This is a genomic window from Mesorhizobium sp. P170090, from assembly GCF_057786115.1.
This window is the reverse complement of sequence record NZ_JBYNWH010000001.1, coordinates 3,506,194-3,563,864: the sequence shown is the minus strand read 5'-3', so window position 1 is coordinate 3,563,864 and position 57,671 is coordinate 3,506,194. Positions and strand designations below refer to the sequence as shown.

Below are 57,671 nucleotides of genomic sequence, written 5' to 3'. Positions count from 1 at the left end.
AGCGCTTCGGCGAGCTTTTGCGGCGCCTCGGGGTTAAGGAAGTCCATCAGCAGCACCGGCGCGCCGGGCACGGCGGGCATTTCGAGATAGTCGATGCCGATGACATGCGGATTTTCTGCCGTCGACTTGGTCCTCGCGGCCGCCACCTGGCACCAGCCGCCGGGGGCCGCACCGAGGTCGATGACCTTCATGCCGGGTTTCAGCAGATGATGCTTGTCGTCGATCTCGATCAGCTTGTAAGCCGCGCGCGAGCGATAGCCATCGGCCTTGGAGCGCTGAACGTAGGGATCGTTGATGTGGCGTTGCAGCCAGCGGCGCGACAATTCTTTCAGGCCCGACTTCTTCTTGATCCGCGTTTTGAGGACACGAATGCTGGCGGAGCCCGGCTTTTCCGGCTTCTTGGTCATGACTTTTTTTCTTGTTTGAGTTTTTGCACTCGCCGAGTTGCCGCCGTTTTTCGGCGGCTTCGCGTTTCGCGAAGGGCTTCCCCCACTCCGTCGCCGCTTCGCGGCGCCACCTCTCCCCCCTCCGGAGGGAGAGGAAAGGCGCTGGTCTGCATAAGTTCGCGCCCTTCCTCTACCCCGTCGATCGGGGGAGAGGTGTCGAGCGAAGCTCGACGGAGTGGGGGTCGACCGTTCACCAAAGCAATGCGGATCATGCTCGGCCCCGCCCACTGTTGCGCCAGACGCCGTCATCGGCCATCAGCTCGCTCAAAATGCCTTCGCGTAAGCCCCGGTCGGCGACGCGCAGCCGCTCCGACGGCCACACCGCACGGATGGCTTCCAGGATAGCACAGCCGGCCAGCACCAGGTCGGCACGGTCGGCGCCGATGCAAGGGTTAGCGCAGCGCTGCTGGAAATCCCAGCCGACCAGTTTTTCGACCATGCGGTCGACGCTGTCGCGGTCCATCCACAGCCCATCGACGCGGCGGCGGTCGTAGCGTTCGAGATCGAGATGGACGCCGGCCAGCGTCGTCACCGTGCCGGATGTGCCCAGCAGATGGAATTTCGGACTGGCCAGCACATGGCTCAGCCGGTCGCGGCCGTCGAAGGCTTTCAGCCGCACCGCGACGTCGTCGACCATGGCGGCAAAGATCTCGCGCGTCACCGTGCGGCCGCCAAAGCGTTCGGCCAGAGAGACGACGCCGACCGGCAGCGAGGTCCACGACACGATGTGGTTGGCCAGCCGCGGCGAGCGCTGGCCGGTGAGGTCGATCAGCGCGATTTCGGACGAGCCACCGCCAATGTCGAACAGCACCACGCCTTGCGTGTCGCGCTCGACCAGCGAGCCGCAGCCGGATACAGCAAGCCGCGCCTCGGTTTGGCGATCGATGATTTCCAACTTCAACCCCGCCTCTCGTTCGACGCGCTGCAGGAATTCGACGCCATTATCGGCGGTGCGGCAAGCCTCGGTGGCGATCAGCCGGGCTTTCCTGATCTTGCGGTTGCGCAATTTGTCGCCGCAGATTTTCAGCGCCTCGACGGCGCGGTCCATCGCCGCCTGGCTAAGGTGCCCATTGGCGGTCAGCCCCTCGCCCAGCCTGACGATGCGCGAGAAGGCGTCGATGACGCGGAACTGGCCATGGCGTTGCGGCACCGCGACCAGCAGCCGGCAATTGTTGGTGCCGAGATCGAGCGCGGCAAACACCGGCAGTTCCTGCATCGGCGGCCGATGCATGGGCTGTTCCGGTCGGGGTTGTGGGGCCGAGGGCAAAGGCACCGGCGCTGGAGCGGCCGGGCCGACGGCGGCCGGCGCACCGACCGCTGCGGCCGTTGCGAGAGGGCTGTCGTCGCGCGCAAAAACCTTGCGCCCACGCCGGCGCTTGCGCCGCTTTCTCGCCTTGCCGCGCTGATGCTGGGCGTCGCCGGCCTGTCCGTTGCCGGACTGGGGCCCCGCCTGACGGGGCCGCCCGGCGGATGGGCTTGGCCCGCCTGACGGCGGCGAAGCCCTGGACACGCCCACTTCCGGCGCGCCAGCGCCGGTGTCGTGGTCTTCCACTTCAGTTCCTTCCGGCGCCGCGCGAACCGGAAAACCGGACGCAGCAGGCGCTTCAATCTTTTAAGTTGCCGCCAGAGTAGCAGCGCCGGACCGGATCACCAAGAGCAAGGGCTCAATTTTTGCCGGCTGCGTCCTGCCAGATCCCCGCTGCTTTGCAGCGTCCCGGCGTTCGCTAGCCTTTCATCTTGCCACTGGCACGGCGAATTCGCCGTTGGCGAACCGGCTGCTCACCCTTGCCGGTTGAATAGCCGGCTTCAATGAGGCATTTCTGAAATGAGGGGGAATTGTGAATCGCGGACGTTTTAACGCCCGCCTGGGCGATGGGCAGCAACACATGACGACAACTGCATGAATTGGGGGGCCACGAATTGGAAGCGCTATCTGTGGCCGGTCATCGGTGTCGCGGCGGTCATCGGGTCGCTGTTGTTGCTGTGGCATGAACTGCGCGGCATCTCGATCGACGATGTCTGGGACGGCATATCCGCCATCCCGACGCGCGGTTGGATGCTTGCGGCACTGAGCTCGGTGGTCGCCTATGCCTCGCTCGCAGGCTACGACCACATCGCGCTCTTGCATATCGGCAGACGAGTGTCGTGGCTGTTCGTCACCTTCTGCTCCTTCACCACCTACGCGCTGTCGCACAATATCGGCGGCTCGGTGTTTTCGGGCGCCGTGATCCGCTACCGCGCCTACGGCACCAGGGGGCTGACCGGCCAGGATGTCGGCATTCTGGTGGCGATCTGCTGGATCACCTTCGTGCTCTCCAGCATTCTGGTCGGCGGCCTGGTGCTGGTTTTCGAGCCTGCAATCATCGACCGCTTTTCCGGCGCCCCGCACCACGGCCTGGCGATCGCCGCCGGCATCGCTTTGCTGATCCTGGTCGGCGCCTACATCTTCGGCAGCTGGCTGCATCTGAAGCCGCTGAAAATCGCCGGCTTCCAGTTGCACTACCCGGCGCTGCCGATCGTGGCGCGGCAATTGCTGATCGGCCCGATCGAGCTTCTGGCGGCGGCGGCGATCATCTTCTTTGCCCTGCCCGTTGCCGGCAATCCCGGCTATTTCGTCATCCTCGGCGTGTTCCTGGTGTCGTTCTCGGTTGCGCAGATCTCGCACGCGCCGGGCGGGCTCGGCGTGTTCGAGGTCGTGTTCCTCGCCGGACTGTCTGATATGGACCCGGTCGGCGTGCTGGCGGCACTTCTGGTGTTCCGGCTGTTCTACCTGATCATCCCGCTGCTGATCGCGCTCGGCGTGGTGCTGTTCTTCGAGCATTCGCAATACAGCCGGACAGAGAGCTGAGGATCATTGGGTGCGGCGCGCCACCCGGGCGTAATTGCCCCTATGAAACGCTGTGATTGAAACGCAGCTTAGGCTTGACTATTTTCCGGCGGCGGCTACAAGGCACGCGCGGCTGCTTCGGCGGCCCACCAGCGCGACAGCGCCTGCTGGGGAATAGGTTAACGGTAGACCCACGGACTCTGACTCCGTTAGTCCTGGTTCGAATCCAGGTTCCCCAGCCAAGGCACGTCATGCCCACTGACAGCCAGTACATCCTCGAAAGCATCCGCCAAGGATGCGTGGAGTTGTCCGACGACGAGTTCGTCATCGACAGGCTGGTCAAATATGTCGGCAATGGCAGGATCCGCTGGCATGTCGAATTGCGTAGGCACCGCATCGAACTGACGACCGGCCAGATCAAGAAGCAGCCGACCTTTCGCAGGAAAATCCTCGAACAGGCTGGCGTGCTGCCGCCGCAGCGTACCGGGGCCGACTACCGGCGATGGGCTCTCGATCTGAGGCGGAACGCCATCGAGCTTCCCTGGCGGGACAGGCCGGTCGATGCCGGTTTTGCCATCGACAGGCTGACCAGCCACGGCGATGGGCGCTGGACGGTGGAATACCAGGGCAAGGCGATAAAATTCACGACGACCAAACTGCGCAGGCAGCTCAGCTTCCGTAAACGCATGCTGGCCAAAGCCAAGGTGCTGCCGCCCGAACTGGCCCCAGCCGCTTATCGAAAGTGGATGGACTGGCTTATTCAAAACGCCACTGAGGCGGCACCACAGGCCGGCGAAATCTTGATGACGGAGAAAAGCTGGCTGGACGACCTGCCGGAGCTGGCCGGCTGGGAAGATGAAGCGCCACCCGAGAATTGATCGGGTTCCAATGATCATGAAATCGAGCGATGCTTCTCCGGAACTGCGCGATTGGGCAGCGGACGTTCTGGGAATACAGACCGATATCCAAATGCCGGCCAAAACCGCCCAGCGGTAACCCTCCCGCCAGGCCTGATATTCCCGCGGCAGGAATTTGGTCGCCGCCGAAGTCAGCGGCCGGCGCCGCTCATCAAGAGATTGCCTGAGGAGGCGCCGGCCAGGCGGGCATTGGGGTACCCGCCGACGCTACATTAGCATTCACGCATAGATTTGGTATGGCGCGAACGCGGAAGTGCCTTCACAGCAGCATTACCGCAATTTTTCCCAAGGGAACCCGCAACGGTGCAAGGGTTGGAACGCCCAGCGTTTCGGCGCGGCTTGCCTGGAGACAATCATGGCGACGTTTCTTACCGCTCTCGCATCCGAAGGTCCGCCAGCCGACCGGGCGAAAGACATGGACCTGTATGGATGGTTGATCGGCAGTTGGGATGGAGACGCTCCACCACCGCAACGACGGCACAATTCAGAAATGGGATGGCGAGTGTCACTTTGGTTGGGTGCTCGAAGGCCGCGCCATTCAGGACATCTGGATCAGGCCCAGGCGCCCTGCCCCGTCCACCATGTATGGCACGACCTTGCGCGTCTTCGATCCCGGGATCGGTGGCTGGCACATTATCTGGAGCGATCCGCTCAACCAGGATTACTCGCGCCAGATCGGGCGGGCCGAAGGCAAGGACATCGTCCAGATGGGCGCCGACTCGCGCGGCCTGCAGGCGCGGTGGCGGTTCACCGAGATCACCGCCGACAGCTTTCACTGGATCGGCGAGGAGAGACGCGCGGAGAGCGACCCCTGGCGCGTGACCTATGAACATTTCGCCCGCCGGGCGGGTTTCTGAAGCACGCCTGCGCGTTCCGCCCTCGTGCCCTTGCGCAACGCTCGATCATTTTCCCAACCGGCGCGATAACCCTCGTCCCGGTCGACGCCCCCGGCGAGAGCACGAAGGCGGTGGTCCCGCCGCCTGCCCCGCCCGCGAAAGGCAACAGCGCGCATACCGGCGTTTGAGCGAAAGACGGAAGCTTACTCCGCCGCTTTCGTAGCCTGCGATGCCCCTGATCGAGAGGAAATCCTCGAGCCTGTATCCGGCGTATTCGGCCGTTGCCGGATTGCTTTGCGCCGCCCGACCGGCAGCCTGCGCCAGCCGGGATGGTTGATGCAGACATTGTGGTGCGCATGGCGGGCGAGGTACGACCATAGATTAGCGATAGCTCAATTAACACCAAACGAGTATCTCAAAACCCGCCGGTACAAGCGCGCCCAAGAACCTTCATATGTACTGAGCGCGAACAGAGGCTAGACAAGCGAAGATTCCAATAGCATTGTTGGCACTGGGACGGGGCTCGACCGGCAAGCGCAAACGATGCTTGTCGGTGGTTGGCAACTGCTAAACCCTACAGCCGTAATTGCCACGGCTGCGAGACCAAGGAGTCCCAAGGATGCCGAACCCAAACCAAACCAGCGATCAATGGTGGGTCAACGACCAGACGCCGGACAACCCGTACGGCAAAAGCGAAGATTACGGGGCCTTCCTCACCTACCTTGGAGCGCTGGACCGGTCGATAACGCCGGCGATCGCGGCGGGAACGCTGAGGATCAATGTCTCCGAGCTCAATGACCATCCCGAATACAAGGCCGCCGCGATCGGCGCCTTGCAGATGTGGGCCAGTGTCACCCCTTTGAAGTTCGAAATCGTCGACAATGCACCATACAACAGCGCAACGGACTGGATGCAGGTTGTCAGCCCCGAACTGGGCGAAGAGGACGATGGCAGCGCCTATTCCAACGACCGCTATGTCAGCATCGGCCAGCGTTTCCACGACACCGAGGTCAACAAGACGGATATTGGCGGCTATGTCTTCGATTCCTTCATCCATGAATTCGGTCATGAGTTCGGGCTGAACCACCCCGGGCTCTACAATTACAGCGGCCCCGGCGGCGTACAGATCAATTATCTGAACAATGCGACCTGGACCTACGACCGTCAGCAATACAGCGTCATGTCCTATTTCGACGGGATCGATGTCGGTGAAACCAGCCGCTGGTCGGCGTCAACGCCGATGATGGCCGACATCGAGGCGGTCATCCGCCGCTTTTTCTCCACCGTCGACGAGAACGGCGTGCGCACCTATCAGCATATCGATCTCAACACGGGCGACAACGTCTACGGCTTCGGCAGTGCCGTGGACGGCTACCGGCTGACCTCCTCGGGCATGCAGCACGATATCGGTTTCGTCATCCATGACACCGGCGGAACCGACACGATAGACTTCTCCGGCTCGACGGCCGGCACGATCCTCGATTTGCGCGCCGGACAGTTCTCCAGCGTCAACGGCCACAGCAACAATGTGTCGATCTTTGCCGGGCACAACGCCGATGGCACCGATTATTACATCGAGAACGGCATCGGCAGCAGCTATGATGACGTCCTGATCGGCAACGACGGAGCCAACGTGCTGGATGGCCGCGGCGGCGGCGACCGCATGGCCGGCAATGGCGGCGACGACACCTACTTCGTCGATTCTCTCGACGACATCGTGCGCGAGGAAGCGAATGGCGGGAATGACACGGTCGTTCTGCTGAACCGGAACTTGAATATCCGGAAAATCGCCAACGTCGAACACATCATCTACGCCGACGAGTCGACACTCCAGCCTGGAGACGGCGGCACCGAAACCGCACCGACCATCGGCGACAACACGATGACCAGCGTCATCTTCGGCGACAATGGGAACAATACGCTCGACGGCGGCGCCGGCGACGACACGATCTTCGGCCAAGGCGGCGATGATCTCATCATCGGCGGCCGCGACTCGCTCGCCAGCCGCGACATCAACAACACCATCGATGTCGCCGACCTTCCAGACCAGACCGAGAGCGACGACGGCAATGACACGCTCTATGGCGGCCGCGGCAACGATACGATCCTCGGCGGCCAGGGCAACGACATCCTCGACGGCGGCGACGGCGACGATACGCTGAGCGGCCAGGATGGCGTCGATATATTCAGGGGCGGCGCCGGCGTCGACACGGTCGACTTCAGCAAGGAGAGCCCCTTCCAACTGCTCGTCAACCTCGAGACGAACGTGGCCAGCGGCGGAACCGCCACGGGCGACACATTCTACAGCATCGAGAACCTGATCGGCTCCGATGACCGCATCGACCGTTTCATCGGTACGTCGGCGGCAAATCATTTCTGGGGCCGGGGCGGCGGCGACTATTTCAACGGCGGCGGCGGCAACGACATACTGGATGGCGGCAATGACGGCGACATCCTGTACGGTGAAGCCGGCAACGACACGATCATCGGCGGCGCCGGCCAGGACTATCTGGATGGCGGCGCCGGCATCGATACGGTCGTCTACGAAGGCAGCTCCGCCGGCGTGACGATCGACCTCGCCAATGGCACGGCCAATGGCGGCGACGGCGATGGCCCGGTGCAGATCGTCGGGCGCGGCACCGTTATCCGGCACGACATCCTGGTCGGCTTCGAAAACGCCGTCGGGTCGTTCTTCGACGACCATCTCATCGGCAACGCCCAGGCCAACAAACTTTCCGGCGGCGCCGGCAACGACACGCTGACCGGCGGTGGCGGCGCCGATATATTGAATGGCGGCGCCGGCAGCGACACGGCGGACTACGCCGACGCGGCCAGCGGGCAAAACCTCAAGCTGGGTGGCGGCAAATCCGGCGGCGACACCTATATCTCGATCGAAAATCTGGCTGGCTCGGGCTTCAACGATCACCTGACCGGCGATGGCGCGGCCAATGTGCTGACCGGCCAGGGCGGCGCCGACAAGATCGACGGCGGCGGCGGCGATGACACCCTGCTCGGCGATTTCGCCTATCAGGGCGATGCTCCGCCACGCCCGGGCATGGGCACCGGCTACGCCACGCTCGGACCGGACGCGACCAACAATTCGGTCTCGACCGCCTTCGACATCTCGAACAACTTCTCGCTGACCGCCGACCCCGACATCTTCGATTCGACGACCACCCTTCACACCACCGTCAATGCCACCGGAAACGGCTTGGGCGGATATTACAGCATCAACCTGGCGGCCGGCACGATCATCACCATCGACATCGATGGCATTGCCGACCCCAATGTCCATGACAGCATCGTCAGGGTGCTGGACAGCGATGGCAATATCGTCGCCCAGAACGACGATGGCGGCAACGACCCCGGCTCCAACAACGGCCGCGATTCGAGCACCAGCTTCATCGTTCAGGAAACCGGAACCTACTATATTGTGGAGGGCGAATGGTCGGACTCGGCTCCTGGCGATGGCTGGGTCGAATCCGTGCCGGAGGGCTCGACTTACAAGCTGAACGTGTCGGTCGAATTCCCGCCGGCACCAGCTCAGCCGGGCGTTGCGGGCGCCGATACGCTCAACGGCGGCGGCGGCAGCGACCTTTTGGATGGCGGGCTGGCTGCCGATACGCTGACCGGCGGCGCCGGCGACGACTATTTCCGCTTCTCGACAGAACTCGGGAACGGCAACATCGACTGGATCAAGGACTTCAAGGTCGCCGACGATACGATCCTGCTGGACAACCTCATCTTTGCCAGCGTTGGCGGCGACGGCGCCCTCGCCCTGGGCTCATTCTACAAGAGCGCAGCCGGCGCTGCTCATGATGCCGACGACCGCATCATCTACGACACCGACAGTGGAATATTGTCTTACGACGCCGATGGTTCCGGACAGGGAGCAGCCGTACAGTTTGCACACCTGAACACAAATCTGGACCTTTCGGCTGCAGACTTCATCGTCATCTAACGCGTTGCCGGGAGGGGTGCCGTCAGGCTCCCCTCCCGCATACCCCAGCGCAGTGAAAAGGGAGAGGACGCGATGACCGACCGCCGCACAGTGTTAATGGCCGCCGGAGTTGCGGCAGTCGCCGCGGCCACCGGGGCAGCGGCAGCGCAATCGCCAGATATTCGCGCGCCAGATATTCGCGCAACAGATATTCGCGGCGCCGTCACCTTTGTGGGGGGCAAGGCTATCCCGGAAGGTCATCTCGAGATCTATCTTGAGGATCCCGCCATTCAGGACAGTGGGCGACGCCGCGCCGCCAAAACCAGCCTCAAGAGCGAGGGCGGCTCAAAGACCATAGAATTTTCCTTGCCCCTGCCCGCAAGCTCGACCGCTTCACCAACACTGCAGGTCGTTGCGCGCCTGGAGCGTGCGGACGGCTGGCTGGTGGCGCGGGGCAGCGCGCAGTTCCAGGCCGGCTTGCCCGTCCATGTCACACTCAAGGCAGTTATCTATTGAAGGGACGAGATGCCATATCCTGATTGCGAGCCTGCATGCAGCTGACGCCATCGACGCCGCTTACGCTGGTCGGAATCCTGGCGTCCTTTCGACGTGCGTTTTCGGGCATCGTCCTGATGAGCGGGGTCGTCAACGTGCTGACCCTGACCGGCTCGTTCTTCATGTTGCAAGTCTATGACCGCGTCGTTCCGGGTCGCAGCGTGCCGACGCTGGTCGGCCTGGCGGTGCTTGCGGGAACATTGTTCGTGTTTCAGGGAGTGCTGGAGCTGATCCGCTCTCGCCTCATGGTGCGGCTGGGACAGGGGTTGGACGCAAAGCTGAGCCCGTCGGTCTATTCGGCGCTGATGCGCCTGCCGCTGCGCGCCAAGCCTTCCGGCGACGGGCTGCAACCCCTACGGGATCTCGATCAGGTCCGCTCCTTTATCGGCAGTGCCGGACCGACCGCTTTGTTCGACCTGCCATGGATGCCGCTCTATATCGGCATCTGTTTCATTTTTCATTTCTGGATCGGCGTTACCGCGCTTGCCGGCGCCGTTGTCCTGTTTGCACTGACGCTTCTGGCCGAATTCCGGACCCGCGGCCCGACAAGGATCGCCGGACAGCACGCGGCCGTCCGCAGCACGTTGGCCGAGGCGACAAGGCGCAATGCCGAAGCCATGCAGGCCATGGGTTTTGGCGGGCGTATCGCCGAGCGGTGGTCTGCCGTCAATGCCGAGTACCTGAACGCCCATGCGGCAGCCAGCGATGTCGCGGGAACGCTTGGCACGATTTCCAAGATCCTGCGGTTGATGCTGCAATCGGCAATGCTGGCGATCGGCGCTTATCTGGTCATCAAGCAAGAGGCGACCGGCGGCATCATGATCGCAAGCTCGATCATGATGGGCAGGGCGCTGGCTCCGATCGAACTGGCGATAGCGCATTGGAAGGGTTTCATTTCGGCGCGGCAAAGCTGGGCACGCCTGAAGCAGCTTCTGTCCGCGCTGCCGGAAGGCGCAACCGGCGTGACCCTGCCCGCGCCTGTCAGCGCGCTGGCGGTCGAGAATGTCAGTGTGGCGCCGCCGGGCGAACGCACGCCGGTGGTGTGGGATGCAAGTTTTTCACTGGCCAGGGGAGCAGGCCTGGGGGTCATCGGCCCGAGTGCTTCCGGCAAATCGTCGCTGGTGCGTACGCTTGCAGGTGTCTGGCTGCCGGCGCGCGGCGCCGTGCGGCTGGACGGCGCGACGCTTGACCAGTGGCCGGCCGACGAGCTGGGTAAACATATCGGCTATCTGCCGCAGGATGTGCAGTTGTTCGACGGCACGATTGCGCAGAACATCGCCCGCTTCGACCCGGATGCGTCGTCCGACATGGTGCTTGCGGCAGCCAAGGCCGCCGGCGTGCATGATCTTGTCGTGCATCTGGCCGACGGTTACGACACAAAGGTTGGCGAAGCCGGCGCCTCGCTCTCGGCGGGGCAACGCCAGCGTGTCGCGCTGGCGCGCTCTCTTTATGGCGATCCGTTCCTGGTCATCCTGGACGAGCCGAATTCCAATCTCGATTCAGAGGGTGAAGTGGCCTTGTCCGCCGCCATCCAGGGCATCAGGGACCGCGGCGGCATCGTTATCGTCGTCGCGCACCGATCCAGTGTCCTGGCCAATGTCGACACCGTGCTGGTGATGGCCAATGGCCATGTGCAGGCCTTCGGTCCGAAGGACGAGGTGCTGAACAAGGTCTTCCGATCGGCAGCGCCGCTCAAGGTCGTTGCCGTCACGGAGCGAGGCGTTCCGGCATGAGCGAGGACAGAAGCGCTTTGCATCACCGGCAGGTCCGCCGCTATCTCGTGGCTGGCGTTGCTACCTGTCTGCTGCTTGTCGGAGGTGTTGGCGGCCTGGCGGCGGTGACCAAGATGTCGGGTGCGGTGATCGCAGCTGGCCGGCTGGTGGTCGATTCCAATGTAAAGAAGGTTCAGCATCCGACGGGCGGCGTGGTCGGCGAGATCAGGGTGCGTGAAGGCGACCGGGTCAAGGCGGGCGATATTCTGGTGCGGCTGGACGAGACGACAACGCGCGCCAATCTGGCGATCGTCTCAAAAGGTCTGGATGAGTTTTATGCACGGTTGGCGCGCCTGGAGGCGGAGCGTGACGGCAAGGACACGATCAGCTTTCCGGACGTTTTGACATCGCGGCGCCACGAAGCCGGTGTCGCCGCATCGATGGCCGGAGAACAATCGCTGTTCGATTTCCGGCACCAGGCGCGGTCTGGCCAGCGATCGCAATTGCGCGAACGGATCGCGCAGTTGACGCAGGAGAGTGCCGGCCTGACCGAGCAGCTGCAGGCGAAACGCCGCGAGATCGAGCTGATCCAGATCGAGCTGGAAGGCGTGCGGTCGCTCTGGCATCGCAAGCTGATAGGGATCGACCGCATGACGTCGCTGGAACGGGACGCGGTGCGGCTCGAAGGCGAGCATGGCCAGTTGACCGCGGGAATAGCCCAGGTGAAAGGCAAGGCGTCCGAGATCGAACTGCAGATCATCCAGATCGACCAGGATCTTCGCAGCGAGGTCGCGACCGATTTACGCGATACCCAGGGAAAGATCTCCGAGTTCGTCGAACGCAAGGTAGCGGCCGAGGACCAGTTGAAGCGCATCGATCTGCGCAGCCCGCAGGATGGCGTGGTGCTGCAGTTGGCGGTGCATACGATCGGCGGCGTCATCACCCCCGGGGAACAGGTGATGCAGATCGTACCGGTGACGGACGACCTGACCGTTGAAGCGCATATCGCACCGCAGGATATCGACCAGGTGACGATGGGCCAGAATGCGATTTTGCGCCTGTCGGCGTTCAATCGGCAAACCACGCCGGAGCTGACCGGGACGCTGTCGCGGATCTCGGCCGATCTCACCATCGAAGAGCGTACCGGAGCAGCCTTCTATGTGGCGCGGGTGACGCTGCCCAAAACCGAGGTCGCCAAGCTGCGCGGGCTGGCGCTGGCGCCAGGCATGCCGGCCGAAGTGTTCTTCCCGACCGGCGACCGGACGATGCTTTCCTATCTGGTGAAGCCGCTGTCGGATCAGATCCAGAAAGCTTTCCGGGAAGAGTGAAGCCGCACGTTTGAGAGCTGAAGCCTTGGGACCGGCTGGTTGCCGGTCCCCAAGGGGTAGCCCCTACTCCGCTGCCTCATACCCCGCGATGCCCTTGATCTCGAGGAAATCCTCCAGCCCGTATTCGGCGTATTCGCGGCCGTTGCCGGATTGCTTGTAGCCGCCGAATGGCAGGCCGGCGTCCCATTGCGGATAGTTGATGTAGACGTTGCCGGTGCGCATGCGGGCGGCGACTTCGCGGGCCTTCTCGATATCCTTGGCCTGGATGTAGGAGGCCAGGCCATAGACGGTGTCGTTGGCGGTGCCGATCGCCTCTTCCACTGTGTCGTAAGGCATGATCGCCAGCACCGGTCCGAAGATTTCCTCGCGTGCGATGCGCATGTCTGATGTGACATCGCCGAACACGGTGGGGCGGATGTAATAGCCGCGGTTGAGCTCGGCCGGACGGCCCGGTCCACCCGTGACCAGCGTGGCGCCTTCATCGATACCGGCCTGGATCAGGTCCTGGATCTTGTCGTACTGGATCTGGCTGACCACCGGGCCGAGCTTGGTGCCTGCCGCATCGGCCGGGCCGACGGTCAATTTTTCGGCCGCCGTCTTGGCGTAGCCGGTCGCCTCGTCATGGCGGTCGCGCGGCACGAACATGCGGGTCGGCGCGTTGCAGGACTGGCCCGAGTTGCTGAAGCAGCCGGCGACGCCCTTGCTGACGGCCTTTTCAAGATCGACATCGGGAAACAGGATGTTGGCCGACTTGCCGCCAAGCTCCTGATGCACGCGCTTGACCGTGTCGGCGGCCGCCTTGGCGACCAGGATGCCGGCGCGGGTCGACCCGGTGAACGACATCATGTCGACATCGGGATGGCTGGACAGCGCCTGGCCGACGCCCGGGCCGTCGCCATTGACGAGGTTGAAGACGCCCTTGGGAACGCCTGCCTCGTCGATGATTTCGGCAAAGATGATGGCGTCGAGCGGCGCGATCTCGGACGGCTTCAGCACCATGGTGCAGCCGGCGGCGAGCGCAGGACCGACCTTGCAGGTGATCTGGTTCAGCGGCCAGTTCCACGGCGTGATCAGGCCGACGACGCCGATCGGCTCCTTGACGATGAGCGACGAGCCCTTGACGTGGCGGAATTCGAACGACTTCAGCACCTCGGCCATCTTCTGCAGATGTGCCAGGCCAATGCCGACCTGGCTGTCGAGTGCCATCTGACGCGGCGCGCCCATCTCGCGCGATACGGCCAGCGCCAGATCGGCGCTGCGCTTCTTGTAGACCTCGATTATGCGGGTGAGGATATCGAGGCGCTCCTCGACCGAAGTGAAGCCGAATGTCTCGAAGGCGCGCTTGGCGGCCGCAACCGCCTTGTCGACATCGGCCTTTGAGCCGAGCGAAATCTGCGCGAAAGCATCTTCGTTTGACGGATCGATGACGTCGAGTGTGCTGGGCACGACAGGATCGACCCACACGCCGTCAATATAGAACTGCAGATTGTGTGACATGGGCTTCTCCTCGGGGGATTTCTGAATTGATGGGGGGCGATCGCCAGATCGTCGTATCGGTTCAGGGATAACGATGGGGCAAGAGCGATGTCAAACGCAAGGGCGGGCGATTGAGCCGACGGCTACAGAAGCGTGTGCCCCGCCGCGACCAGAAGCCCCCTTGCCGCGGCTTGATCCTTGGCTTTGACGAGCAGATGGTCGCCATCGAAGGTGGATACCAGAAAAATGCCGAGTTCGTTTTCCGACAATGGCTTTATCACCGACAGCACGATGCCGGTTTCGTCGAAGGCAAAGGGACCTTGGAGTTTCAGGGCGACCCAGTCCCTGTCATGCTTCACCCCGTCCGGCACCCGATCCTGCAGGCAGACGACCGAAAGCTCGTCGTCGGTCCTGGTAATGCTGACGAAGCCCGGCCCGTCCGCCCAGCCGGGAATGCTGTCTTTTGCTTCGAGGCGCGAGACCGCATACCGCCCCGAGAGCGGCTTCAACCGGACCCTGACTGCCATCCGATCCTCCCTGTTATCGGCCATCACCCAGTTTCTTGCTCATATAGACCGTCATGCCGTCCATGAACGGCTCCTCCCGGTCGATCGTATAGCCATGCCGTTTGTACAACAATACATTGGCCTCGAAGGCGCCATTGGTCAGCAGGCGCAGTTCGAAGCGGCCGGCCTCACGCCCCTTCTGCTCCGCCCGTTCAAGCAACAGCCGGCCGATGCCCCTGCCCTGCGCCTCTGGCGCGACGCAGACATTCTCGATCCAGAGATGATCGTAGGCCAGGATGGTCTCGATCATGCCGACGATGCGGCCATTTTCGATGGCGAGATCGAACGGATGTTCGGCGAACGCCTTGTCATAGTCGGCGCGCATCGGCAGCGGCTCGCGGCCGATCAGAGGCACCCATTTGGCATAGGCGGCACGCACAATGTCCTTGATGGCGGCAGCGTCCGCCGGTTGGGCCGGCCGAAACAGGATGGAAGAATTGGACATGGCAAAGGCTCCAGACATGAAAACCCCGCCGGCAGACGTCGCGGGCGGGGCTGGAACGAACGAACCGATTTAGTGTGCCGGTCTTTGTCGTCGCGCCTTGCCGCTCCGCACTGTGCAGAGGCGACGTCGCTGGGCGATGGCGAGCGAGAAAATGGACATGACGCCACGCTGGAGTGCAAGACGCAGAGCGTCAAGCTGCATAACCGAGCCAGTCATTACGTTTGCATGGCACAGGCAAGATTGAAGGCATTGCCGACTGTTCGCAAAAATCGATCATTCCAACAAGAACAATTCGTTGGAAAGATTGATTCTGGAATGACATTCTCCTGAGGTACTTGCCTGGAGAATTGCATTGTCTTCCGCCGCCCAGCTAGCGAACGATATTCCGATCAGCATGATTTCCGCCGACCTGGCCGTGGGCCGGAAGCGGCTCGATTCCATGTGGAATGGCGTCATCCCCGGGACCGTGCTGGTGGCGATGATCACGGGGGTGGCCTTCTCGGCCCATAATGTCTCCGGCTTCGCGCTGTTCAGCCCGATGATCCTCGCCGTCGTCGCCGGCATGATCTATTCCAACGTGCTCGGCACCCCCGCCCACGCCAAGGCCGGCATTGCCTTCTCGCAGAAGCGCCTGCTGCGCTTTGCCGTCGTGCTGCTCGGCTTCCAGCTGACGCTTGGCCAGGTCGCCTCCATCGGCGCGGGCGGCGTCGGCATCGTGGCAGCCACCCTTGGCGCCACCTTCGTCTTCACCATCACGCTTGGCCGGCTGCTCGGCGTCGACGCCAAGCTGGCGCAGCTGATTGCCGCAGGCACCTCGATCTGCGGCGCTTCGGCGATCGTTGCCACCAACATCGTCACCGATGCGCGCGACGAGGACGTCACTTATGCCGTCGCCTCGATAACGCTGTTCGGCACCGTCGCCATGCTCGGCTTTCCGCTGCTGGCGCCGGTGCTCGGCCTCGACCAGCACGCATTCGGCCTGTGGGCCGGCGCCTCGATCCACGAGGTGGCGCAGGTCATCGGCGCCGGCTTCCAGAACGGCGCCCAGTCCGGCGAAATCGCCACCGTCGCCAAGCTGACCCGCGTCGCCATGCTGGCGCCGATGGTGATCGCGCTCGGCCTGATGACGCGCCGCAAGAGCAATGGCGATCGCCCAAGCGACCAATCCGGTGCGCGGCCGCCGATGCCGTGGTTCGTCGCCGCTTTCATCGCCGTCGTGGCGCTGAACAGCCTGGTTGCCGTGCCGGCCGAAGTGAAGTCGGCCATGGCGTTCGCCACCACCATCATGCTGACCATGGGGCTCGCCGCCATGGGTCTGCAGGCCAACATTTCGCAGCTGCGCTCGCGCGGCCTTCGCCCGCTGGCGCTCGCCTCCTGCGCCTTCCTGTTCATCGGCTGCTTCAGCCTGATGCTGGTGAAGTTCGCTTAATCCTCGAACGAACTCGCCGCGACATAGATCGCGGCAAGCGCCTCGATGCCGGCCTGGTCGTCCTTGTCGAAGCGGCCGGGCGTCGGGCTGTCGAGGTCGATCAGGCCGAAGACGCCGTCATTGTCCCTCAGCAGCACGACGAGTTCCGAGCGCGAGTCGGCGTCGCAAGCGATGTGGCCGGCAAATTCATGCACATCCTTGACCAGCATCGACATTTCGAGATCGATGGCGGTGCCGCACACGCCCTTGCCGACGGCGATGCGCACGCAGGCCGGCTTGCCCTGGAACGGTCCAAGCACCAGCTCCTCGTCCGACGCCAGGAAATAGAAGCCGGCCCAGTTGAGATCGGGCACCATCTGGAAGATCAGCGCCGATGTGTTGGCGGCGTTAGCGACGGAGTCGCTCTCGCCTTCCAGCAGCGCCTTCAACTGGGTGGCCAGTTCGCGGTAGAAGGCCGGCTTGTCGGTGCTGTCGATGGTCTGGGCCGCAAACATGGCGTCGTCTCCATTGCCGGCGGGCCAAAAAGCCCGTTACATTTCCTGTCTGCCACCAATGACGCTCCCAGGAAATACACAATTGTGAATACCGACCGTGCCAGCCAAACACACGACCGGGCGCAACCCGCAGCGAGCGAAGGTCCCCTCACCTTCGCTGTGCTGGTCTTTCCCGGCTTTCCGATGATGGCGTTCAGTTCGGTGATCGAGCCGCTGCGCGCCGCCAATGTGCTGGCCAAGCGCGATTGTTACCGCTGGGTGATCGTCGGCGCCGACCAGGGCACGGTCGAGGCGTCCAATGGGGTTGTCATACAACCGGGATTCTCAGCCTCGAGCGCACCGAAGGTCGACCGCATCGTCGTCTGCTCCGGCGGCAATGCGGACTTGCTTGTCGCGGACGATGCGGTTGCCTGGATCCGCAGGAGCCTGCGCGCCGGCGCCCATATCGGCGCGGTGGCCGACGCCGCCTTCTTCCTCGCCAGGGCCGGCTTGCTCGACGGCCATGCTTGCACCTTGCACTGGACCAGCCAGGCGGCCTTCACGGAGGCCTTCCCGGATATCGAGCTTCGGCGCGATCTCTATGTCATCGACCGCAAACGCTTCACCTCGGCCGGTGGCGTCGGCAGCCTCGACATGATGCTGGAGATCATCACCAACGATTATGGCGGCGAGCTCGCGGCGGGCGTTGCCGAATGGTTCGTGCACAGCCCCTTGCGTTCGAGCGTCGACCGCAAGCTGATGCCGCTCAGGCTGCGCACCGGCGTCCAGAACGAACTGGTGCTGTCGGCCATTGCCATCATGGAGGATGCGGTGGAAGAGCGGCTTGGCATGACGGAACTGGCGGCCCGTCTCGGGGTCTCCTCCGACAAGTTGGAGCGCAATTTCCGCGCCCAGCTCAGCATTTCGCCCAATGGATATTACCGGCGGCTCCGGCTGCGGCGCGCCGCCGACCTGTTGGCCCATTCGACGCTGATGGTGCGAGACGTGGCGCTGGCCTGCGGCTTCGCGTCCATGTCAAGTTTTGCCCGAGCGTTTCGCGAGGAGCATGGGCACGCGCCGAAGGCGATGCGGCGGCATTAGAGGGCGCTGCGCGCTAACGCGGTGAGATGCTGGCGGGACAGCGCCCCCCTCTGTCCTGCCGGACATCTCCCCCACACGGGCGGAGATCAGATGTCGCCTCGGCTTTCGCCAATCACCAACGTTGCAGGGCGAGCGGGACGCGAAAGCTGCTAATCTCCCTCCTTGTGGGGGAGATGTCCGGCAGGACAGAGGGGGCGCGAAGGATCGCTACATTGCCCTTTGTATCCATGCCCTTCTTGCGGCATTTCGCACGACATCTGCGGATTCTCGCACAGACATTTTTCGGCGCATGGCTATGGTCTAGCCCTTCAGGAGGCGCACCCAATGAGCATCGTCGTTTTCGACCCCGACAGCACCGAGGATGTGGATTTCAAGGACCGCATGCGCCACCCGGTTGCGGCTGACTCGGCCGGTGGCATGTGGCTGTCGGACACCGAGCCGTCCTTCATCGATGCCGACGCCTTGCGCAAAGGGCGGCTGGCGAAACTGCGCGGCTGGATGCGCGAGGCGGGCTATGGGGGCGTCGTTTTGTTCGACCCCTACAACCAGCGCTATGCCACCGGCTCGCGCAACATGTTCGGCTATTTCCTGCGCAACTCGACGCGGTATTTCTTCATCCCGACCGACGGGCCGATCGTGCTGTTCGAATACCCGCAGAGCTACCATGTCTCGATGGTGCTCGACACGATCGACGAGGCGCGCCCGTCCAAGCTGGTATGGTCTTCGGTGTCGGGCCGCGACGACGAAACCGCCGGCCCCTTCGCCGACGAGATCGCCGAGCTTTTGAAGAAACATGGCGGCGGCTCGATGAAGCTCGGGTTGGACCGCTGCAGCCATTTGCAGGCGCTGGCGCTGGAAAAGCGCGGCTGCGAAGTCAAGGATTGCCAGGGCGAGATTTTGGCGGTGCGCGCGGTCAAGACGCCTGAGGAGGTCAAATGCCTGCAGGTGTCGATGGCCGGCGCGGAAGCCGCTGTTTATGCCGTGCGCGAGGCGATAAAACCCGGCGTCTCCGAAAACGAGCTGTTCGCCATCATGTATGGCGAGGTGATCCGCCAGGGCGGCGAGTTCATCGAGACGCGGTTGCTCACCTCGGGCCAGCGCACCAATCCGTGGTTCAACGAGGCCAGCGGCCGCAAAATCCGGCCGGGCGAGCTTCTGGCGCTCGATACCGACACGATCGGCTGCTATGGCTATTATTCCGATTTTTCGCGCACCTTCCGCTGCGGGCCGGGCAAGCCGACCGACTATCAGAAATCGCTTTACCGCATGGCGCACGACCAGGTTCAGCACAATGTTTCGATCGTGAAACCGGGCATGGCGTTTCGCGAAATCGCCGAAAGAGCGTGGAAAATCCCGTATCGTTTCGTCGACCAGCGCTATACCTCGGTGATGCACGGCGTCGGCATGCATGGCGAGACGCCGTTCATAGCGCACGCCATGGACTATGAAACCTACGGCCGCGACGGTGTTGTCGTGCCCGGCATGGTGGTGAGCGTGGAAAGCTATATCGGCGAGAAAGGCGGCCGCGAGGGCGTCAAGCTGGAGGACGAAATCCTGATCACCGACACCGGCACCGAATTGTTGTCGCGCTTTCCCTATGAGGATGAGTTTCTGGAGAAGCAGGTTTGATCGCAGCGTCCCTCACTAACGTCAGCGCGGTATCGCAAACCTTCGGGAATAGTCGCGGCAGCTATGCCTTCGTCATCCTAGGGCGAAGCAAGGAGCGCAGCGACGCGGCGCAGACCCTAGGATCCATGCCGGGACTCATCCGCGCCGCAACGGTACAAGTTCTGCTCCGCCGCACTCTCCGACCAGCGTCACGGCATGGATCCTCGGGTCTCCGCCACGGAGCTTCGCTCCTGCTTCGCCCGTGGATGACGAAGGTGGGGAGGCACCGGCCAATCACCACTGTTTGCGCGACTTCGCTGAACGGAATGGCGGCGGTCGCGAACCCAGGCCCGTCCACATGAAAAGCCCCATCTCGATCAAACGCGGCGCGGTCGCCGCGGCGTTCATCGACCTCCAGGAAGAGCATCGGCAGGACAAGCGCTATCTGGTCGAAGGTTTTGGCGAGGTGCTTGCCAACGTCCAGCGCCTGCAGGCGGCGGCGCGGCGCAACTTCGTGCCGCTCTATCACTGGGCCTATGTCGTCGATACCGCCAAGGCGCGTCCGTTCCATCCGCTCGACGCCGACGGCAAGTCTGCCTTTTCCGACAAGACCGATCCGCTGACCGAGATTTGCCATGAGGTGGCGCCCGCGGCCGGCGAGACGATGCTGGTCAAAACGCAGGCCAGCGCCTTCGGCGCCGGACCTGCCGCAACCGAACTCAAGGCGCGCGGCATCGAATGGCTGATCGTCGCCGGCGTCTGGACCGAGGCCTGCATCGACGCCACCGTGAAGGACGCGGTCGCATCCGGCTTTCGTGTGCTTCTGGTCAAGGATGCCTGCGGCAGCGGCAGTGCCGCCATGCACCAGACCGCCATCCTCAACCTTGCCAACCGGCTCTATGGCGGCGCCGTCACCAACACGATAGACGCGTGCCGGCTGATGGCGGGCGACACCGTCGATGCATGGCGGGTCGAGGGCTCGGTGCCGCTGCGCTTCACCTTTGAAAACGCCGAACGGCTCTACGGCGAGCTCTGAGAGATGGGCACGGTCCACAAGCTCAAGATGGCCAGGCGGGGGAAATACGCCACCCTGCTCGATCCGGCACTGTGGGGTTATATCGACCTGGTCAATGACTGGTTCCCACCCGAAATCGCCGAACTGCCGATCGCCGAGCAAAGGTCGGTCTATGATGCGATGTGCCGCGCCTTCCATCAGGGTTATCCCAAGGGGGTTTCGGCCAGCGACGGCATCATCGCCGCCCCTGCAGGGCACGCCATCCCGATCCGCTACTATCGGATGGCGGGCAAGCCCGTGCGCGCCGTCATCGTCTACTATCATGGCGGCGGCTTTGTGCTTGGCGGGCTCGACAGCCATGACGACATCTGCGCCGAAATCTGCGCCGGCACCGGCTTCGACGTTGTCTCGGTTGGCTACCGGTTGGCGCCGGAACATCCCCACCCGGCCGCCTTCGACGACGCGCTGACCGTGTTCGAATGGGCGGCGGTGACAACGGACCTGCCGATCGTGCTCGTCGGCGAAAGCGCCGGCGGCAACCTTGCCGCCGCGGTCGCCCATGCGTCGCGCCGCCACCCGCGCCGCGCGGTTGGCCAGGTGCTGATCTATCCCGGCCTCGGCGGCGACGAGAGCGCCGGCTCCTATGTCGAACATGCCGAGGCACCGCTGCTGACGCTGCGCGACATCGCGTTCTACCGCACCATTCGCTCCGCACCGGCACAGTCGCCCGACGACCCGACTTTTTCGCCGCTGAGCGACAATGACTTCTCCGGCTTGCCGCCGACTGTCATCATCACCGCTCAATGCGATCCGCTGTCATCGGACGGCGAGACCTATCGCGACCGCATCGTTGCGGCAGGCGGCCGCGCCTGGTGGTATGAGGAGCCCCGCCTCGTGCACAGTTTTCTGCGTGCCCGCAAAAATGTTCCGCGCGCCGGCGAGGCGTTCGTGTGCACGCTTGCAGCCATCGCCGCCGTCGCCGTGCTCGGCAAGAACGACTGGCCATATTGAGGCGGCGAAGCGCTGATCTCCCCCTCATGGGGGTTGAGGAGTGGTCCGCGTAGCGGATGGAAAGCCAATTGCTTGGCTTTCCGAACGACGAAAGCCGGCAGGCCAGAGGGGGCGCGAAGGATCGCGGCCCTTCAATATCCTAGATCAACGCAACGATTATCTGCGATGATACTCCAGTCGGCAGACGGGATGGCGGGACAGCGCCCCCCTCTGTCCTGCCGGACATCTCCCCCACAACAAGGGGGGAGATTGGCAGTCTACCTCTGCGGAGTGGTGCACAAGAATTGCGGAAAAGAGAACATTTCCCGGTGTCGGCCCGCTTTATCATCACCTGCTCAGGCAACGGCGCCTCGGCGATCGCATCCGCCCCCAGCGGAAGCGGACCGTCGGGGCGCCCAACAAAAAAGGGAACGACGATGAAATTCATGCTGACCGACCGTAATTTGCACCCGCAGGCGAAGCCCGTTGCCGATGGTTTCAGGAAGGGCGGCGTCAACCGGCGCGAATATCTCGCCATCATGGCCGGCTTTGGCGTCAGTGCCGCCGGCGCGCTGGCGCTGGGCGGCCTTTCCCCTTCGCCTGCCCGGGCCGAAGAGCCGAAACGCGGCGGCACCTTGCGCGTCGCCATGAACGTCAAGGGTTTCAAGGATCCGCGCACCTTCGACGGTGTCGAGATGTCCAATGTGGCGCGCCACTGCAACGAATATCTGGTGCGCTGGAACCGCGACTTCACCTTCGAGCCGTGGCTGCTCGAAAGCTGGGAAACCAGCGACGACGCCAGGACGCTGACGCTGCATGTGCGCAAGGGCATCGCCTGGTCGAATGGCGACGTCTTCAACGCCGATGACGTCATCCACAATCTCAACCGCTGGTGCGACGCTTCCGTCCCCGGCAATTCGGTCGCCGCGCGCATGGGCGCGCTGGTCAATGCCGACACCAAGAAGCCGGTCGATGGCGGCATCGAGAAGGTCGACGATTTCACCGTAAAGCTCAATCTGCCGAAACCCGACATTTCGCTGATCGCAGGGATGGCCGACTATCCCGCGCTGATCATGCACCGCTCCTATGAGGGCGGCGACGATCCGATGAAGGCGCTCGCAATCACCACCGGCCCTTGCGAACTGGTCAGCTGGAATGCCGAGACCAGTGCGGAGGTGAAGCGCAAGGACAAGCCTTGGTGGAAGGGCGACTTCTACCTCGACGGCATCACATGGGTCGATTACGGCTCCGACCCCAACGCGATGCTGTCGGCGTTCGAATCCGGCGAGATCGACACCGACCACGAGACCGCCTCCGACGCCGTGTCGCAGACCGAGCAGATGGGCTTGCTGAATTCCGAGATCGCCACCGGATCGACCATCGTTGCCCGTTTCAATGTCGGCAACGCGCCCTATGACGACGTCAAGGTGCGCCGCGCCGCCCAGCTTGCCGTCGACAATTCCGCCGTGCTGGCGCTGGGCCTCGGCGGTCGCGGCAAGCCCGCCGACAACCACCATGTCGGTCCGATGCATCCTGAGTTTGCCGATATCGGTCCGGCCAAGCGAGATATGGATCAGGCGAAGAAACTGCTCGCCGAGGCCGGCAAGACGGACCACGAATTCGAGCTGATCTCGGTCGACATCGAATGGCAAAAGAGCACCGGCGACGCGATCGCCGCGCAGATGCGCGAGGCCGGCCTGAAGATCAAGCGCACCGTGCTGCCGGCGGCGACCTTCTGGAACGACTGGAGCAAATACCCCTTCTCCACCACCGAATGGCTGGGCCGCCCGCTCGGCGTCCAGGTGCTGGCGCTCGCCTATAAATCGGGCGCCGCCTGGAACGAAAGCGCTTACGCCAACAAAGAGTTCGACGAACTCCTCGACAAGGCGCTGGCAACGCCGGATGCTGCCCAGCGCAAGGAGATCATGGCCAAGATCGAACAGAATCTGCGCCATGCCGGCATCATCATCCAGCCCTACTGGCGCTCGGTCTACCGCACCTACCGCAAGGGCGTGCAAGGCTGCGAACAGCACCAGTCGCTGGAACAGCATTTTGAGAAGGTGTGGCTGGAGGGGTGATCCTTCGGGGACGCCGCATACCGGCTGGCACCTGAGCGGTATGTCGCTCAGGTAGATACCTGCAGCGCACTCCGAGCATTTACGACGGTGTCTGTCTTGACGCGGCGACCGTGGATCGGTCTGGTGTGTCGACGAGGCGCCGCTGTGGGCTCGCGTCATTCCGGAGAATACACATGCGCGCCCGTTGGGCTTTCATTCTTGCACCCATTATTCCGGCGATCCTGCCCGGCTACAATTGGCATGCGAACCACCCTGAGACGGGGCCGTTGTCGGGCTTCATCTTCGTAACCCTTGTTTTCTATGTTGTGGAGGCGGTGGTAGGAATTCCGGCCTTCTATGTCCTGACCCGACGGCGCTGGCAGTTTTTTTGGGTATACGTCGTCGTTGGCTTTCTGGCAGTTTTTGTTCCAGCGTTTGTCTTCGGCCTCAGTAAGTGGAGTCCTCCATTGGGAATCGGCGGAGTTCTCTATGCATGCTCCTTCATAGGGATACTCGGTGGCGCTACAGGGCTGATCTTCTGGTTTTTGGTGCGCCCAGACAAGGACCCTGTCGAACAGATTGCTTCGCACTTTACCTAGGTCAGCACCCCAAGATTGAGTTCAAGGCCTGATAGACTTTGGCCTCGATATTTTGCACGAGAACGCATGGACCACTTCGACCTCGGCACCTATCGCCGTCCAATCTCCACCGCCTCGGCCGAGACGCAGCGCTGGTTCGATATCGGGCTGAACTGGTGCTACGGCTTCAACCATGAGGAAGGCATAAAGTGCTTCGAGAAGGCGCTGGAGACAGATCCTGATTGCGCCTTCGTGCATTGGGGCATCGCCTATGCCGCCGGGCCTTTTTACAACCTCACCTGGAACGAGCACGGCAAGGACGAGGCAGACCGTGCGGCCAAACGCTGCTTCGACCATGTCCAGCTCGCGCGGGATGTGGCGATCACCTCGTCGTGCCTGTGTCGGACGAGCGCGGAGGCGGGGCCAAGCTGTTGTCACTGAAATCCCGCCGCCCGACCAGCCGAGTCGGCTTCGCCTTCTAGGAGAAAATCTCCGCCAGTTCGTCTACGCTGGTGCCTTCCCTAACCTGGCGCAGTTCAACATAGGCGACCGCAATGGCCACCGATGCCACCGTGGACACGACCGTCACGATAAGGACGCTTCCGAAAGCGCCGAAAATCAGGGCGACCGTCGAGAGGCCGCTGAAGAAAGCGAAAATCAGGCCGATCAGCAAGGCAAACATCATCTGGAAGGCAAGCGCCGCCAAAAACAGGATCAGCAAGACACCGAACATCGGCCAGCGGCTGCCCTTGGTCAGAGCACGGCTGCGCGACATCGCGCCAAACACGCCAAGCCGCTCCTGCATCAGCACCGGCACGGAAACCGATATGCCGAGTAGCCACCTGATGCCGGCAACGAGCAACACCACGAAGGCAATGATCGCTCCGAAGATCGGCACCAACATTCCGGCGATGCCCATCACGATGAGGCCAAGGATCATGGCCAAAAAGACAATCAGCCCCACCCCCAACGTCGGCAATATGCTGCGCAAGGCTATCTGGATGCAGTCGCCGATCACCGGGCGCTTGCCGTTCAGGTCCTCTATCGTCGCTTGCACCAGCGAGGACTGGAACAACAGCGCGCAAACGAAATAGATCAGGCTTGAAACGAGCGATAAGAACGAGCTGCTCATAATGACCCACTTCGCGCCGAGTGGAGGTGTGGCGATGTAGCCGTTGGGGCCGGCATTCCAGTGGTTCGACAGATTGAGCGCAACTGCTGGGAGGACCAGGAAAAGCGCCGCCAAAGCAATCATCAGACCGGGATTGCGGTCGATCACGGCGAAGGTGTTGTTGAAAACCCTGCCGATCTGGAACTTCTCAAGCCGCGCCGCCGCCGTCGATGCCACGATTACCCCTTCCGGCCCGAGCTAGATCCCGGCCAATCGCGCCAACGTGACTGGCTGTTCTCGGGCCAAAACCTTCGTTACGAGAATATCTGCGCCAGTTCGTCGACGCTGGTGCCTTCCTTGACCTGGCGCAGCTCGACATAGGTGACGGCAATCGCCACCGAAATCACCGCCGAAACGATTGTCGACAGCAGGCTGCTTCCGATGGCGGCGGCAATGAGTCCGGTCGTGCTGATCCCGCCGCTCGCAATAGCAGCCTGAAACAGCAAGGTGAAAACCACTTGTAGCCCTATCGCAACAATGCCGAGGACCAGAAACAGCGCGAATATCCGCCAGCGGCTTCCCTTCGTCAGCGCCCTGCTTCGCGAAATCGAGGCGAAGACGCCAGGCCTTTCCTGAACCGCGACGGGCACAGCCACCGATATGCTGATCAGCCACATGGCTATGGGGATGAGCGACAGAAGTGCAATCACACCGCCGACGATGGGGATGGCCATGGTGATGACCGTTAATATCATCGCCACCAGAAACATTGCCACGATGATCACAAGACCAATTCCGAGCGTGGGGAGGAAGCTGCGCAGGGCTATCTGAATGCAATCGCCAATCGACGGGCGCTTGCCGTTCAAATCTTCGATTGTCGCTCGTACCAGCGCCGCCTGCGCCAGAAAGGCCAAGATCAGGAGCACCAGGCCGGCAATCATCGAAACGGCACCATAGCCCGCCATCGCCGATTGCTCGAAGCTCGCCCCAGGTACTGCTATCTTTGCAATCTGTCTAAAGCTCCAGATGTTGTACAGCAGCGCAGGCAGCGTCGAAAAAAGGCCGACGATGGCGGCAAGTGGGACGAAGCTTCGTCCGATTACCGAAAACGTATTGCTGAAAGCCCTGCCGATGCTGAACCGTTCCGGCCGCTCGCTCGCGATTGACGTCATGTTACATTCCCCCCGACTAATGGATACCCGAAATCAGAAAGTATAAATCACCGATATTGATACTTGCGGTTGCCGCCGCTTGCAATTGCCTTGGCGTATTGTCAGTGTCGGCCCGCGAACCGCAGGTTGCAGGGGGGGCGAAAAGGTGACTGCTGCACAGCCGGACGCTGCGCAAGCCGAATGGCTGGCCAAACTGCACAAGCAGTTGCTGTCGGACAATTCGATCCAGTTCGACCTGCCGGCCTACAGACCACCCGAGACACCCGAGTGGCTGAGACCGCTGGGCGAGTTCCTGAAATCGCTCGGCCCGTACATGATCTACCTGTTCTGGGGCGCGGTGATCACAGGTGCCGCGATCATTCTGCTGCTGATTGTCCTTGAAGTGAAAGGCGTCGCCTGGCGCCTGCCCTGGTGGCGCAAAAAGAGCGTGACCGAGGCGGAAGCGATATGGCACCCCGACGTTGGCGCCGCGCAGATCCTGTTGTCGGAAGCCGATGCGCTGGCCGCCCGGGGCGAGTATGACGAGGCGGTGCATCTCCTGCTGCGCCGCAGCGTTGCCGACATTGCCGGCCGCCTGCCCGACTTCCTGCGCCCGTCGCTGACCGCGCGCGATATCGCGGGAGCGGCGTCGCTGCCAACGCGGGCGCGTGGCGCCTTTACCCAGATCGCGCGCATCGTCGAGGCGGCGTTGTTCGCGCGCCGGCCGGTCGGGCCCGAGGGCTGGCAGGAGGCGCGCAGCGCCTATGAGCAATTCGTCTTCAGGGATGCCTGGACGTGAGTGACGCGACAGCCGACATCGCCCAGCAGGAACCGTTCAGCCGCAGGACGGTGTTCTGGGGCATTTTCGCCAGCCTGCTCGCGGCGGCGGGCTTCTTCCTTTTGTCCACCTATGCCCCCGATTTTCGCCAGCCGAGCGTCGGTGGCGCAACGCCGCTCTCGAAGAGCGGCATCGGCTATGCCGGCTTGGCGGAATGGCTGGAGCTGACCGGCGAAGCGCCCGACATGGCGCGGTCCGACAGCGATCTCCAGATCGACACGAACCTCCTGATCGTCACGATTTCGCCCGACAGCGACCCGGATGCGCTTGCCAACATCGTCAAGCTTCGCAAGGGCCTGGATACGCTGTTCGTGCTGCCCAAATGGGCGACCTTGCCGCTGTTCGAGCACGAGGGGTGGGAGATGAAGATCCAGCGGCTGCCGGACGTCGTGGTCAACGACTGGCTCGCCCGGATCGCCAAGGCCAAGCTCGGCGAAGGTGAGACCACGGTCAAGCAACTCGACGTCCCAGGGCAAATGGTCAGCGTTCCCGACCAGCTGCAATGGGTGGCCGACGAACACCCGCTGATTGCCGCCGGCAACGGTAAGGCCGTGCTGACCGAGGTCGAAGACGAGCGGTTCTACATTCTGACGGACCCCGATCTCATCAACAACGCTGGCTTGAAAGATCCCGACAAGGCGGCGGCGGCGCTCAAGCTGATCGAGCTCCTCCAGCCCGAAGAGGGTGCCGTCATGTTCGACCTGACGCTGCATGGCGTCGGGCGAAAATACGATCTCGCCAAGCTTCTGGTCGAACCGCCTTTCCTGGCGCTGACGCTGACCATCCTGGCGGCGGCGGCACTTGCCTTCCTGCATGGCCTTGGCCGGTTCGGGCCGCCACGGGCCGATCAGCGCGCCATCGCCTTCGGCAAACGCGCGCTGGTCGACACCACGGCGATGCTGTTGCGCCGCGCCGGCCGGCTGGAAGAACTAGGCGACCGCTATGGAACCCTGGCGCGGGTGCGCGCCGGCGCGCTGCTCGGCGCGCCGCACGGTTTGCAGGGCGAAGCGCTCGACCGCTGGCTCGATTCCCGCGACAAGGACGAAGCCGGCGGGTTCACGACCCGCCTGCAAGCTGCGAACGCGGCAAAGACCCTGACACAAATGCATGATGCAGCCGAAAAGCTGCACGACTGGACGGCAAGGAGGCTCGGTGAACGTCGATGATGTGAAGGCCCTGGCGACACAGATCAGGGAAGAGGTGGCCAAGGCCATCACCGGGCAACACGATACGGTCGATCTGATGCTCACGGCATTGTTCGCCGGCGGGCATATATTGCTCGAGGGACCGCCGGGCACGGCCAAGACGATGACGGCGCGCTGCTTTGCCCACGCGCTGGGCGTCGCCTATGGCCGGATCCAGTTCACGCCCGACCTGATGCCCGGCGATATCGTCGGTTCCAACATCTACAATTTCCAGACCGGGCAGTTCACGCTGACGCGCGGCCCGATCTTCTGCGATCTGCTGCTCGCCGACGAAATCAACCGAACGCCGCCGAAGACCCAGGCAGCCCTGCTGGAGGCGATGCAGGAGCATGCCGTCACCTTCGACGGCACCACCCATGCGCTCGGCCCGAACTTCATGGTGGTCGCGACGCAGAACCCAATCGAGCACCAGGGCGTCTATCCCCTGCCCGAAGCCCAGCTCGACCGTTTCCTGTTCAAGCACCGGGTGAGCTACCCCGGCCCGGAAGAGGAAAAGGCGATCATCATCCACCATGGCGGCGGCACCGCCTCGCACGACATCAAGCAGTACGGCATCAAGGCCCAGGCCGACCGCAAGACGCTGGAAAAGGCGTTGGCGACCGTCGGCGAGGTTACGCTGGTCGATGATGTCGTCGACTATATCGCCAGGCTGGTGCGGGCCACGCGCGAAAGCCCCGACCTCGAGGTCGGCGCCAGCCCGCGCGCGGGCGCCATGCTGGCGAGAGCTGCACGGGCTCGGGCAGCGCTCGACGGGCGTGCCTATGTCATCCCCGACGACGTCAAGGCGCTTGCCGTGCCGGCGCTGCGCCATCGCGTTATCCTGTCGCCGGCGGCGCAGATCGACGGCCGCCTGGTCGAACAGATCGTGACCGACCTTGTAGACCAGACGGAAGCGCCACGTTGATTTATCCGAGCGGCCGGGCAGTCTGGGCAGGTGCGGCCGGTGCAATACCGGCCTTCCTGATCGCGCTCGCGCTGCCGTCGATGTGGTATCTCGGCCTGTTGTGGATCTGCGCGCTGCTTGCTTTCCTGGCCGTGGACGCGGCCGCCGGGCGCGGACGGGCTTCTCTGAACGCCAGCATCCACGCCCCGCCGCAGGTCAGCGTCGGCGGCCAGCTCACCGTCAATGTCACCGCCAGGCTCGGCGGACGGCCGCGCGCCGTGCAGGCGCGTCTTGGCCATGACGAGCGGCTGCAACCGCTGGGCGGCACCGGCGGCGCATCGACCGCCGAGGCCGGCAGCGCATCGCTCGATCTCAGATTTCAGGCGCTGCGGCGCGGCATTGCCAGGTTCGATCGCCTGTGGGTGCGCTGGCGCGGGCCGTTCGGGCTGGTCTGGAACCAGGTGGTGCTGCCGATGGACGGCAAGGTGGCGGTGCTGCCCAACGTCAGCAGCGCCCGCGACGAAGCGATCACGCTTCTGCAGCGCCAGGCGCTGCCCGACGGACATGCGCAGCGCCGCGCCGGCCAGGGCCGCGAATTCGAGGCGCTCAAGGACTACCAGCCCGGCATGGGCCGGCGCATGATCGACTGGAAGCGCAGCGCCCGCCACGGCAGGCTTCTGGCGCGCGAATTCCGTATCGAGGAGAACAACAACATCGTGCTGGCCATCGATAGCGGCCGGCTGATGTGCGAGCCCGTCGACGGCGTGCCGAAGGTCGACCGCGCCGTCACCGCAGCCTTGCTGTCGGCGTTCATTGCGCTGAAGGGCGGCGACATGGTCTCCCTGTTCGGCTTCGATGCGCGGCCGCGCGTCTCCAGCGGCGCCGTGCGCGGCTCCGCCAGCTTCGCCATGATCCAGAAGCGGGCGGCGGAGATCGACTATTCCACCGAAGAGACCAATTTCACCCTGGCGCTGACGACCCTTGCAGCAAAGCTCGACCGGCGTTCGCTGGTGATCATCTTCACCGACTTCGTCGATCCGATCAGCGCCGAACTGATGCTGCGCACCGTCGGCCGGATCACCGAACGGCATCTGGTGCTGTTCATGATGATGAAGGATGTCGAACTGGAGACACTGGCCGACATGCCGCCGGACGCACCGGAGGATGTGGCGCGCTCGGTTGTCGCCGGCGGGCTGCTGCGCGAAAGGCAGGTCGTCATCGGCAGGCTCAGGCTGCTCGGCGCGCATGTCATCGAAGCCGACCATCAGAGGCTCGGGCCGGCACTGGTCGAGCGCTATCTCGAACTCAAGCGAGAGGATCTGTTGTGAACGCGCTGGTCGGCAAGGATGCGGTGCGGCAGTCGCTGGCGAGCTTCCGTTCGGAGCGCGAGGCCGACTGGAAGGCGTTCGAGGCGCTGCTTGCCCGGGTGGAGAAACGTGCGCCGCGCACGCTGTCGGAAGACGAGCTTTTGTCGCTGCCGCTGCTCTACCGCTCGGCGCTGTCCTCGCTTTCGGTGGCGCGGGCGACGTCGCTCGACAATGCGCTGGTCAGCTATCTCGAAGCGCTGTGCCTGCGCGGCTACTTCTACCTCTACGGCGCGCGTCGCGGCTTGCGGCAGCGCATCGGCGATTTCTTTCTGCATGACTGGCCGCATGCCATTCGCGATTTGTGGCGCGAGACCTTGCTGTCGGTCGTCCTGACCTTTGTCGGCGCCGGCGCCGGCTACTGGCTGGTGGCCAAAGACAAGGGCTGGTTCGACGCCATCATTCCGCCGAGCCTGGCCGGCGGGCGCAACCCGGATGCCTCAGTCGAAGTCCTGCGACAGGTGCTTTATGACGGCGCCGACAGCAATTTCCTGTCGGGCTTCGCCGCCTATCTGTTCACGCACAATGTCCAGGTGGCGATCCTTGCCTTCGCGCTCGGCTTTGCTTTCGCGGTGCCGAGCGTGCTCCTGATCCTGATGAATGGCTGCCTGCTTGGCGCGATGTTCCAGATCTACATCGCCAAGGGGCTCGGGCTGGAGCTGGGCGGCTGGCTGTCCATCCACGGCACCACCGAGATCTTCGCGATCGCCTTGGCGGGCGCCGCCGGCATGCGCATCGGCACGCGCATCGCCTTCCCCGGCGAACTGACGCGGATGACGGCTGCTGCCTATGCCGGGCGCGTGGCCGCCACCACCATGGTCGGGGTGACGATCATGCTTTTGTTTGCCGGCCTGCTCGAAGGCATCGGCAGGCAGGTGATCACCAGCGACGTGACACGCTATGCCATTGGCGGCGTCATGCTGACGCTGTGGCTTTGCTATTTCTATGTGTTCAGGGTGGTGCGGCATGGCAACCGCTAGGCGTGCTGCCGTCTCGACGATACGGCCGCTGGTCACGCCGGAAGGCGTCGATCTCCGGATCAAGCTCGCCGATGCCGGCACCCGCGCCGCCGCCTTCCTGCTCGACTTTGTCATCATCATCGTCACGGCGATCGTGATCTCGATCGTTGCACTGTTCGGGCTGGCCGGCCTCAAAGGCGAAGGCGCGCAGCCGCTGTTCATCGTCTGGATCATCCTGATCTTCTTCCTGCGCAACGCCTATTTCATCGTCTTCGAAGCCGGCCGCTGCGCCGCCACGCCCGGCAAGCGGATGCTCGGCATCCGGGTGGCGTCGCGCAGCGGCGCCGGCCTGTCAGTCGATCAGGTCATTGCCCGCAACCTGATGCGCGAGATCGAGATCTTCCTGCCGCTATCGATCATCCTCGGCCGCAGCGAGATGGGGCTCGCCGACACGCTGACGACGATCTTCGGACTGGTGTGGACGCTGCTGTTTGCGCTCTTCCCGCTGTTCAACCGCGACCGCATGCGCATCGGCGACCTGCTTGCCGGAACCTGGGTGGTCGAGGCGCCGAAACTGGCGCTGGTCGAGGACCTGTCGCAACGCCAGAACGCTCGCGCCTTCCGCTTCACCCAGGCGCAGCTTGACGCCTATGGCATTGCCGAACTGCACAAGCTGGAAGAGGTGCTGCGCCGCGACGACTATTTCGCGCTGAAAGCGGTGGCCGAGACGATCGGGCGCAAGATCGGCATGATGGTCGATGCCGTCGATTCCAGGGCCTTCCTCACCGCCTATTATGGCGAGCTGCGGGCACAGCTTGAGCGCAAGCTTTTGCTGGGGACGCGTAAGGCGGATAAGTTTCAGCGGTAGCCGCGATTGCTGCACCGTCAGCGCTGCCCCTCATCCGCCTGCCCATCCTTCGCAGCAGCTGCGCTCCGCTACGAGGTGAACCGGCACCTTCTCCCCGTAGAATGGCTACGGGATGCACATGCATTGTCTTATGCTGTGCTGGTCGACCCCCACTCCGTCTCGGCTTCGCCGAGCCACCTCTCCCCCGATCGACGGGGTAGAGGAAGGCGCCAAGTTTTTTGCCGTCAATGCTAGTCCAGAAACGCTCCCTTCCTTTCCCTCCGGAGGGGGGAAAGGTGTCGCTGCGAAGCAGCGACGGATTGGGGGAACCACCTGGCAATCAAGCCTCGAGCCGATCAGTCACGCTCCAGTCACAGAAGATCTGTGCATTGCGTAGAGCTGGAAGAAGTTGGAAACGCTCCCCCTATCCCACCCACTTCTCATAATCGGACACCAGAAGGTGCACCGGCGCGACATCCTCGTGGATGTTGGAGAAGCGGCCGATCGGTTCGCGGAAGACGTTGTCGGTAAGGTCGTCATTGACGGTCGAGACCTCGCCGATCAGCACATCCTTGCCCTCGGCCCAGAAGGCGTGCCAGACGCCGGGCATCAGCGTCACGCTCTGGCCCGGGTCGAGCTTCAGCAGCCCGCCTGCCGGCAACCTGTGGATGGTGCCGTCGACCGGCACCGACACTTCGGCCTTCGGATCGATGCCGCCGTCGCGATCGTGCATGAACAGTTCGAGCACCAGCTTGCCGCCGCCACGGTTGATGATGTCCTCGGCCTTGATGTTGTGGCGATGCATCGGCGACAGCTGATCCTTGCGCGAGATCATAATCTTCTCGGCATAAAGCATGCCCATGCCCTTCTTCATGTCGGCATAGACGCCGTTGCGAACGGTGAACAGGAACAGGCCGAGTTCGTCGAATTTTTCCTGGCCGTAATCGGTGATGTCCCAACCGAGCCGCGAGGTGAAAATGGCGGCGGAGTCGGCCTTGCGCGCCTTCATCTCTTCCGGGCTCCAGTAGGCGAAGGGCGGCATGATGTAGCCGAACGAGCGGATGAAGGCGTCTGCATCGCGGATGATGTCGTTGACGGTGGAGCGTTTCATGATCGTGATCCCTTCGCGTCGCGTTCCCTGGAGTCATCTGAAGCGCATAGCCGAACAGCGCTGCGGTGTCGACGCAAACTGCATGCTGGCCCCATGACATCCGTGCGGATCGGGGCCATAAGTCCAGCCAGATTTCCCAGGGTGACATTCATGCAAGGCATAGACGACCTCGACACGCCGGCGATCCTCATCGACGCGGCCCGCGCCGAAGCCAACATCACACGAGCGCAGGCGCATGCCGACCGCCACGGGCTGAAACTCAGGCCGCACATCAAGACGCACAAGCTGCCTTATTGGGCGAAGAAGCAGATGGCGGCCGGCGCGGTCGGCATCACCTGCCAGAAGATCGGCGAGGCCGAAGTGATGGCCGATGCCGGGCTGACCGATATTTTCCTGCCCTACAACATCCTTGGCCGCGCCAAGCTGGAGCGGCTCAAGGCCCTGCATGGTCGTGTGACGCTGTCAGTGACGGCCGACAGCCGCGAAACGCTGGAGGGGCTCGCCGCTACTTTCATCGATGCCGGGCGGCCCCTGCCCGTGCTGGTCGAATGCGACACCGGCATGGGCCGCTGCGGTGTGCAGAGCGCCGCCGAGGCGTTGGCCTTGGCGAAAATCATCGACCAGGCCAAGGGGCTCACCTTCGGCGGACTGATGACCTACCCCGCGGCAGGCCGCGCCGCCGAGGCCGAATCCTGGCTGGCCGGCGCCAAGCAGGCCCTTGCGGCGTCGGATCTCGCCTGTGAACGCATCTCCAGCGGCGGCACGCCGGATATGTGGCGCTCCGGCGAGGACAGCGTGGTCACCGAATACCGCCCCGGCACCTACATCTATCTCGACCGCTACCAGGTCGCCAAAGGCGTCGGCACGCTCGACGATTGTGCGCTGACGGTGCTCGCCACCGTGGTCAGCCATCCGACGCCGGCCCGCGCCATCCTCGACAGCGGCAGCAAGGCGCTGTCCAGCGACACGCTGGGGCTCGCCGATTTTGGCGAGCTGCTCGGCATGCCCGGCGCCCGCGTCACCAGCTTGAGCGAGGAACATGGCACGGTCACGCTTGCGAATGGCGCGAGCCTGCGCATCGGCGAACGCGTTCGCGTGGTGCCTGATCATTGCTGCGTCGTGACCAACCTGTTCGACCAGGTGCATCTGATCGACGGTGACAAGGTGCTGGAAACGCTGAAGGTGGAAGCGCGTGGGCGGATGGGGTGAGGCTTTTCGTTTTGGAGGCTCGCCCTATTTCGACATTGACGAATTGTAATTTATAACTTACTAGTCCCCATGGCAATCCTGAAGCAGACAGCCACCTTTCGGAGGTGGCACCAAAAGCTGAAAGACGGAAGAGCCAAGGCGGCAATTGCCGTTCGGCTGCAACGTTTGATTGTAGGAAATCCCGGCGACGTGGCCCCAGTGGGTGAAGGCATCAGTGAATTGCGCATTCACTATGGGCCCGGCTATCGCGTTTATTTCACAAGCGCGGTGAAACGGTCATCCTGCTCCTGTGCGGCGGGGATAAAAGTTCACAAGAAACCGACATACGGACAGCAAAGCGCCTGGCCGTAGAATGGAGTGACGACAATGGTTGAAAAAATCTATGATTTCGATCCCGCCGAAATGCTCGATTCCGATACGGCAATCGAGGCGTTTCTGGCAGAGGCAATGGAAACCGGAGACGCCAAATTCGTCGCGTCCGCCCTCGGTGTCGTTGCCCGCGCCAAGGGGATGAGCAACATTGCCAGAAAGACCGGCTTGGCTCGCGAGCATCTTTATACCTCGCTCAGCGAAAACGGCAATCCTACGCTGGAAACCACACTGGCGGTCATGAAAGCATTCGGCTTTCATTTGGCCCCAAAGCACGATGCAACTCAGGTCTAATCTACGCCAGCGCGCGTCGAGCGCGAGGTTGTTCGGGCCAACTGAAATCAGGACTGATAGACCGGACCCAGCGCCGCCTTCAGCGGATCCAGCGCGTCGCCATACAGCTTCCAGCGCTCGACCGAGGATGAATAGATCGGCTGGCGCACCTGCCAGCGGCTCGGCGTCCGCACCGTGCGCTCGGTTTCGTTGAAACGCAAGCAGGCATCGTCCCACTCGATGCCGAGGAATCCGATCAATCCGCGGGCGCGATTTTCGAAATCGGCGACCGTTTCTTCGTAGGGCATGTCGTGGATATCCAGCGGGATGACCTTGGCCCAATGGCGCATCAGGCGGTCATACTGCCGGTAATACTGCCCAAGCTTGGTCAGATCGGCATTATAGCCGTGCGCCTCGGAAAAATTATGCATGAAACAGGACGCGCAATTGTCCATCGGGTCACGCCGGCAATGGATGATGCGGGCATTCGGCAAGATCAGGCTGATGAAGGCCAGCAGCTCGAAATTGTGCGGCATCTTGTCGACGACAAGCCGCGCCTTGCTGTTGCGTCTGTTGAGATCGTCGAGATACTTCGATCCAAGCTCCTTGGCCTTGGCCGCAGTGAGCGCCGCCATGGCCTTGGTGAAAATGGCTGGGTCGAGCTTGTCGAACCCAAGTTCGCCGGCAAGTGAACGAATGGTCGACAACTCGCCGGCGCCATGGATATCGCGATGACTGGCGCATATCTGCTCGGTCAGCGTCGTTCCCGACCGTGGCATGCCGACGATGAAGACCGGGCGTCTGGATGGATTTCCCAAATTGGCTCGCGCCTCGAAGAAGCCGGCGTCGAAAGTGTCGATGAAGCTGTCGTAAAGCTGGGTGTGCCGGTCGATGTCGAAATCATTGCCGGAAATCGCCTTGGCCCTCGCGAAATGGCGGATGGCCGGGCTATACTCGCGCTGATCATTGAGCATCTTGCCGGCGGCGTGGTGCAGCACTACCCGCTCGCGATCGGTGGTTGTCGGCAATTCCAGGCGTTTCAGCACCAAAGGCAACGTCGGATCGTCCTTGACCGCCCGGCGCGCAAGCGCCATTCCAGCCAGCGCCTCGACATGGCCCGGGTCGATGGCAAGGGCCTTGCTGAAGCATTCGACCGCCTCGGCCGGCCGGCCAATGTCGGTGAGCAAATCGCCCATACCGGCAAGTGCCATCACCGACTGGCCGTCGATAGCCAGCGCCTGGCGATAGAACCCTTCGGCAATGTCGCCCTCGAGCTGGCTGCGGTAGGAGCGGCCGAGATTGCACAGCGCTTCGATGAGCCCTCCATCGAGCTCGATCGCCTTTCTCAGATGTCTGCGCGCCTTGTCGACGTTGCCGGTGACATTGTAGGCGTTGCCGAGATTGTTGCGGAAGATGGCGTTGTCCGGTTCGAGCTTGACCGCCCTTTCCATATAGGCAATGGCGGCGTCATGATGCTCGGCCTCGATGGCGAGCGTGCCCATCAGGTTCAGCGCCATGGCATTTTTGGGCTGCGTGCGAAGCACCGTCTGGTAGCAGAACTCGGCCTCACGAAAACGCTTGCGCCGTTGCAGGTCGATGCCGCGCTGCAATGTCTTTTCCGCCGGCTCACCGGCGGTCGGCAGCGAGGCTGGGATCATTGCCGACAGGCCCAGGGGTTGCCGGCGTGGCAAGAGCGGCATCCGTCAAATCCCGGTCGCGGCCTGCGACGAACCAATCAGAACTTCAGGGTTACGCCAAGCTGGAGATTGTGGGAGTACAATTTGGCGTTCTCGTATGTGCCGCCGCCATCATTGTCGTCTAGATCCACGCTTGTCACGGCCTTAAAGCGGTAACCGAAATCGAGGTCGACATTCTGCGTTACCGCGTAGGTAACACCGGCGCCCACTTGGCCGGCGAAACCCCAGCCGCCAGGCCCGTATCCAAAGGCGTGGCCATCAAAGTGAGTATCGGCGGTAACATAGGCCGCGCCGACGCCGCCGCCGACATAGAGTTTGGCATCACCAAAATGCGCAACATCGGCCCAGACGTTGGCGAGAAGATAGGTGGCCGACAGATTGCCGGAAGCCGGATAGTTGCCGACGCCCGTGTAGCTGTATTCGCTTGCCTTGTAGCGCGCGTAGGACAGTTCGCCTTCGACACGAAACACATCGTTGATGCGCCGACCGACAGCGCCGCCGATTACGAACCCGGTATCAAGATCGACTGAATAGCCAGTACCATTGTAGTCCGTTTTCACATGGTTCGGGAAACTGGCGCCGCCGAAGAGCGTGACGTACCAGAGATCCTCCGCCCTCGGAACGTCGACAATCGCGTCGGCGGCGTAGGCCGAACTCCAACCAAGCGCCAATGCAAATGTCGAAACGCCAGCCAACAAGCGCAGTTTCATCGCCAATTCCCTCGCTACAACTAGTGACTGGTATCACTCTTGCTTCGCGGCCGAGCTGTCAAGAAAGCAAACGAGATCAAGGAGCCAAGCGAAGTCGGGAACAATCTTTTGAGAATTCTTGTTGCTGCACCGCAACATAGCAGCACATGCTAATGTTTGGCGGCAGGCGTATGGCTTCGGTTTTGAAAATCGCGCTAGTCGGCCTGCCGTGCCGCCACCCTGCGCATGGCGATCACCCGCCGGCGGCGGATTTCGGTGCGCATCGCCGTCAAATGCAGCGCGAAGAACAGCACGGTGAAGCCGAGCGCCATCACCAGCAGTGGCCATAGCAGGCTGGGATCGATCGTCGGTCCGCCGAGCCGGAACACCGAGGCCGGCTGGTGCAGCGTGTTCCACCAGTCGACCGAGAATTTGATGATCGGGATGTTGATGAAGCCGACGAGCGTGATGATGGCGGCGGCCCAGGCGGCGCGGCTGGCGTCATCGAGCGCACGCGTCAGCGCGATGATGCCGAGATACATCAGGAACAGGATGAAGACCGAGGTCAGGCGGGCGTCCCAGACCCACCAGGTGCCCCACATCGGCTTGCCCCAGATCGAGCCGGTGACCAGCGCAAGCGCGGTGAAGGTGGCGCCGATCGGGGCTGCCGACTTCAGCGCGACATCGGCCAAGGGATGGCGCCAGACCAGCGTGCCGAGCGCGGCGACGGCCATCACCGTGTAGCACATCATGGCGAGCCAGGCGAAAGGCACGTGGATATACATGATGCGCACCGTGATGCCCTGCTGGAAATCCTCAGGCGCGGCAAAGCTCATATAGAGACCGATGGCGAGCAGGATCGCGGCGATCGACGCCAGCCACGGCACCAGCCTATCGGCCAGCCCGACAAAGCGCGTGGGGTTGGCGAGGTCGGTCCAGCCGGCGAGGCGTGAGGAGGTATCGCTCATAAGGTCTAGATAGACCGGCGGCGCGTTCGGGGCAATCGAGGGAGTGTCGCAGTCTTATTTACCCTCCCCCTCGTGGGGAGGGTCGCTGCGAAGCAGCGGGGTGGGGGTGGTGGGGCACTACCCCCACCCGGACCCTACGGGTCCGACCTCCCCACAAGGGGGAGGTAAAAAAGCTACGCCGCTTCGATATTCACCGTGCGGCTGAGACGGCGGACTTCCTCGTCGTTGAGCAGGCCGCCGGCGCGCAGCAGGCTGGCGAAACGGCCATTGCGCAGCGACAGTTCGGCGAAGCCGCCCATCTCGACCACCTTGCCCTTGTCCATGAACACGACCAGGTCGGCGTCGCGGACGGTGGTCAGGCGGTGGGCGATGATGAAGGTGGTGCGGTTGCGCCTCAGTTCGTCGATGGCTTCCTTGACGCGGTCCTCGGTCTCGACATCGAGCGCGCTGGTCGCCTCGTCGAGCACCAGAATCGGTGCGTCCTTGAGCACGGCGCGGGCAATGGCGATGCGCTGACGCTCGCCGCCCGAAAGCTGGCCGCCGCGCTCGCCAACGACGGTGTCATAGCCGGCGCTCTTGGCAAGGATGAAATCCTGCGCGGCAGCCGCGTTGGCGGCGGCGTGAACCTCGTCATAAGTCGCCTCGGCACGACCGACGCGGATGTTGTCCTCGATCGAGCGGTTGAGCAGGCCGGCATCCTGGAAGACGGTGGCGATCGAATGACGCAGCGACTTTCGGGTCACCGTGCGGGTGTCGATGCCGTCGATCAGGATACGGCCATGAGACGGCGAGAAGACGCGCTGCAAGAGGTTGATCAGCGTCGTCTTGCCGGCGCCGGTCGGGCCGACGATGGCAACCGTCTGCCCGGCCTGGACCTCGAAGGAGACGTCGTCGACGCCCTGCCGCGAATTGGCAAACTCGAAGCCGACATTCTCGAAGCGGACATGGCCGGTGACGTTGGTGAGGTCGCGCAAGCCGTCCGGCTCGGCGGAGTCGGCGGCCGAATCCTCGAGGTGATAGAAGTCCTCGAGCTTGGCGCGGGCTTCGGAAATCTGGTTGGCGAAAGCCGACATCTGGTCGAGGCGGGCAATCAGCAGCGTGGCAAAGCCGGTGAAGGCGATGACGTCGCCGATCTTGAGCTGGCCATGGGTGACCAGATAGGCGCCGATCAAAAGCACAACCATCATCGAAATGGTCGACGACAGGCGGTGCAGCGCATTGGCCATCGCCCACCAGTCGAGCACCGGGTTCTGCGCGTCGAGCAGGTTCTTGACATAGCGGCGCAGCGTATCGGCCTCGTGGCCGAGACGGTTGTAGCTCTGCAGCACGGCGACATTGCTGACCGAGTCGGTCACATGCGCGAACACCTGATGGTAGTGGCGCTCGACCGCGGCCTGGCCCGCCTTGGTGCGCTTCATCACAAGCCGGCCGATGCCGACATAGAGAACGCCCAGCGCCATCAGCACCAGCGACATGCGAAGATCCATGCTTATAGCGGTCGGAATCAGCAGAGCCAGCGCAACAGCCGTCGACAGATGCTGGCGCATGAATTCAAGCCACAGGCTGAACAGCGTCTCGACGGCGCGCAGCAGCGTGTGCAGCGCGTTGGAGGTGCCGCGCTGGTGGTGCCAGGCGAGCGGCATGGTGATCACGCGCTCGAACGACTGGCACAGCACCTCGCTGCGACGCTTGTGGGCAAAACGGTCGGCGCCGCGCGCCACCAGCACGAAGGCGACGATGTTAAAGGCGCCGAGACCGGCCCACAGCGCGAGCGTCGAAAACACCGAACCCTTATCGGAGATGGCGTCGATCACCCGGCCGAACATGATCGGCTCGAGGATGGCGATAATGGCGAGCGCGACATTCGCACCGCAGATAAACGCAACGCGCTTCCTGTCGGCTGCGAGATAACCCAGCGCTCTCCAGTAGATTTGCAGAAGTGACACTTCAGCTACTCCGCCCAAAACATTATTGTGCACCGCACCATTTCTTGACACGTACCGGTTAACGGGTCGCAAAACAATGCCCGTCTACCTCTTCCGTTCCCATTCTGCGAACAAAAGATGACGACGTTGCGAAATCTGCCGTGATCACCTAACGGTTTGAGATAAAAGGTGAAATGTCAGTCTTGCGGCAAAATCATGGCAGCAGCTGGCGCTGCCACATTTTTAGTCACTGCACGCTTGGACCGCCGTTATCGGGAAGGCACGCCGTTCTGCGCCAGGAGCATGCCGAAGTAGAAAACGCGCGCCTCGAAAGGCGCGCGTCAATAACCTGAAGCCTTTGATTTTACGCGGGTATCTTGACGACCACCTCGGTCTTGTCGCCGGCTTTCGGCTGAAAACCGGAAGATTTTGTCTTGGTTCCATTGACTTCGAGCGAGATGGATTTGGCCTTTTTGTCGCGGATGACGCGAACCTTGATCTCCGACCCCAGCATTTTCAGCGTGGCAGAATAGCCGTCCCAATGGCTGGGCAGTTTCGGCCGGAACGTGATCTGCTTGCCCCGCCGCTCAATGCCCAGAATGCCTTCGACCGCAGCACGGTAGAGCCATCCCGCTGAGCCCGTATACCAGGTCCAGCCGCCGCGACCGCCCTTGTCCTCACCGGAATAGATGTCGGCGGCGACGACGTACGGCTCGACGCGATAATGCTCGGCCGATGCATCGTCGAGCGCATGGTTGACCGGGTTCAGCATCGAGAAGCAGCGATAGGCATCGTCGGTGCGGCCCATTTCGGCGAGCGCGATCACGAACCAGGTCGCCGCATGGGTGTACTGGCCGCCGTTCTCGCGCACGCCCGGCGGATAACTCTTGATGTAACCAGGGTCCTTTCTCGTGTTCTGGAAGGCCGGGGTAAACAGTTTGACGATCTTGAGCTTGTCGTCGACCAGCAGGTTCGTCGCCTGCTGCATCGCCGTGGTCGAGCGCGCGGGGTCGCCCTCGCCGGAGAGCACGCTCCACGACTGCGCGATGGAGTCGATCTTGCACTCGTCCGAATTGTGCGAGCCAAGCGGCGTGCCGTCATCGTAGCTGCCGCGGCGATACCACTGGCCGTCCCAGGCGGTGCTTTCCAGCGCCCGCTTCAGCACATCGGCGTGTTTTGTCCAGGCCTGCGCCCGCTTGGTGTCGCCCTGCCCCTTGGCCACGGTGGTAAAGTCGCCCAGCGTCTTCAAAAGGAACCAGCCGAGCCAGACACTCTCCCCCTTGCCGGCTTCGCCGACGCGGTTCATGCCGTCGTTCCAGTCGCCGCCGAGGATCAGCGGCAGCCCGGCCGGGCTGCTGCGCTTGACCGCAAGGTCGAGCGCGCGCGCGCAATGGTCGTAAAGCGAAGCGCTCGTCTTGGAGATTTCCGGCGTGAAGAAGGCGTCGTGCTCGCCCTCGCCCAACACCTGCCCGTCGATGAAAGGCAGCTGCTCCTTCAGGATCCCTGTATCGCCGGTCACCTCGATGTAGCGATTGGTGGCATGCGCCAGCCAGACCACATCGTCGGAGATCATAGTGCGCACGCCGGCGTCGGTGCGCGGCAACCACCAATGCTGGACGTCGCCTTCGGGGAACTGCCGGCGCGCCGCATTGAGGATCTGGTTGCGCGCCAGTTTCGGATCATGCGCAAGCAGGGCCAGCGTGTCCTGTAGCTGGTCGCGGAAGCCGAAGGCGCCGCTTGCCTGATAAAAGGCCGAGCGGGCGCGGATGCGGCAGGCCAGGCTCTGATAGGGCAGCCAGTGATTGACCATGGCGTCGAGCGCCTTGTCGGGCGTCTCGACCTGGATGGTGTCGAGGAAGCCGCGCCAGACGCGTTCATTGTCGGCCAGCCGCTGGTCGAAATCCTTGCCCGAATGAGTCTGCACCAACGCGCTCGCCTCGGCTGATGTGGCGGCGTCGCCAAGCAGCCAGACCAGCGTGACGTCGCCGCCGGCAGGGATATCGATTTCGCTGGCGACAGCTGCGCACGGATCGTCGCCGGCCTCGACGCGGCCCGACAGGCCGGCGCCGCTGACGACGGCGTGCGGGAAGGCGCTGGTGCCGTGCCTGCCGATGAACTCGCCGCGATCGGCTGTCACCGAATGCACCGGACCGGTGGCGGCCAGGAAGGCCACCCGGTCGCCGAAATCGAGACCGTAGGGGTTTTGCGCCAGAAGCGCGCCAGTCGCTGGATCCCTGGACGGGATGATGGTCGCAGCCGTGCTCGAGCGATGGCTGCCGAGGACCCATTCGGCATAGGCATAGACGCGCAGCCGCGCCGGCGCCGGGCCTGAGTTCTGGATGCGCAGCCGCGTGATCTTCACTGGATCGACGGGATCGACGACGTGCGTCAGATCCATCGACAGCGGGCCGCGTTTGGACCGGAAGGTCGAGAAGCCCTGGCCGTGCCATGTCTCATAGGTCATCAAGGGATCGCGGACCACGGCAGCCAGCGGCGAGAATGCCTTGCCGCTGGCCTGATCGTAGATGTAGATGCCCTCGCCCGGCCGGTTGGTGACCGGATCGTTCGACCATGGCGTCAGCTGGTAATCGCGGCTGTTGCGGCTCCAGGTGAAAGCAGCGCCTTCGGCCGAGACATGGAATCCGAACGAGGCGTTCGAGACGACGTTGATCCAGGGCTGCGGCGTCGAGCGCCGGCCTGCAAGGCGGGTGACATAGTGGCGGCCGTCGCCCTCGAAACCGCCAAAGCCGTTCCACTGGCTGAGGCCGCTGCCGTCGGCGCTGCTGTCGGACGCGGCATGGTATGCAGGCGCCGCCGGCACCGGCAGAGACGGCTCGCGCAGCGACGCGGGGGGCGCCGGCTGCAGGGCATCGCGTGCTTGCAAGGCTGCCGCCTCGGCGCGTTCGATCTGGTCGAAGATGGTGCCGTTGCGGGTGTGCAGAACCACGCGGGCAACCGCCAGCAGCGTCTTGTACGTCGCCTCGTCCATGAGGTCGCGGCGCACGGCGAAGATGTGCTGGCGCGGCCCGAGTTCCTTGCCGCGCAGGCGGCTGTTTTCGCACAGCGTCTCGACCGCGCGCTGCAGATCCTGGACATAGGACGATGCCTGCTCGTTGACGACCACGAAGTCGATCATCATGCCGCGGGCGCGCATATACTCCTGGAAGCGCAGCGCCTGGGCGACAATTTCGAGGTCGGCCACGTCGCCGATGCGGACCAGGAAGATCGGGAAATCGCCCGAAATGCTGGTCGGCCACAGGCTGGACTGCTTGCCCAGCCCCGAAGCGATAAATTCGCCGGGCAGGCGCAGGAACGGATCGGGATAGATCAGGAAGCGCGCCAGCTTCTGCACGTTGGCGGCGTCGGTCAGGCTGAGACCAAGATGGCGGGTCTGCACCTGCGAACGCGTCCAGGCAAGCATCGCCTGGCGGGCAAAACTTTCGGGATGGTCGAGCCTGGCGATGGCCTCGTCCAGTTCGGCGCGGTTGGCGCCGACGGCGGTCCAGAAGGTCAGCGATATCTTCTTGTTGGCCGGCACCCGCACCTGGCGGCGCAGGGCCGCTACCGGATCGAGGGTGAAGCCGTGGTGACCGCCAAGCTTGGCGCCGGGATCGAAGGCCGCCGCTTCCGCGATGGTACGGCCACGGCCGATGAAGGCACGGCGGTCGGTTTCGGCCTCGGCATCGCGCGCCGACCCGGACGGATCGGTGACGAAATGCACCATGGTGACGTCAGGCTCGTTCTTCTCGCGCTTGCGCCTGGTGGCAAAGATGGCGCCGTTGTTGGCAGCGATCTCGGTCTCGATAAACATTTTCGAGAACGCAGGATGGGCATTGTCGGAGGCTTCGTTGCCCAGCACCAGCTCGGCAAAGGAGGTCACCTCGATATGCCGGTCAGTGGCGCCGTCGTTGTAGAGCGTGACGCGCCGTCCCTCGCCATTGCCTTCCGAGATGACGATGCATTCGACCTCCGAACGCAGCGAGCCCACTGTTTTGACGAAGCTCGCCTTGTCGTCGGAAAACAGCGTCTGCACTCTCTCGCCGGTCGCCTGCTTCGGCTCCGCGGTGGCCGACCACCAGTCGCCGCTGCCGGCGTCGCGCAGGAAGATGTAGGAGCCGAGCCGGTCTTCGGTCGGGTCGGGCTGCCAACGGGTGACGGCGAGTTCGCCCCAGCGGCTGTAACCGGAACCGGTGGCCGAGACCATGACGGAGTAGCGGCCATTGGACATGACGCTGGTGGCGCGCAACGCCCTCAGCGGGTCGAGGACGATGCGCGAATCCGGGCTCTCGACCTCGGTCTCGTCCTTCGAGCGCTCGTCGGCTTCGGTCCTGACCGTGGCGGTCGGGATGTCGCGCGGCGCCCTCTCCTGCAGCAGGAGTTCGGCAGACTCGATCACCGGATCGCTGTGGAAGCGGTCGCGCAGCCGGCCCTCGAAGATGGCGTCGGCAACGGCGGCGATCGACATGCCGGAGTGATGCGCCATGTAGTTCAGGACAACAGCGTGGTCGGTGCCTTCCGGCACGCGCTGCGGCGTGAAGTCGACGGCGTCGTAAAAGCCATGCCGGCCGAGAGCGCCGATGGAGCGCAGCCTGGCCAGATTCTGGACGGATTCGCGCGGTGTGAACTGCGCCGCGAGGATCGTGGCGTAAGGGGCGATCACCGTGTTCTGGCCAAGGCCGCGCTTGAGGCCAAGTCCGGGCACGCCGAAATTGGTATACTGGTAGGTCAGTTCGCGGTCGCGGGCATTGTAGGCCGCTTCCGAAATGCCCCAGGGCACGTTCTTCGAACGCGCGTACTGGATCTGACGCTTGATGATCAGCTTGCTGGTCTGGTTGAGGATCGAGCCCTGCGGTTCCTTCATCACCAGTGGCGGCATCAGATACTCGAACATCGAGCCCGACCAGGACATCAGCGCACCCTGGAAGCCGATCTCGACGATCGGCCTTCCAAGCCGGAACCAATGCTCCGTCGGCAGGTCACCCTTGGCGATGGCGAACAGGCTGGTCAGCCGCGCCTCGGAGGCGAGCAGATCGTAGCAGCTCTCATCGAGCTGGTGCTCCTCGACCCGGTAGCCGATCGAGAGCAGTTTGCGCTCCTGACGCATCAGGAAAGAGAAATCCATCTCGAAGGCATAGCGGCGGCAGCGTTCGCGCAGCGCCAGCAGCTTGGCGCGCAAGGCTTCGACGGCGTTTTCGTCGCTGTGCGAGTCATGCACATGCGCCTCGCAGGTCGCTTCCAGCCGTGCCGCCCAGTCGGCGATAATGTCGCTGCGCTGCGATCCGGCCTCGGTGTGGATGGCGGTGGCGAGCTTGCGGATCTCGCCGGCAAGCACGGCCAGGTTAATGGTGCGGATCGAGGCCATCTCCGGCTGCGCCTTGATGGTCATGACGGCGCGCCGCATGCCATCGAGGCGATCGGCCAGACGCTGGCGCAACGGCCGCAGTTGCCGGCGGTCGTCAGGCAATTCCTCGAGGCTCTCGTCGAGGATACTCACCGTGTCGAGGACGCCTTCGAAATCGCCCTGCAGGTGAACGGACGGGGCTTCCGCCCATTCGGCGCAGGCAGCCGCCACCGCGACCAGATGTCCGGCGAGATTGCCGCTGTCGACGGCCGAGATGTAAAGCGGATAGAGCGGCTTGAGCGTCGTCGTGTCGTACCAGTTGAAGAGGTGGCCGCGGTTGCGCGGCATGCTCTCGATGGTCGTCATCGTGGCGTCGATGCGAGTGATGGCGTCGGAGAGCGCAATCCAGCCGAAATCGCGTGCCGACACCACCGACAGCAGGTAGACGCCGATATTGGTCGGCGACGTCCGCGGCGCTACAACCGGCGCCGGGCTTTCCTGGAAATTGTCGGGCGGCAGATTGTGGTGCTCGGCCGTGACGAAGGTTTCGAAATAATGCCAGGTGCGGCGCGCCACGGTGCGCAGCGCGTGGATGTCGGCCTGCGATATGCGCAGGCGGTCCTCGGTCTCGGCCGAGCGGCTGATCCAGCAGGCAACCGCCGGCGAACCGATCCAGAACAGAGCGAAGAAGAAGGCGACGAAGGCACCGGTGGAATCGGCCAGCACGGGGATAGCGAGACCGACGACGCCGATGATCACGGCGCCATACATCATGCTGTAATAGGAGCCGATATCGTTGTCGCCGCCCTTGTGCGCCTGCGACGCGGTGCGCCATTCCAGCAGGTTCTGGCGGCTGACGAACAGGCGGTAGAGCGTGCGCACGATGGCGTCGCCCATCATCCAGGCATTGTGCGCCATCAACAGCACTTTCAGCGCCACAAGGGCCGTGCCGAAGACGGTGTCGTGCGCCAGCGCGGAGAAATGGCCGCGCGGCGTCTGGTCGCCGCTCTTGGGCAGGATGGCGTTGACGACATCGAAGGTCGGCGCCATGAACAGCGACAGGATCAGCAGCGCCTGCCACTGCGCGGCCTGCGTGAAGGGCAGCAGCGTCCAGCCGGCGATCGCCGCCATCACCCAGAAGATCGGGGTCAGCGAGCGGCGCAGATTGTCGACCATCTTCCAGCGCGACAGCGCCGGCACGCCGGAACGCGGCGAGAAGATGAAGCGCAGCAGCTGCCAGTCGCCGCGCGCCCAGCGGTGGTGGCGCGAGGCGTCGACCGAGTAGCGGGTAGGATAGTCCTCGACCAGTTCGACGTCGGTGACAAGTGCTGCGCGCGCCAGCGCACCTTCGAGCAGATCGTGGCTGAGGACGGTGTTTTCCTCGATGCGGCCCTGCAGCGCCGCCTCGAAAGCGTCGACGTGATAAAGGCCCTTGCCGGTGAAGGAGCCGTCGCTGAAGACGTCCTGGTAGAGATCAGAGACGGCAAAGACGTAAGGATCGAGACCGCTGTTGGACGAGAAGACGCGCTGGAAGAAAGAAGCGTCGTCGCCGCTGGTGAGCGAGGCTGTGATGCGCGGCTGCAGAATGGTGTAGCCGGCGGTAACGACGCGCTTTGTCGCGTCGAAATGCGGGCGGTTGAGCGGATGGGCGAGCTTGCCGACCAGTGACGACACGGCGTCGCGCGTGGTGCGCGTGTCGGCGTCGAGCGTCATGACATAGACGACCTTTTCCGGCAGCGGCACGTCGAGCGGCAGGAAGGTGGTGTCGCTGTCGCCGCGCAAGAGAAGGTTCAGCTCATGCAGCTTGCCGCGCTTGCGCTCCCAGCCCATCCAGGCGCCCTGCGCCTGGTTGTAGAGCCGGCGGCGATGCAGGATATAGAAACGCGGCGCGCCTTCCGAGGGATAACGGGCATTGAGCCTGGCGATCTCGTCGCGCGCATATTGCAGGATCTCGATGTCGGCGGCGTCGATCTCGGTCTTGGAATCCGGCCAGTCGGACAGCAGCGCGAAATGGATTTCTTCGGCCGTGTTGGCGAGGTGATGCACCTCGATGTTGCGGATGTTTTCCTCGACATCATCGCGCGAGCCGATCAGCGACGGCACCACGACCAAGGTGCGTGATGCCGCTGGAATGCCGTGCTTGTAATCATAGCCGACGAGCCGCGTCGGCTTCAGGAACAGTGAAACAACGGTGTTGAAGAAGGCGAGCGCGCCTTCGCTGGCAGGCACCGCAAACAGCGCCAGCATCAGCGTGATGGATTCCACCGACAGGCCAAGATGGGCAAGCGCATTGCCGGAGACAACCAGCAGTAGCACCGTAAGCAGGAAGACCGGCACAACGATGCCGAGCCAGCCCGTGGCGGTGAAGGCGCGCTTGAAGGTCACATGGAAGGGCGGCCGGTAGCCGATCGCCTCTTCCAGATCCGGCCGGCGCGGGCCGACCAGGAAGAAGCCGACATCGGTATGCATGGCCGGATCGGCTGATGCATCCGGCACGCCGGAGGCATCGGTGACGCCGGGGACATGGCTGGCCAGCTCGATGGCCTTTTCGGCGACACGGAATTCGGACAGGTCGGAGCGGCGCGCCAGTTGCTCGATCGACGTGCGGTACTGGTCGCGCGAAAAGAAATCGAGCGCGGCGAAATCGGTGCGCTCGCGCAAGAGCGTGTCGATGCGGCTGACGCCCTCGAACCACACCGTCCAGTCGACGTCGTTGATGAGGCGCAGGCCGCGGATGATGTTGCCGGTGGTGACATTGCCGCTGGACAGCGTGCGATGCTCGGAAATGATGATTTCCTCGGCGTCGGAGCCGGTTTTCTCGAGCTCGACCTCCAGCCATTCCAGCGCCCTGCCGGCATTCTGCGAGCCGTCGCGCAGGCGGTAGAGCAACTGGGTGGCGAAGGTGGTGTCCTGCGCATGCGCGCCGTAGCCCGACAGGATCTTCCGGCGGTCTGCATTGTCGTCGGTCGCCAGCACGCGGTCGGCGACCTCGTTGGCGATATGGCGCATCTGCCTGGTGCGGTCGACGCGCACGGCGATGCGGCGCAGATTCTCGATCAAAACGAAGCGCAGCAGCGACGGCAGCGCCCACAATTCGCCGATCTTGAGCGGCTCGACCGACTGAAAACCCTCGACGATGGATTTGAACATGGTCGCCGAAACCGAACTGTCGGAATGGGCGACATAGCTCCAGGCCAGGGCCAGCGCGCGCGGCACCGCGGCGCGGTTGGCCACTTCCAGGGTCGGCAACTGCCGGTAGAAACGACGCGGCAGGTCGCGCTTCACCTGAAAAATGGTCTCCTCGACGAGATAATTGTTGTCGAGCAGCCATTGCGCGGCAGGCGTGATGGTTTCGCCCTTGGCCTGGGCGGCATTGGTCGAGCGGTAGACTTCGAGGATTTTCTTGGCGCTGTCGCGGATGCGGGCCTGGAAATCGAACTGCGTCAGGCCGAACAGGTCCTTGATGTCGCCCTTGGCGAGGCTTTCGCCCAGCGCGCGCAGCCGCTCTTCGGGCAGGAAATTGGAGCGTATCGGCTCTTCGGTGATGACCGGGAAGCCGGCGCTGGACTTTTCGATATGGGCAGGATTTGTCTGGATATTCATTGAAAATTCCGCATGGGGGACGCGATGCGGCGCCACCGCCACGGCAATGTCCCTAAAACCGATTCAAATGCAATTGGTTGCATGATTACACTGGCCGAAAGTTTTGCTTCTCACCACGCCAGAGGCGTTATCCCTTCGACATTTTAAGTGGGGCTTTCGACAACTTAAGGACGAGCACCCCTGCCCTCCCGTCCGCCTTGGAACGACGGAAGGATTCGGGCTTTTTCGTGATCCAGACAACAGCTTACGCCAGATTTCTCCGGCGTGCGATCATGTTTGGCAACAGGCGTTAATCGTTGTGCTGGCGGTGCGGCTAGCCCAGGCTGGCTATCCGGACGACGAACACGATCGTCGGCCGCACCGGTTCAAGCCGCAGTTTCGCGGCCTGCGGTCCGAGCAACAGCGTGTCGCGAGGTCCAAGGCGCGACGATGTCGCGCCGGTCACGCCGACCTCACCGTCGAACGGCAGGATCAGGGTCATAGCGCTGGTCGGCCGGGTATCGGTCGGAACCGAGATCACCAGGCGCTCGACCGTGTGCATGGCCCGCCCGCGGCGGGTCATGACGTTGAGGTCGGTGATCGGACCGGAGATCAGCGCCGCCGAGGTCGGCACATCGGCCGGGAAGGACAGCGGGGCGGAAGCCGCCGTCACTTCGGCCGGCGGCCGGCCAGCAATGTCGAGGACGATGCCCTCGCCTTCCAGCACGGCCAGCGTGCGGTCGACGCCGGCAAAGCCCGAGAACGGCCCGCTATCCTCGACTCGCGCCATCGAAACGCGCCAGTCGAAATCGTCCAGGCCGGCGCCGTCCGGCGAGACGGCGATCTCGGTGGTCGTGCCGCCGCCATTCTTCCACGGCATGACCCGGTAGTCGGCGGCCCGTAGGATGCGCATCATTTAAGCCAATCAGCCTAAAATACCGGGCAGATTGAGCTGGTGCTCCTTCGCGCACTCGATGGCGATGTCGTAGCCGGCATCGGCGTGGCGCATGACGCCTGTCGCCGGATCGTTCCACAACACGCGCTGCAGGCGCCTTGCGGCGTCCGGCGTGCCGTCGGCGACGATGACCATGCCGGCATGCTGCGAGAAGCCCATGCCGACGCCACCGCCATGATGCAGCGACACCCAGGTTGCGCCCGACGCGGTGTTGAGCAACGCATTGAGCAGCGGCCAGTCGGAGACGGCGTCGGACCCGTCCTTCATCGCTTCCGTCTCGCGGTTGGGCGAAGCCACCGAGCCGGAATCGAGGTGGTCGCGGCCGATGACGACGGGCGCCTTGAGTTCGCCCCTGGCCACCATCTCGTTGAAGGCGAGCCCCAGCCTGTGGCGGTCGCCGAGGCCGACCCAGCAGATGCGCGCCGGCAGGCCCTGAAAGGCGATGCGCTCACGTGCCATGTCCAGCCAGTTGTGCAGATGGGTGTTGCCGGGGGTGAGTTCGCGCACCTTGGCGTCCGTCTTGTAGATATCCTCGGGATCGCCCGAAAGAGCAGCCCAGCGGAACGGGCCGATGCCGCGGCAGAACAGCGGCCTTATATAGGCCGGCACGAAACCCGGGAAAGCAAAGGCGTTCTCGAAGCCTTCGTCCTTGGCGACCTGGCGGATGTTGTTGCCATAGTCGAGCGTCGGCACGCCGGCATTCCAGAACGCGACCATCGCCTCGACATGCTCGCGCATTGAGGCGCGGGCGGCCTTCTCGACAGCCTTGGGATCGGAGACGCGCTTCTCGCGCCACTCAGCCATCGTCCAGCCCTTGGGCAGATAGCCGTTAATCGGGTCATGCGCCGAGGTCTGGTCGGTGACCATGTCGGGGCGGATGCCCCGCTTGAACATTTCCGGCACGATGTCGGCCGCATTGCCGAGCAGGCCGACCGACTTCGCCTCGCCGGCCTTGGTCCAGCGCTCGATCATTTCCATCGCTTCGTCGAGCGTCTCGGCCTTCTCGTCGACATAGCGGGTGCGCAGCCGGAAATCGATCGAGTCCGGATTGCATTCGATGGCGAGGCAGCAGGCGCCGGCCATGACGGCGGCAAGCGGCTGGGCGCCGCCCATGCCGCCGAGGCCGCCGGTCAGGATCCATTTGCCCGTAAGGTTGCCATTGTAGTGCTGGCGGCCGGCCTCGACGAAGGTCTCGTAGGTGCCCTGCACGATGCCTTGCGTGCCGATATAGATCCAGGAGCCGGCCGTCATCTGGCCGTACATCATCAGGCCTTTTTTATCGAGCTCGTTGAATTTATCCCAGGTCGCCCAATGCGGCACGATGTTGGAGTTGGCGATCAGCACGCGCGGCGCATCGGTGTGCGTCCGGAAGACGCCGACCGGCTTGCCGGACTGGACCAGCAGCGTCTCGTCTTCATTGAGGGTCTTCAACGAGGCGACGATGCTGTCGAAATCGTTCCAGGTGCGCGCGGCCCGGCCGATGCCGCCATAGACAACGAGCTCATTGGGGTTTTCGGCGACATCGGGATCGAGGTTGTTCATCAGCATGCGCAGCGGCGCTTCGGTCGTCCAGTATTTGGCGTTGAGCTTGTCGCCGCGGGGCGCGCGCACTTCGCGGATGTTGTGGCGAGGATTGTTCATCATTGTCCCTTTGGAGTAAGGCGGCGTCTCAGCGCCCGGCCCAGTCAATGGCGGATTGGAGGATTTTCGTCAGTGTGGCGCGCATCGGCGCGGCGAACTCGGCATCATAAGGCACCGGCCAATTGTCCGGTTCGCCCTTGCCCTCGGGCTCGCGCAAATAGCCGCGATCGGCAAGTTCCATCTGCAGCGCATGGTAGCCGCCTTGCGGATTGCCGAAATAGCGGGTGATCCAGCCACCCTTGAAACGGCCGTTGATGACATTGCTTTCACCGCTCTCGGCCATGATCTGGCCAACCAGCGCCTGCAGCGTAGGATCCGCGGTCTGGCCGTCATTGGTGCCGAGATTGAACACCGGCAGCGTGCCGTAGAACAGGCGCGGCAGCACCGACCGGATCGAGTGGCAATCGTAAACGACGACCTTCTCATGCAGGCCGCGCAGCCTGACGGACTGAGCCGCCAGCATTTCATGGTAGGGCACGAAATACGCTATGCGACGCTGGTCTATCTCCGATGGCGTCGGTTCCGCGCCGGGCAGATACAGCGGATCGCCGTCGAAGGTCTCGGTCGGGCATAGCGTCGTTGTCGTCTGCCCGGGATAGAGCGAGGCGCCGGAAGGATCGCGGTTGACATCGATGACGGTGCGCGAGATCGACGTGTGCACGACAGTCGCGCCAAGGCCGGCGGCAAAATCGTAGAGATTGTCGATCCACCAGTCGCAATCGCGGCGGCCGAGCCAGGGCGAGACCAGCCGATTGTCGATGCCGGCGAGATCGATACCCGTGTGCGGGATGGACACCAACAGGGGTGCCGTGCCTTCCGTCACTGTCAGCCAGTCGGTCATGTCAGACTCCCGAGATCGAAGGCAATGTCACCGCGCTCGCAGCCTTGATGGCAGCGCCGCTGCGCACCATGGCGATGGCTTTTTCCATGTCAGGGTGGAAATGCCGGTCATTGTCGAGATGCGGCACCTCGGCGCGGACCAGCTTGCGAACCGCTTCCAGAGCTGCACTCGACGCCAGCGGCGCATGGAAATCGCAGCCTTGCGCGGCGGCCAGGAGTTCGATGCCGATGACGGCCGTGGCGTTTTCGATCATGCCGATCAGCCGGCGAGCGCCGTGTGCGGCCATCGAGACATGGTCTTCCTGGTTGGCCGAGGTCGGGATGGAATCGACACTTGCCGGATAGGCCTTCTGCTTGTTCTCAGAGACGAGCGCCGCCGCCGTCACCTGCGGGATCATGAAGCCGGAGTTCAGGCCGGGCTTCGGCGTCAGGAAGGCCGGCATGCCGGACAGCGCCGGGTCTACCAGCATGGCGATGCGGCGCTCCGACAGCGAGCCGATCTCGCAGACGGCGAGCGCGATCATGTCGGCGGCGAAAGCCACCGGCTCGGCGTGGAAATTGCCGCCTGACAGCGCAGTATCGTCCTCGGCGAAGATCAGCGGATTGTCGGTGACGCCATTGGCCTCGGTGCCGAGCGTATCGGCAGCCTGGCGCAGCACGCTGAGTGCAGCACCCATCACCTGCGGCTGGCATCGCAGGCAGTACGGATCCTGCACGCGCTCATCGCCGACGCGGTGCGATTCACGGATGGCGCTGCCGGACATCAGATTGCGCAGCGCTGCCGCCGTCTCGATCTGGCCCGGGTGTTTTCTGAGGAGATGGATGCGCGGATCGAAGGGTGCATCCGAGCCCTTGGCAGCGTCGGTCGACAGCGCCCCGGCGACCAGCGCCGACTGATACAGCACTTCGGCCTCGAACAGAGCGGCCAGCGCGTAGGCGGCGGAAAACTGCGTGCCGTTGAGCAGCGCCAGACCTTCCTTGGCGCCGAGCGTCACGGGCTCCAGGCCGTGCGAGACGAAAGCGACCTTGGCCGGGAAGCGGCCATGCGGTGTAAAGCATTCGCCGACGCCGATCATCACCGCCGTCATGTGCGACAGCGGCGCGAGATCTCCGGAGGCGCCGACCGAGCCCTGCGCCGGCACGACGGGGATGACGTCGTTGGCCAGCATCGCTTCCAGCAATTCGATGGTTTGCGGCCGCACGCCCGACGCGCCCTGCGCCAGGCTGGCGAGCTTCAGCGCCATCATCAACCGAACCACAGCGGCCGGCATCGGCTCGCCGACGCCGGCGGCATGCGACAAAACGATGTTGCGCTGCAAGGCCTCTAGATCCTCGGCCGGAATGCGGACGCTGGCCAGTTTGCCGAAGCCGGTATTGATACCATAGACCGGCTCGCCCTTGGCGACGATGCGGGCGACTGCCTCGGCGCTGGCCTTGATTTTTGGCCGGCAGGAGGCGTCGAGCTTCGGCACGGCGCCGCGATAGATAGCGCGCCAGTCGGCCAGCGTCGCATTGCCGGGCTTCAGGTTAAGTTCGGTCATTGTCCTCTCCAGATGCGGGCATGGAGCGCGTTGAAGCCCATGCGGTAGACGAGTTCGGCCGGACGCTCGACGTCCCAGATCGCCAGGTCGGCGGATTTTCCTGCCTCAAGGGTGCCGGTCTTGCCAAGCAGCCCAAGCGCGCGGGCAGCCTCGCGAGTGGTGCCGGCCAGGCACTCCTCGATGGTCATGCCGAAAAGCGTCGCGGCCATGTTCATTGTCAGAAGCAGCGAGGTCAGCGGCGACGTCCCGGGATTGTTGTCGGTGGCGACCGCCATCTTGACGCCGTGCTGGCGGAACAGGCCGACCGGCGGCTTCCTGGTTTCGCGGATGAAATAGTAGGCGCCGGGCAGGATGGTCGCCACGGTGCCGGCCTTGGCCATCGCTGCGGCGCCGGCCTCGTCGGTGTATTCGAGATGGTCGGCCGACAGCGCGCCATAGCGGGCGGCGAGTTCGGCGCCATGCAGGTTGGACAGCTGGTCGGCATGGAGTTTGACCGGCAGGCCAAGCGCCTTGGCCTTGTCGAAGACGCGGGCAATCTGTTCCGGCGAAAAGGCAATGCCCTCGCAAAAGCCGTCTACGGCGTCAGCCAGGCCCCCGGCGGCGATTGCGGGCAGGATCGTGTTGGCGACGAGATCGACAAAAGCGTCCTTGTCGCCTTTTGCTTCCGGCGGCAGCGCATGCGCGCCGAGGAAGGTGGTGCGGACCGTGACCGGGCGTTGCTTGTCCAGCTGCCGCGCGGCGCGAAGCGACTTCTGTTCATTTTCGAGATCGAGCCCGTAACCCGACTTTACCTCTACCGTGGTGACGCCCTCGGCCATCAGCGCATCGAGGCGTGGCAGCGTCTGCGCAACCAGTTCGTCTTCGCTCGCGGCACGCAGGGATTCGACCGAGGAGACGATGCCGCCGCCGGCACGGGCGACTTCTTCATAGGTGGCGCCGGCCAGCCGCATCTCGAACTCGTTGGCACGGTTGCCGGCATGGATGAGATGGGTGTGGCAGTCGATGAGACCGGGCGTGATCCAGCGGCCTTCGCAATCGGTAGTCTCGCCGCCCTGAGCCAACGCTGACGGCATGTCGGCTTCCGGACCGGCATAGACGATGAGACCGTCGCGGGCGGCAATCGCGCCCTTGTCGACAATGCCCAGTCCGGCGTCGCCTTCGGCCATGGTTGCCAGGCGCGCATTGCGCCAAAGGTGAAGGCCCCCTGCCCGGCTTTTGTTCTGTGCCGCCATCATCTTTTTCCGTTTGATTGGATGGCGATTATGTATATACATATTGAAAAGCACTGCAAGTGCAATTGTTCAGGGAATGCGGAGAAAAACGTGACGGCGATCTTTGCGGAACAGGCGCTGCTGCCCAATGGCTGGCACGACAAGGTGCGGATTTTGTTGAACGACGGTCGCATCACGGCAGTCGAAGCCGGCACGTCGATACAGGCTGACGACGAACGCCACGCCATTCTGGTGCCGGGCATGCCGAACCTGCACAGCCACGCCTTCCAGCGCGGCATGGCCGGGCTTGCCGAACTGCGCGGTCCCTCCGCCGACAGCTTCTGGAGCTGGCGCGAGGTGATGTACCGCTTCGCGCTGTCGATGACGCCGGACCAGGTCGAGGCGGTCGCCGCCCAGCTTTATGTCGAAATGCTGGAGGCCGGATTCTCGCGCGTCGGCGAATTTCATTATCTCCACCACGATCGCGACGGAAAACCCTATGCCAACCTTGCCGAGATGGCCGAACGTATTGCCGCGGCCGCCGGCGAAACCGGGATCGGCCTGACGCTGCTGCCGGTGTTTTATGCCCATTCCTCCTTCGGCGGCGCTGCGCCCAACGAAGGCCAGCGGCGATTCATCAACGATGTGAATCGGTTCGAACGCTTGCTTGAGAAAAGCCGCGAATCGGTTCGTGCGTTGAATCAGGCTGTCGTCGGCGTCGCCCCGCACAGCCTGCGCGCCGCGACGCCGGAGGAACTCAGCGCTGTTGCCGCCATTGCGCCGGACGGACCGATCCACATTCACGTCGCCGAGCAGGCGAAGGAGGTCGAGGATTGCCTGGCGTGGTCGGGTGCGCGACCGGTCGAATGGCTGCTCGCCAATGCCGGGATCGACAACCGTTGGTGCCTGATCCACGCCACCCACATGACCGAGGCTGAGACAACCGGCATGGCCAGAAGCGGCGCCATTGCCGGGCTTTGCCCGATCACCGAGGCCAATCTCGGCGACGGCACCTTTTCAGCACCTCTGTTCATCGAACATGGCGGCCGCTTCGGCGTCGGCTCGGATTCCAACGTGCTGATCGGCCTGCCGGATGAATTGCGCCAGCTCGAATATTCGCAGCGCCTCGCACACCGCGCCCGCAATGTGCTGGCGGTGGCCGGCGGCTCGACCGGGCGGGCTCTGTTCGACGCCGCCCTCGATGGCGGCAGCACCGCACTCGGCACCGGCCCGTCGCGGATCGCCGCCGGCGCCGCGGCTGATTTCGTCTCCCTCGACGAAAACCATCCTTCGCTGGCCGGAAAAAGTGGCGATGCGATCCTCGACGCCTGGATCTTTGCCAATGGCGGCAAGGTCGATTGCGTCTGGGTGCACGGAAAAAAACAAGTCAGCGGCGGCCGGCATGTAGCGCGTGAGACGATCGCCGAGCGCTTTCGTCAGGTGATGACAGCGCTTTCGGCATGAGCATTTCAGAGACAGCGGTGGTAGAAGGCGGCTCGCTGCACCAGCGCATCCTGTCCGACATCAGCGAGAAAATAATGTCCGGCGCCTGGGCGCCGGGCCACCGCATCCCGTTCGAGCACGAGCTGACGGCGCAGTATCATTGCTCGCGCATGACGGTGAACAAGGCGCTGTCGCAACTGGCCAAGGCCGGGCTGATCG

The 57,671-nt window shown here is 63.5% G+C and carries 44 protein-coding genes, 1 tRNA gene and 1 pseudogene (2 of these 46 only partly in view); 27 read left to right on the top strand and 19 right to left on the bottom strand.

The window, feature by feature from the left end:
* Both AC3EML_RS17060 and AC3EML_RS17055 read right to left on the bottom strand, forming a co-directional pair.
* Positions 1–407 carry the 5' portion of an RlmE family RNA methyltransferase gene (locus tag AC3EML_RS17060; protein WP_488362072.1) on the bottom strand. 304 nt of this gene lie to the left of the window's left edge, so only the first 407 of its 711 coding nucleotides appear in the window; it begins with the start codon at positions 405–407; the stop codon falls past the left edge of the window.
* A gap of 247 nt (positions 408–654) precedes the next feature.
* Positions 655–1,998 (bottom strand): Ppx/GppA phosphatase family protein, encoded by a 1,344-nt coding sequence (locus tag AC3EML_RS17055; RefSeq protein WP_023724902.1) that lies wholly within the window; start codon positions 1,996–1,998, stop codon positions 655–657.
* Positions 1,999–2,346: 348 nt separating this feature from the next.
* Here AC3EML_RS17055 and AC3EML_RS17050 point away from each other — a divergent pair, with 348 nt between their 5' ends.
* From AC3EML_RS17050 to AC3EML_RS17015, 8 genes are all read left to right on the top strand, one after another.
* Positions 2,347–3,294: a lysylphosphatidylglycerol synthase domain-containing protein gene (locus tag AC3EML_RS17050; protein WP_023747698.1), complete on the top strand. Its 948-nt coding sequence runs from the start codon at positions 2,347–2,349 to the stop codon at positions 3,292–3,294.
* A gap of 147 nt (positions 3,295–3,441) precedes the next feature.
* Positions 3,442–3,515: transfer RNA gene (locus AC3EML_RS17045), tRNA-Gln, on the top strand.
* 9 nt (positions 3,516–3,524) lie between these two features.
* A complete protein-coding gene (locus AC3EML_RS17040) occupies positions 3,525–4,151 on the top strand; it encodes a hypothetical protein (protein WP_352520884.1) in 627 nt (208 codons plus the stop codon).
* Between the two features lie 488 nt (positions 4,152–4,639).
* Complete coding sequence (locus AC3EML_RS17035) at positions 4,640–5,047, top strand: hypothetical protein (protein ID WP_352520885.1); 408 nt, start codon at positions 4,640–4,642, stop codon at positions 5,045–5,047.
* A 598-nt stretch (positions 5,048–5,645) separates the two neighbouring features.
* Positions 5,646–8,987: a M10 family metallopeptidase C-terminal domain-containing protein gene (locus AC3EML_RS17030; protein WP_352520886.1), complete on the top strand. Its 3,342-nt coding sequence runs from the start codon at positions 5,646–5,648 to the stop codon at positions 8,985–8,987.
* A 72-nt stretch (positions 8,988–9,059) separates the two neighbouring features.
* Positions 9,060–9,482 (top strand): hypothetical protein, encoded by a 423-nt coding sequence (locus tag AC3EML_RS17025; RefSeq protein WP_023682883.1) that lies wholly within the window; start codon positions 9,060–9,062, stop codon positions 9,480–9,482.
* 35 nt (positions 9,483–9,517) lie between these two features.
* Complete coding sequence (locus AC3EML_RS17020; protein WP_352520887.1) at positions 9,518–11,254, top strand: type I secretion system permease/ATPase; 1,737 nt, start codon at positions 9,518–9,520, stop codon at positions 11,252–11,254.
* Positions 11,251–12,561, top strand: coding sequence for an HlyD family type I secretion periplasmic adaptor subunit (locus AC3EML_RS17015; RefSeq protein WP_352520888.1), 1,311 nt, complete (start codon positions 11,251–11,253; stop codon positions 12,559–12,561). The genes AC3EML_RS17020 and AC3EML_RS17015 overlap by 4 nt, the downstream gene beginning before the upstream one ends.
* Positions 12,562–12,624: 63 nt before the next feature.
* On the opposite strand, the gene AC3EML_RS17010 is transcribed toward AC3EML_RS17015, so the two are convergent.
* The 3 genes from AC3EML_RS17010 to AC3EML_RS17000 all read right to left on the bottom strand — a co-directional run bounded on the left by AC3EML_RS17010 (position 12,625) and on the right by AC3EML_RS17000 (position 15,048).
* Positions 12,625–14,058 (bottom strand): aldehyde dehydrogenase family protein, encoded by a 1,434-nt coding sequence (locus AC3EML_RS17010; protein WP_352520889.1) that lies wholly within the window; start codon positions 14,056–14,058, stop codon positions 12,625–12,627.
* Between the two features lie 122 nt (positions 14,059–14,180).
* Positions 14,181–14,564 carry an ACT domain-containing protein gene (locus tag AC3EML_RS17005; RefSeq protein ID WP_023689667.1) on the bottom strand — a complete coding sequence of 128 codons (384 nt, stop codon included), beginning with the start codon at positions 14,562–14,564 and terminating at the stop codon, positions 14,181–14,183.
* A 13-nt stretch (positions 14,565–14,577) separates the two neighbouring features.
* Positions 14,578–15,048 (bottom strand): GNAT family N-acetyltransferase, encoded by a 471-nt coding sequence (locus AC3EML_RS17000; RefSeq protein WP_352520890.1) that lies wholly within the window; start codon positions 15,046–15,048, stop codon positions 14,578–14,580.
* A 394-nt stretch (positions 15,049–15,442) separates the two neighbouring features.
* Here AC3EML_RS17000 and AC3EML_RS16995 point away from each other — a divergent pair, with 394 nt between their 5' ends.
* Entirely contained in the window at positions 15,443–16,477 is a 1,035-nt protein-coding gene (locus AC3EML_RS16995) for a YeiH family protein (RefSeq protein WP_488505404.1), read from the top strand.
* Here AC3EML_RS16995 and AC3EML_RS16990 read toward each other — a convergent pair.
* Positions 16,474–16,971 (bottom strand): GAF domain-containing protein, encoded by a 498-nt coding sequence (locus AC3EML_RS16990; protein ID WP_023689662.1) that lies wholly within the window; start codon positions 16,969–16,971, stop codon positions 16,474–16,476. The genes AC3EML_RS16995 and AC3EML_RS16990 overlap by 4 nt on opposite strands.
* Before the next feature lie 183 nt (positions 16,972–17,154).
* Here AC3EML_RS16990 and AC3EML_RS16985 point away from each other — a divergent pair, with 183 nt between their 5' ends.
* From AC3EML_RS16985 to AC3EML_RS16955, 7 genes are all read left to right on the top strand, one after another.
* Positions 17,155–18,051, top strand: a complete 897-nt coding sequence (locus AC3EML_RS16985; RefSeq protein WP_245270993.1) for a GlxA family transcriptional regulator — start codon at positions 17,155–17,157, stop codon at positions 18,049–18,051.
* 324 nt (positions 18,052–18,375) lie between these two features.
* A complete protein-coding gene (locus AC3EML_RS16980) occupies positions 18,376–19,680 on the top strand; it encodes a M24 family metallopeptidase (RefSeq protein ID WP_352520892.1) in 1,305 nt (434 codons plus the stop codon).
* A gap of 337 nt (positions 19,681–20,017) precedes the next feature.
* The gene (locus AC3EML_RS16975; protein ID WP_352520893.1) at positions 20,018–20,695 is read left to right on the top strand and encodes an isochorismatase family protein; all 678 of its coding nucleotides are present in this window, start codon (positions 20,018–20,020) and stop codon (positions 20,693–20,695) included.
* A 3-nt stretch (positions 20,696–20,698) separates the two neighbouring features.
* A complete protein-coding gene (locus AC3EML_RS16970) occupies positions 20,699–21,685 on the top strand; it encodes an alpha/beta hydrolase (RefSeq protein ID WP_352520894.1) in 987 nt (328 codons plus the stop codon).
* A gap of 416 nt (positions 21,686–22,101) precedes the next feature.
* Positions 22,102–23,742 (top strand): ABC transporter substrate-binding protein, encoded by a 1,641-nt coding sequence (locus AC3EML_RS16965; RefSeq protein ID WP_352580015.1) that lies wholly within the window; start codon positions 22,102–22,104, stop codon positions 23,740–23,742.
* A gap of 173 nt (positions 23,743–23,915) precedes the next feature.
* Positions 23,916–24,320: a hypothetical protein gene (locus AC3EML_RS16960; RefSeq protein WP_352520896.1), complete on the top strand. Its 405-nt coding sequence runs from the start codon at positions 23,916–23,918 to the stop codon at positions 24,318–24,320.
* Positions 24,321–24,386: 66 nt separating this feature from the next.
* Positions 24,387–24,740 carry a hypothetical protein gene (locus AC3EML_RS16955; RefSeq protein WP_023821145.1) on the top strand — a complete coding sequence of 118 codons (354 nt, stop codon included), beginning with the start codon at positions 24,387–24,389 and terminating at the stop codon, positions 24,738–24,740.
* Between the two features lie 37 nt (positions 24,741–24,777).
* Here the strand turns inward: AC3EML_RS16955 and AC3EML_RS16950 are convergent, their stop codons facing one another.
* Entirely contained in the window at positions 24,778–25,578 is an 801-nt protein-coding gene (locus AC3EML_RS16950; protein WP_352520897.1) for a hypothetical protein, read from the bottom strand.
* A 146-nt stretch (positions 25,579–25,724) separates the two neighbouring features.
* Positions 25,725–26,582, bottom strand: coding sequence for a hypothetical protein (locus tag AC3EML_RS16945; RefSeq protein WP_352520898.1), 858 nt, complete (start codon positions 26,580–26,582; stop codon positions 25,725–25,727).
* A gap of 145 nt (positions 26,583–26,727) precedes the next feature.
* Between AC3EML_RS16945 and AC3EML_RS16940 the strand changes: the two genes are divergently transcribed.
* Genes AC3EML_RS16940 through AC3EML_RS16915 form a run of 6 tightly spaced genes read left to right on the top strand, consistent with a single transcriptional unit; the run spans position 26,728 to position 32,678 of the window.
* Positions 26,728–27,360: a DUF4129 domain-containing protein gene (locus AC3EML_RS16940; RefSeq protein WP_488505268.1), complete on the top strand. Its 633-nt coding sequence runs from the start codon at positions 26,728–26,730 to the stop codon at positions 27,358–27,360.
* A complete protein-coding gene (locus AC3EML_RS16935; RefSeq protein WP_352520899.1) occupies positions 27,357–28,565 on the top strand; it encodes a DUF4350 domain-containing protein in 1,209 nt (402 codons plus the stop codon). The genes AC3EML_RS16940 and AC3EML_RS16935 overlap by 4 nt, the downstream gene beginning before the upstream one ends.
* The gene (locus AC3EML_RS16930) at positions 28,552–29,508 is read left to right on the top strand and encodes an AAA family ATPase (RefSeq protein WP_352446618.1); all 957 of its coding nucleotides are present in this window, start codon (positions 28,552–28,554) and stop codon (positions 29,506–29,508) included. The genes AC3EML_RS16935 and AC3EML_RS16930 overlap by 14 nt, the downstream gene beginning before the upstream one ends.
* On the top strand, positions 29,505–30,815 hold the full coding sequence (locus tag AC3EML_RS16925) for a DUF58 domain-containing protein (protein WP_352520900.1): 1,311 nt from the start codon (positions 29,505–29,507) through the stop codon (positions 30,813–30,815). Before AC3EML_RS16930 ends, AC3EML_RS16925 begins: the two co-directional genes overlap by 4 nt.
* Entirely contained in the window at positions 30,812–31,831 is a 1,020-nt protein-coding gene (locus AC3EML_RS16920; RefSeq protein ID WP_023672889.1) for a stage II sporulation protein M, read from the top strand. The genes AC3EML_RS16925 and AC3EML_RS16920 overlap by 4 nt, the downstream gene beginning before the upstream one ends.
* Complete coding sequence (locus AC3EML_RS16915; RefSeq protein WP_352520901.1) at positions 31,818–32,678, top strand: RDD family protein; 861 nt, start codon at positions 31,818–31,820, stop codon at positions 32,676–32,678. The genes AC3EML_RS16920 and AC3EML_RS16915 overlap by 14 nt, the downstream gene beginning before the upstream one ends.
* Positions 32,679–33,081: 403 nt before the next feature.
* Here AC3EML_RS16915 and AC3EML_RS16910 read toward each other — a convergent pair whose 3' ends face one another.
* Entirely contained in the window at positions 33,082–33,768 is a 687-nt protein-coding gene (locus AC3EML_RS16910) for a D-lyxose/D-mannose family sugar isomerase (RefSeq protein ID WP_352520902.1), read from the bottom strand.
* Positions 33,769–33,918: 150 nt separating this feature from the next.
* Here AC3EML_RS16910 and AC3EML_RS16905 point away from each other — a divergent pair, with 150 nt between their 5' ends.
* The 3 genes and pseudogenes from AC3EML_RS16905 (at position 33,919) to AC3EML_RS16895 (ending at position 35,640) form a co-directional block, all read left to right on the top strand.
* Positions 33,919–34,977, top strand: a complete 1,059-nt coding sequence (locus tag AC3EML_RS16905; RefSeq protein ID WP_352497320.1) for a D-TA family PLP-dependent enzyme — start codon at positions 33,919–33,921, stop codon at positions 34,975–34,977.
* A 69-nt stretch (positions 34,978–35,046) separates the two neighbouring features.
* Positions 35,047–35,351, top strand: a pseudogene (locus AC3EML_RS16900) (type II toxin-antitoxin system RelE/ParE family toxin).
* The gene (locus AC3EML_RS16895) at positions 35,344–35,640 is read left to right on the top strand and encodes an addiction module antidote protein (RefSeq protein WP_023672893.1); all 297 of its coding nucleotides are present in this window, start codon (positions 35,344–35,346) and stop codon (positions 35,638–35,640) included. Before AC3EML_RS16900 ends, AC3EML_RS16895 begins: the two are co-directional and overlap by 8 nt.
* Positions 35,641–35,687: 47 nt before the next feature.
* On the opposite strand, the gene AC3EML_RS16890 is transcribed toward AC3EML_RS16895, so the two are convergent.
* The 10 genes from AC3EML_RS16890 to hutI all read right to left on the bottom strand — a co-directional run bounded on the left by AC3EML_RS16890 (position 35,688) and on the right by hutI (position 56,030).
* A complete protein-coding gene (locus tag AC3EML_RS16890; protein ID WP_352520903.1) occupies positions 35,688–37,319 on the bottom strand; it encodes a tetratricopeptide repeat-containing sulfotransferase family protein in 1,632 nt (543 codons plus the stop codon).
* Between the two features lie 35 nt (positions 37,320–37,354).
* Entirely contained in the window at positions 37,355–38,026 is a 672-nt protein-coding gene (locus AC3EML_RS16885) for an outer membrane protein (protein WP_023742739.1), read from the bottom strand.
* Between the two features lie 194 nt (positions 38,027–38,220).
* Positions 38,221–38,973, bottom strand: coding sequence for a heme ABC transporter permease (locus AC3EML_RS16880; RefSeq protein WP_023682911.1), 753 nt, complete (start codon positions 38,971–38,973; stop codon positions 38,221–38,223).
* Between the two features lie 173 nt (positions 38,974–39,146).
* Complete coding sequence (locus AC3EML_RS16875) at positions 39,147–40,919, bottom strand: glucan ABC transporter ATP-binding protein/ permease (RefSeq protein WP_023672897.1); 1,773 nt, start codon at positions 40,917–40,919, stop codon at positions 39,147–39,149.
* Positions 40,920–41,262: 343 nt separating this feature from the next.
* Positions 41,263–49,842, bottom strand: coding sequence for a glycoside hydrolase family 94 protein (locus tag AC3EML_RS16870; protein ID WP_488505267.1), 8,580 nt, complete (start codon positions 49,840–49,842; stop codon positions 41,263–41,265).
* Between the two features lie 313 nt (positions 49,843–50,155).
* Entirely contained in the window at positions 50,156–50,734 is a 579-nt protein-coding gene (locus AC3EML_RS16865) for a HutD/Ves family protein (RefSeq protein ID WP_023715241.1), read from the bottom strand.
* Positions 50,735–50,746: 12 nt separating this feature from the next.
* The gene (gene hutU, locus AC3EML_RS16860; RefSeq protein WP_023672900.1) at positions 50,747–52,420 is read right to left on the bottom strand and encodes a urocanate hydratase; all 1,674 of its coding nucleotides are present in this window, start codon (positions 52,418–52,420) and stop codon (positions 50,747–50,749) included.
* Between the two features lie 25 nt (positions 52,421–52,445).
* Positions 52,446–53,258 (bottom strand): N-formylglutamate deformylase, encoded by an 813-nt coding sequence (gene hutG / locus AC3EML_RS16855; protein ID WP_352520905.1) that lies wholly within the window; start codon positions 53,256–53,258, stop codon positions 52,446–52,448.
* 1 nt (position 53,259) lies between these two features.
* Positions 53,260–54,798 (bottom strand): histidine ammonia-lyase, encoded by a 1,539-nt coding sequence (gene hutH, locus AC3EML_RS16850; RefSeq protein WP_352520906.1) that lies wholly within the window; start codon positions 54,796–54,798, stop codon positions 53,260–53,262.
* Positions 54,795–56,030 (bottom strand): imidazolonepropionase, encoded by a 1,236-nt coding sequence (gene hutI / locus AC3EML_RS16845; protein ID WP_023698024.1) that lies wholly within the window; start codon positions 56,028–56,030, stop codon positions 54,795–54,797. The genes hutH and hutI overlap by 4 nt, the downstream gene beginning before the upstream one ends.
* Before the next feature lie 90 nt (positions 56,031–56,120).
* Here hutI and AC3EML_RS16840 point away from each other — a divergent pair, with 90 nt between their 5' ends.
* Positions 56,121–57,473: a formimidoylglutamate deiminase gene (locus tag AC3EML_RS16840; protein WP_352520907.1), complete on the top strand. Its 1,353-nt coding sequence runs from the start codon at positions 56,121–56,123 to the stop codon at positions 57,471–57,473.
* Positions 57,470–57,671, top strand: the start of a protein-coding gene (gene hutC / locus AC3EML_RS16835) for a histidine utilization transcriptional repressor HutC (protein ID WP_023682918.1). 536 nt of this gene lie beyond the right edge of the window; 202 of the gene's 738 nt are visible here — the first part of the coding sequence; the start codon lies at positions 57,470–57,472; its stop codon lies off the right edge, out of view. Before AC3EML_RS16840 ends, hutC begins: the two co-directional genes overlap by 4 nt.

Excerpts from the sequence above, each read along its gene's own strand:
- AC3EML_RS17050 (WP_023747698.1), top strand. The coding sequence starts at position 2,347 with ATGAATTGGGGGGCCACGAATTGGAAGCGCTATCTGTGGCCGGTCATC.
- AC3EML_RS17040 (WP_352520884.1), top strand. The coding sequence starts at position 3,525 with ATGCCCACTGACAGCCAGTACATCCTCGAAAGCATCCGCCAAGGATGC.
- AC3EML_RS17035 (WP_352520885.1), top strand. The coding sequence starts at position 4,640 with ATGGAGACGCTCCACCACCGCAACGACGGCACAATTCAGAAATGGGAT.
- AC3EML_RS17030 (WP_352520886.1), top strand. The coding sequence starts at position 5,646 with ATGCCGAACCCAAACCAAACCAGCGATCAATGGTGGGTCAACGACCAG.
- AC3EML_RS17025 (WP_023682883.1), top strand. The coding sequence starts at position 9,060 with ATGACCGACCGCCGCACAGTGTTAATGGCCGCCGGAGTTGCGGCAGTC.
- AC3EML_RS17020 (WP_352520887.1), top strand. The coding sequence starts at position 9,518 with ATGCAGCTGACGCCATCGACGCCGCTTACGCTGGTCGGAATCCTGGCG.
- AC3EML_RS17015 (WP_352520888.1), top strand. The coding sequence starts at position 11,251 with ATGAGCGAGGACAGAAGCGCTTTGCATCACCGGCAGGTCCGCCGCTAT.
- AC3EML_RS17010 (WP_352520889.1), bottom strand. The coding sequence starts at position 14,058 with ATGTCACACAATCTGCAGTTCTATATTGACGGCGTGTGGGTCGATCCT.
- AC3EML_RS17005 (WP_023689667.1), bottom strand. The coding sequence starts at position 14,564 with ATGGCAGTCAGGGTCCGGTTGAAGCCGCTCTCGGGGCGGTATGCGGTC.
- AC3EML_RS17000 (WP_352520890.1), bottom strand. The coding sequence starts at position 15,048 with ATGTCCAATTCTTCCATCCTGTTTCGGCCGGCCCAACCGGCGGACGCT.
- AC3EML_RS16995 (WP_488505404.1), top strand. The coding sequence starts at position 15,443 with ATGATTTCCGCCGACCTGGCCGTGGGCCGGAAGCGGCTCGATTCCATG.
- AC3EML_RS16990 (WP_023689662.1), bottom strand. The coding sequence starts at position 16,971 with ATGTTTGCGGCCCAGACCATCGACAGCACCGACAAGCCGGCCTTCTAC.
- AC3EML_RS16985 (WP_245270993.1), top strand. The coding sequence starts at position 17,155 with ATGATGGCGTTCAGTTCGGTGATCGAGCCGCTGCGCGCCGCCAATGTG.
- AC3EML_RS16980 (WP_352520892.1), top strand. The coding sequence starts at position 18,376 with ATGAGCATCGTCGTTTTCGACCCCGACAGCACCGAGGATGTGGATTTC.
- AC3EML_RS16975 (WP_352520893.1), top strand. The coding sequence starts at position 20,018 with ATGAAAAGCCCCATCTCGATCAAACGCGGCGCGGTCGCCGCGGCGTTC.
- AC3EML_RS16970 (WP_352520894.1), top strand. The coding sequence starts at position 20,699 with ATGGGCACGGTCCACAAGCTCAAGATGGCCAGGCGGGGGAAATACGCC.
- AC3EML_RS16965 (WP_352580015.1), top strand. The coding sequence starts at position 22,102 with ATGAAATTCATGCTGACCGACCGTAATTTGCACCCGCAGGCGAAGCCC.
- AC3EML_RS16960 (WP_352520896.1), top strand. The coding sequence starts at position 23,916 with ATGCGCGCCCGTTGGGCTTTCATTCTTGCACCCATTATTCCGGCGATC.
- AC3EML_RS16955 (WP_023821145.1), top strand. The coding sequence starts at position 24,387 with ATGGACCACTTCGACCTCGGCACCTATCGCCGTCCAATCTCCACCGCC.
- AC3EML_RS16945 (WP_352520898.1), bottom strand. The coding sequence starts at position 26,582 with ATGACGTCAATCGCGAGCGAGCGGCCGGAACGGTTCAGCATCGGCAGG.
- AC3EML_RS16915 (WP_352520901.1), top strand. The coding sequence starts at position 31,818 with ATGGCAACCGCTAGGCGTGCTGCCGTCTCGACGATACGGCCGCTGGTC.
- AC3EML_RS16910 (WP_352520902.1), bottom strand. The coding sequence starts at position 33,768 with ATGAAACGCTCCACCGTCAACGACATCATCCGCGATGCAGACGCCTTC.
- AC3EML_RS16905 (WP_352497320.1), top strand. The coding sequence starts at position 33,919 with ATGCAAGGCATAGACGACCTCGACACGCCGGCGATCCTCATCGACGCG.
- AC3EML_RS16895 (WP_023672893.1), top strand. The coding sequence starts at position 35,344 with ATGGTTGAAAAAATCTATGATTTCGATCCCGCCGAAATGCTCGATTCC.
- AC3EML_RS16890 (WP_352520903.1), bottom strand. The coding sequence starts at position 37,319 with ATGCCGCTCTTGCCACGCCGGCAACCCCTGGGCCTGTCGGCAATGATC.
- AC3EML_RS16885 (WP_023742739.1), bottom strand. The coding sequence starts at position 38,026 with ATGAAACTGCGCTTGTTGGCTGGCGTTTCGACATTTGCATTGGCGCTT.
- AC3EML_RS16880 (WP_023682911.1), bottom strand. The coding sequence starts at position 38,973 with ATGAGCGATACCTCCTCACGCCTCGCCGGCTGGACCGACCTCGCCAAC.
- AC3EML_RS16870 (WP_488505267.1), bottom strand. The coding sequence starts at position 49,842 with ATGAATATCCAGACAAATCCTGCCCATATCGAAAAGTCCAGCGCCGGC.
- AC3EML_RS16865 (WP_023715241.1), bottom strand. The coding sequence starts at position 50,734 with ATGCGCATCCTACGGGCCGCCGACTACCGGGTCATGCCGTGGAAGAAT.
- hutU (WP_023672900.1), bottom strand. The coding sequence starts at position 52,420 with ATGATGAACAATCCTCGCCACAACATCCGCGAAGTGCGCGCGCCCCGC.
- hutG (WP_352520905.1), bottom strand. The coding sequence starts at position 53,258 with ATGACCGACTGGCTGACAGTGACGGAAGGCACGGCACCCCTGTTGGTG.
- hutH (WP_352520906.1), bottom strand. The coding sequence starts at position 54,798 with ATGACCGAACTTAACCTGAAGCCCGGCAATGCGACGCTGGCCGACTGG.
- hutI (WP_023698024.1), bottom strand. The coding sequence starts at position 56,030 with ATGGCGGCACAGAACAAAAGCCGGGCAGGGGGCCTTCACCTTTGGCGC.